The organism is Sanguibacter biliveldensis, assembly GCF_033798665.1.
Lineage (GTDB): Bacteria > Actinomycetota > Actinomycetes > Actinomycetales > Cellulomonadaceae > Sanguibacter > Sanguibacter inulinus.
This window is the reverse complement of sequence record NZ_CP138359.1, coordinates 3,731,681-3,789,351: the sequence shown is the minus strand read 5'-3', so window position 1 is coordinate 3,789,351 and position 57,671 is coordinate 3,731,681. Positions and strand designations below refer to the sequence as shown.

The following is a 57,671-nucleotide window of genomic DNA, read 5'->3' as shown; positions in this document are numbered from 1 at the left end:
GCGGCCGAGCACCTGGCCGCGCACGACGGCGACGTCCACGGCGTGACCGTGTGCCACGTGGCGAGCACGGACAAGGTGTGGCTCGAGGGCACGGCGCACCTCGCCGCAGCCCTCACGGTCCGTGCGACCGAGACTGGAGACGCCTCGGGCGACCTCGCCCGGGCGGCGGCGCTCCTCGACTCGGTGTGGGTCGCGCAGGCTTCGTCACCGCACGCGGACGGGCTCGGCATCCCCTCGGCGTCCTCGGACGACCTCGACTCGGGCTTCGGCGACCTCGTCTACGCCTCGTTGCACACGGGCTCGACGGCCTGGGCGATCCTCGCGGCGCTCGGTGCCAACCCGCTCGCGGTCGTCCGCTAGACCGGGGCTGGACACAGCACAGCGGCCCTGTCCCTCGCGAGGAACCGGGCCGCTGTGCTGTGTGCAGACGCGCTGTGTGAAGACGTGCTGTGTGAAGACGTACTGTGTGCAGACCTGGTCTGCTGCACGTGCTGCGCTCGGGCGTGCCGTGCGCGGTGGTGGTCGTCAGACCTTGACGTCGTCTTCCATGTCTTCGAGGTCGCGGTTGCGGGTCTCCTTGACCTTGGCCAGGACGAACACGAAGGACAGCAGCGCGAAGGTGCCGTACATGCCGTAGGTGAAGGGCAGACCGAGGTTCTCCGACAGCGGCGGGAAGCTGACGGTGATCGCGAAGTTCGCGATCCACTGCGCCGCTGCGGCGATCGCGAGGGCCGAGGCGCGGATGCGGTTGGGGAACATCTCGCCGAGCAGGACCCACACGACGGGACCCCACGAGGCGCCGAAGGAGACCACGAAGACGTTCGCCGCGATCAGCGCGATCGTGCCCCACGAACCGGCGAGCGTGACGTCGTCGCCGGAGCCTGTCGACTGGGTGAAGGCGATCGCCATCATCACGAGCGACACCGTCATGCCGGCCGAGCCCGCGAGGAGCAGCGGCTTGCGGCCGATCTTGTCGACCAGCGCGATCGCGATGAAGGTCACGACCACGTTCGTCACGGCGGTGATGGTCGAGACCGTGAAGGACTGGGAGTCGTCGAAGCCGACCGAGCGCCACAGCGTCGTGGAGTAGTAGAAGATCACGTTGATGCCGACGAGCTGCTGGAACACCGACAGCAGGATGCCGACCCAGACGATGGGCAGCAGGCCGAAGCGCGGACCCTTGAGCGACGCCTGCTTCTCGAGCTTCGCGTCGCGCACGACCGATGCCTCGATGGCGTCGACCTTGGCGTCGAGGTCGACCGGGCCGAGGACCGAGCGCAGCACGGCGCGGGCCTCGTCGATCTTGCCCTTGCCGATGAGGTAGCGGGGCGACTCGGGGACGGTGAGGGCGACCCAGGCGTAGACGGCTGCCGGCACGATCGCGATGAGGAACATCCAGCGCCACGCGTCGAGGCCGAAGAGGCTCGCACCGAGGGCGATGGGGTCGCCGTCGCCGACGGGGCCGGCGGTCTCGGCGAAGAGCTGGTCGGAGAGCAGCGCCGCGAAGATGCCGATGGTGATGGCGAGCTGCTGGAGCGAGGCCAGCCGGCCGCGGATCGCCGTCGGCGAGATCTCGGCGATGTACGCCGGGGTCACGACCGAGGCGATGCCGATGCCGATGCCACCGACCACCCGCCAGAGGATGAGGTCCCACACGGCGAAGGCAAAACCACAGCCGACGGCGGAGACGAGGAACATGATCGCGCCGACGAGCATGACTCGCGGACGCCCCCAGCGGTCCGCGAGACGCCCGGCGTACCAGGCTCCGAGCGCGCACCCGAGGAGGGCGACGGCGACGGAGAAACCGACGAGCGTCGAGCTCAGCTCGAAGTCCTTCTCGATCGCGTCGACGGCCCCGTTGATGACGGAGCTGTCGAAGCCGAAGAGGAACCCTCCGACCGCAGCGGACACCGCGAGGGTGATCGCCTTGCGGTGCGCGGCTCTGGTCTCCGGGCTGTCGGGAGCGACCTCGCTCCCGCCTGCCTGCTCTTTCCCTGACGACGTGGTCATCGCTGCCTCCGCTGGTTCGTGGTCGCGGCGGCCAGCGGCGCTCGCGTCGCGGCCACAGGACCTCCGGGTCTTCTTCACTGTAACGACGGGAGACGATATCGGCGCGAGCAGAGAATCATGGGGTCGGCGAGGTGAGTCGATCGTCACGTCGACCTGGGTGGCGCAAGGACCACTCACGGTGCTCGCACGCGGTTGGCGACAGGCCCGCGGGAGGACCAGACTGGGTGGATGACCGACTCGACCCGACCGACCGGCGGGCGCCCGCAGCCACGGCGCCCCGCGATGCTCGACCCGCGCGCCGCCGAGGAGATCCCGGGGTCGGTCGACCCCACGGTCCGTGGTGAGATCGCCCACACCACGGCGGCCGCGATCGTGCACCAGGCACGGGCGAAGGAAGACCCGGAGGTCGTCGCGCGTCTCGTGCGACTGGTCGAGGACGAAGGGCTCGACGTGGTCGCGGCGCTGTGGGCGGACAGCCCCGCGGACACGCTCCCCGGCGCGCTCTGGCGCCTGTACGTCCTGCGCGAGTGGGTCCGTCGCGACCCCTCGACCGTCGCGGAGCGCTACAGGCTGGGCGTCGACGCGGCACCCGTCCACGAGGTCGTCGCGGGCGTCGTGAGCCCACCCGGACCCGACGACGTGCGGACCGCAGCCGACGCCGTGCTGTCGGGCGTCTTCACGGGGGACCTGGCCGTCGCCCTCGAGCGAGCCGCGGCGTTCTGCCGGATCTTGGCGGTCGGCGCGGCCTTCGACGCCGACGCTGTCGACCTCGTCGACAGCGACCGGGGCACCCGGCTGACCCGTGGCGCGGCGTCGCTGACGCGCACCGCAGAAGAGCTCGAGCAGGCCGCGACGATGTGGCGGGCCGACCGACTCGAATGATCGCGGGAGGGCGCGTAGGCTTGTTCTCGACGCCGGGCCACTGTGGCCCCGGGCTCCAACACAAGCCGCTACGAGCGGCCTTCGCGCCGTCAGGCGCTACGTGGTCCGGCGTCCTCGAAGCTCCCAGCGCACACACCACCCCGCCACACGGCACTGTCAGGACGGCCTTCCGAGCAACGGTGCTCGTCGGCTCCCGGGGCCCAGGTCCACGGGGTGGCCGCTGGCCCTGGCCCACGAAGAAGTGGGACCTTCGTCTCATCAGGTCAGACCGTGACCCGTGCGTTCACCGTGAGTATGGTCGTGTGACACCCTCGGAGTTGTGAGTTCACCAAACTGCTGCCCTACGCTGGGGACGATCAGACGATCTCACCAAGTTGCTGCACTGTCGTCACTCACTGTCAGTTAACGTCGCTTCCCCCCAACGGAGCCTGCTGTGCGCCTGCGCCTCACCCCGCGCGATACCTCGTTCTTCGATCTCCTCGCCGACTCTGCGAGCCACCTCGTCACCGGCGCGAACCTGCTGAGCGAGCTGCTCGGGGCAGACCGGCCGGGCCGCAAGGTGATCGCCAAGAAGCTGTCCGACGTCGAGCACGCCGCGGACGACGCGACGCACTCGATCATGCGGCGGCTCAACTCGACCTTCGTGACGCCCTTCGACAGGGACGACATCTCGGGGCTCGCGTCGGCGCTCGACGACTGCATGGACTACATGGAGGAGGCCGGCGACCTCATCGTGCTCTACAAGCTCGACGAGCTCCCCGCACGCGTCTCCGACCAGATCCAGGTGCTCCAGCGCTGCGCCGAGCTCACCGCCGACGCCATGCCGCACCTGCGCTCGATGGGTGACCTCACGGACTACTGGGTCGAGGTCAACAGCCTCGAGAACCAGGCGGACAAGATCCACCGCAAGCTCCTCGCGCAGATGTTCGACGAGATCGCCGACCCCATCCAGCTGATGAAGCTCAAAGAGGTCGTCGAGACCCTCGAGGCCGCGGCCGATGCGTTCGAGACCGTGGCGAACATGGTCGAGACCATCGCCCTCAAGGAGTCCTGACTCCGGTGGAGGTCGCGCTCGTAGTTGTCGTCGTCGCGCTCGCTCTCAGCTTCGACTACACCAATGGATTCCACGATGCGGCCAACGCAATCGCGACCTCGGTCTCGACCCGCGCGCTGACCCCTCGTGCCGCGCTCATCATGGCCGCGGTGATGAACTTCGCAGGTGCGCTGCTCGGCACCGAGGTGGCCGAGACGATCGCGAAGTCGATCGTCAACCTCGACGGGGCGCCTGACCATACGGCCCTCGTCGTCATCCTCTGCGCCCTGGTCGGCGCGATCACCTGGAACCTCATCACCTGGTGGTTCGGTCTCCCGTCGTCGTCGACCCACGCGCTGATCGGCGGACTCGTCGGAGCAGGTCTCGCGGGCGGGCTCGGCATCTACGGCAGCGCGATCGTCGACAAGGTCGTCCTGCCGATGATCTTCTCGCCGCTCATCGGCTTCGGCCTCGCGTTCTTCGTCATGGTCGCCGTGCTGTGGCTCTTCCGCCGCGCCTCGCCGAGCAAGACGAACCGTCGGTTCCGCATCGCGCAGACGGCCTCGGCCGCGGCGATGGCCCTCGGTCACGGTCTCCAGGACGCGCAGAAGACCATGGGTGTCATCTACATGGCACTGCTGACCGTCGGCTTCGCGAGCGCGGAGGACGGCATCCCGCTGTGGGTCAAGCTGGCCGCCGCCGCTGCGATCTCCCTCGGCACGTACTCCGGCGGGTGGCGCATCATGCGCACCCTCGGGCGCAAGATCATCGAGCTCGACCCCGCCCGGGGCTTCGTCGCCGAGTCGGTCTCGGCCGTGGTGCTCTACGTCAACGCCTTCGTGCTGCACGCGCCCGTGTCCACGACCCACACGATCACCTCGGCGATCATGGGTGTCGGCGCGACCAAGCGTCTCTCCGCCGTCCGCTGGGGGGTCGCCAAGAACATCGGCATCGCCTGGGTCCTGACGATCCCCGCAGCCGCCTTCGTGGCCGCGATCATGTACTGGATCGTGCACCCGATCCTCGGCTGACCAGCACCGTCCGGCAAGACCCCGGCACCGCACGACGCCCGCCAGGCAGACCTGGCGGGCGTCGTGCGTCTGCGACGTCTCCGGGGGAGGGACGTGAGCGGGACGTCTGCCCGGCCGGGACTGATGCCGGGAGACCACGACCGTGCGACGTGACCCGGTCCGGTACCGGGCGGGCACCACGACCGGGCCCTCGACCCAGGCCTGGACCGACGCTGAGGTCTCAGACGCAGACGGGGCCCGCCGCTGTGTGCGACGGGCCCCGATCCTGCTGTGGTGCTGTGGTGCTGTGGTGCTGTGCGGCTCAGGCCGTGCGGCGCCTGCGGACCAGGAGGACCGCTCCGCCGGCCAGAGCGAGGGCTGCGACGAGCAGCAGACCTGCGACGTCACCACCGGTGAGGGCCAGCCCGCTGCCCGGGGTGCTCGACCCGGGACCGCCGGCGCCAGGAGCACCCGCTCCAGGTGTACCCGCCCCGGGTGAACCTGCCCCGGGTGTGCCGTCTGCCGCGAGGACCGTGAGCGGGGCGCTCACGTCGATGCCCTCGCCGAGCACCCGGACCGTGTGCTCGCCGAGAGGAGTCTCGGCGGGGATGGTCACGGACAGGGTGCCCGCACCGTCGGCGTCGAGCACCAGGGTGCCCAGGAGCACGGGCTCAGAGTTGAGCCAGACCTCGGTCGAGGTGTCAGGCGTCCCGCCGGTGACCGTGGCGGAGACCGAACCGCCCGCGACGACCTCGGAGGCCGAGAGCGTCAGGGTCGGGGTCTCGGGGTCGGTCGGCGGCGTGGTCGGCGGGGTGACCCCACCGGTCACCTCGGCCGGGAGGACGACCGTCGTGCCGCTCGGGGCGGCCGTCAGGGTGAGCAGCTGCGCGCCGTTCGTCGCGTCGGTCGGGACCGACACCTCGACCGTCGTGCTGCCGTCGGTGAAGGTGCTGGACCCGACGGCAGTGCCGTCGAGGTCCGCGGCCACCGTCGTGTTGACCGGCGATCCGAGGCTGTGCAGGTCCGCACGGCTGAGCGTGACCGAGGTGGTCTTGCCGGCCTCGAGCGGCAGGCTCGCGCCGGCCTCGAGCTCGACACCGGAGACCTGGACGCCTGTGCGGGCGTAGCTCGGCGCGACGGGCGAGGAGTCCTCGAGGTACTGGACCCAGCCCTCCCAGTCGAGCAGGCCCGTGTTGATCGTCGCGGACGCCTCAGAGAAGACCCTGAAGTTGTCTCCGCCGGCGGCGAGGAACGAGAACGTCCCGATGCGGTAGTCCGCAGCGAGGTCGATCGGCTCGCCGTCGATCGTCACCGAGCTGATCTTCCCGACGGTGCGGGTCGCGTCGGCCGGGTCGGGGACGGACTCGTAGGTGTAGGTGACGTTGTCCGACAGCCCGAGCTGGAGGTACGGGCGTGAGGGGACCGACCCGTCGGCACCGCGCTGCCACTGCTGCTCGAGCATCGTGACGACCTGCTCGCCGGTGAGGGTGACGATCGTCAGGTCGTTCGAGTAGGGGAGCACCGCGAGGGCCTCGGCGAAGGTGACGACGCCGTCGGCGCCGTACAGGAGGTCGGCGCGCAGACCACCGGGGTTGACCACCCCGAAGTCGGGGGCCGCCGGGAGCGTGGACAGGCTGTCCCGCAGGGCGTTGCCGACCACGGTGCCCATCGTCGACGCCTCGGAGCGGTCACCGCTGGTGCCGCCCGTGTAGACGCCGTCGACGACGGTGCCGCCCGAGAAGGCCGTGGTGACGTCGGCGGACACCGACCCGACAGGCTCGGAGCCGATCTCGTCGGCGTAGGCGACGGCCTCGTCGACGATCGTCTTGACCTCGGCGACCCTGGGGTACGTCGCGACGAGCTGGTCCTCGGGTGTCTTCGTGCGAGGCACGTTGACAGCGTCGGACGCGACGACGTCGCCCGTGGCGAGGTCGACGTCGAGGGTGACCTTGCCGAGGAACTCTCCGTACGAGCCGGTCTGGAGGACCGGTCGGGTCGAGCCGTCGGTCGCGCCCGGGACCGGTGCCTGCCACGCGTACTGCTTGTGGGTGTGGCCCGTGAAGATCACGTCCACGTCGGGGGACGTGGTCGTGACGATGTCGGCGAAGGCCCCGCCGTGGGCGACCTCCTCCTCGAGGGTCGAGCCGTCGGGGATCCCCGCGCCTGCCCCCTCGTGGAACTCGGCCACGATGATGTCGGCCTCACCGTTGAGAGGGTCGCCGTCCGTCAGCTGGGCTGTCACCCGGTTGACGGCCTCGACGGGGTCGCCGAACTCGAGGCCGGCGATCCCCGTGGGAGTGACGAGCGTGGGTGTCTCCTCCGTGACGACACCGATGACGGCGACCTGCAGACCGTCGACCTCGACGATCTCGTACTCGTCGAGCGCCGGGGTCGTCGTGCCCTTGGTGTAGACGTTCGCACCGAGGTACGGCGCCTCGAGCGCGTCAGACACGCGGCCCGTGAGGTCGTCGAAACCCTTGTCGAACTCGTGGTTGCCGACCGCGCTCGCCGCGAGGCCGAGCGTGTTGAGCACGTCGATGGTCGGCTGGTCCTTCTGGATGCCGGAGGTGAAGAGCGAGGCCCCGATGTTGTCGCCCGCGGAGAGGAACAGGGTGCTGTCCTCGCCCGCCAGCGCGCGCTGCTCTTCGACGGTCCCCGCGAAGGCGACGGTCGCGCCGTTGCTCGTCGGGCCGATGCGCCCGTGGAAGTCGTTGATGTTGAGCAGCGTGAGCGTCGTGGTGTCGGCCGCGGCCGCGTCGGCGGTCAGGCCCACGATCACGGGGTCGTGGTCCGAGGACCTGTAGGCGTCTGCCGTGTAGAAGTCGCCTGCGGTGGCGTTGACGCGGGAGTACTCGAGCGCGATCGACTCGGGGGCGTTGATGTCCCAGACGTCAGACCCTGTGAAGCGCTCCGCGGCCGAGGCGTTGAGGAGCACGTGGTCGAGCGAGCCGTTGAGCCCCTGGAAGGAGTACGTGAACTCGCCGCGGCCCTCGAGGCGGGTCGCGTCCTGGTACCCGGCTCCGTAGAGGTGCTGGAGCGGGTCTTCGAAGGTGTAGGCGTTGAAGTCGCCGACGAGGAGGACGTCCTCGACGGGGGCGCCCGCCTCGGTCGAGACAGCGGGGAGCGCGGTCTCGTCGATCCAGGTGGACAGCGCCTTCGCCTGCTCGGTGCGGGCTGCGTTCCAGGCGCCCTGACCTAGGTCCTTCTCGGCGCCCGAGGCGCTGCCGGCCGATTTGGACTTGAAGTGGTTCGCGACGACGAAGAACGGTTCGCCGCCCGCGGCGGGCTCGAAGGCCTGACCGATGGGCTCGCGGGCGTTGTCGAAGGTCTGCCCGGCACCGCTGAGGGAACCGAGGGCGTGGGAGCTGCCGACGGGGTTCACGGCTGCGGGCTGGTAGATGATCGCCGTCGAGATGACGTCCTGGTCGCTCGTGGCGGGCAGGTCGGCGGGGGAGGCGACGTAGGCCCAGCGGTCTTCGCCGGCCTTCGTGTTGAGCGCGGCGACCAGGGTCTTGAGCGCCTCGTCAGCGGTCTCGCCGAGAGCTGCCGAGTTCTCGATCTCCATGAGGCCGACGACGTCGGCGTCGAGGGTGGTGATCGCCTCGACGATCTTCGCCTGCTGGCGCTCGAGGTTCTGCTCGTCCCACGCACCGCGCGGGCCGTTGCCCGGGCAGGTGTCTGTCGTGACGGGGTTGCCCTCACGGTCCTTGTAGGAGCTGCACCCGGTGACCGAGGCACCCGTGGTGGTGAAGTAGTTGAGCACGTTGAAGGACGCGACGGTCACGTCGGCGGCGCCGACGGCTGCGGTGTCGGGGGCCGCCGGACGGGCGCCGGAGAAGGACACGGGGTACGCGGCGGTGTCGGCCGGGGTGACCTGGCTGGTGGGGTTGAGCTTCCAGGTGTTGTTCCTGAAGTCGACGACCACGGGGTCGGTGAACTCGACCGACGTGCCGACGCGGACTGCACCGTCAGCCGTGACGTACGGCGGGACGCTCGCGTTGTTCGGCGCGGTGAGGTAGTTCCACGACGCACCGTCGTCGAGCACGACACCGCGGGCTGCGTTGTCGGCGGCGACGGCCTGCTGCTCAGGTGTCCCGAAGGCGGCGATGTCGGTCGGCTGGCGCAGGGGAGTGCCGCCCGTCGCCAGGCCGACCTCTCCGTACTGGTGCGTGGAGTAGGAGTTGGTGACCGTGAAGTCGCCCTTCGGGAGGACGAGCACCGACTCGAGGGCCTCGCGGCCGGTCTCGGTCGCGGGCCACGCGCAGGACGCCGCGACGGGGGCGGATCCGGTCGCTGTGCCGGGGACGACCGTCGGCGTGGCGATCTGCGTGAGCCCGTTGAACTCACCGGCGACCCCGGTGACCTCGACGTAGTCGCCGACGGCGACCGTCGGCGCTGCGCCGGTGTAGACGAAGACGGCCGGAGAGGCCGTGCCCTCGGCCGGGCAGGTGGCTCCGGTGTCGGACTCCTGGATGACGAAGCCGTTGTAGCCACCGGTCGGGTAGGCGGCGGTCACCCAGCCCGTCGTGGTGACGGTCTGGTCGGCGACGGGGGTCGTGGCTCCGGTGCCCTGGATCTCCGAGATGCGCAGCGTCCCGGCATCGACCGGGGGCTCGGGCTCGGGGAGCGTCTCGCCGGCCGCGTTGGTGGGGGTCGGGGCGCCCGCGGTGAAGTCGGCCGCGTTGTCGGCGGTGTGCGTCGAGCGCGCGACCGAGGTCGAGTTGCTGCCGGCCGGGGCCGGGGCGGTCCCGGCGAAGGTCGCGGCGGTGCCGAAGCCGACGAGGTCGACGACGGCAGGGTCGGCGGCGCAGGCCGTGGCCGCGCACGCGAGGGGATCGGTCGACGAGACGAGCGCGAAGGTCCCTGAGGTCCCGCTGGCGTTGATGCCTCCGGTCGCGTCGGGGGTCGGCAGCGCCGCAGCTGCGCCGGTGCCTGCTGCGAGCTGGAGGAGGTAGGTGCCCTTGGCGGGGATCGTCCCCGTGAGCGGGGCTGGCGGGACGGCGTTCTCGAAGCCCCGGCCTGCTGAGGTGTACTGGACGGACCAGCCGTCGAGGGAGACGGCGGTGTCTCCAGGGTTGTAGAGCTCGACGAAGTCGTTCTTCAGCGGGGCGCCGTTGTTGCCGCCCCCGCCGTAGACCTCGTTGATGATGACCGAGGCGGAGATGTCCACGGCTGCTTGGCTGGGTGTCGCCAGCAGCGGCGTGGTACCGAGGGCGACGGCGAGTGCCGCACCCCCGGCCAGGTGTCGTGATCGCATGTGGAGCCGTTCTCTTCGCGGGACCTGGATGGTGCGTCTATGCGACCAGACCGCGAACACCGGATCGTGACCATGAGGTTTCTTCCGGGTGAACTCCGGGGGGTGCGGCCGCAGGTCCGGCTCTACGGCGAGATGACGCCGTCCTGGACGCGCGTCCGGACCAGAGTTCACCCTGTCAGGTGTTTCTCAGTTCCGGAAGATGGTGCTTTCGAGGAAGGTATGTTACTGACCGGTACGGGCCGCCCGAGGGCGGGCGCTGCCCTGGCATGTGACCGTGGCGAGGTCGGGACGCCCTCTACTCGAAGCGGCTCGGGTCTCCGAGGCCGACGCGGACGACCTCGGGGGCGCCGCTCGACCAGTCGACGACAGTCGTCGGCTCGGTCCCGCAGTCGCCGCCGTCGACGACGACGTCGACCACGTGCTCGAGCTCTTCCTTGATCTGCCAGCCGTCCGTCGGCTGGGTCTCGCTGTCGGGGAGGATCAGCGTGCTCGACAGCAGCGGGGCGCCGAGGGCGCGCACGAGCGCGAGCGCGACAGGGTGGTCGGGGATCCGGACGCCGACGGTCTTCTTCTTCTCGTGCGCGAACCGGCGCGGGACCTCTTTGGTGGCCGGCAGGATGAAGGTGTAGGCCCCGGGGGTCGACGCCTTGATCGCGCGGAAGGCTGAGTTGTCGAGCCGCACGAACTGCCCGAGCTGCGCGAAGTCCGCGCACACCAGCGTGAAGTGGTGCTTGTCGTTCAGGTGACGGATCCGCCGGATCCTGTCCGCGCCCGTGTGGCTGTCGAGGGAGCACCCGAAGGCGTAGGACGAGTCGGTCGGGTACGCGATGAGCGCGTCGTCGCGCAGCATCTCGGTGACCTGCGCGACCAGGCGCGGCTGGGGGTCCTGCGGATGGATGTCGACGTAGCGAGCCATGAGTCGACGATAGGCCAGGACCCGCCGCCGCGCACCGTCGCGCGGGCGCGGGCGCGTGCGCGTGCGCCGTGCCCGCGGACGACGTGCCCGCAGCCGCGGGCACGACGCACCTGGACCGGCGCGCTCTCTCAGTGCAGCGGCGGCCGGACGTGCTCGACGCCGACGACCCGGGGTCCCTTGGCCGTCTGGCTCACGTGGGTCACGAGGGCCTCGCCGGGCTCGAGGAACGGGTCCTTGGTCGGCAGCGCCGAGGCGACCGAGCGGCGCGAGTGCTGCCCGAGGACGTCGAGGACCGTCGGCAGGACGGGGCGGTGCGTGCACAGGACCGTCGGCTCGGCGGACTCCAGCAGGGACCTGACGACAGCGGCGACGCGTCCGGGGGACCTCTCGTGGTCGCTCTCGGTGAGGTTCTCGTTCGACTCGGTGTCCAGCCAGGCTGCCCGGGCGTACGGCGCCATGGTCTCGGAGCAGCGTCGCCACCGGCTGGTGACCACCGTGCTCACGCCGAAGGCCGCGAGGACCGGGACGAGCGCCGCCGACTGCGCGTGCCCCGTCGGGGTGAGCGGCCTGTCGACCTCGGTCCCGTGCCACGCGCTGCGGGCCTGCGCCTTGCCGTGCCGGGCGATGACGAGGGCCGTCGTGGCGAGCCGGCCCTTCTCGTGCTCCGCGACGAGGGCGGCGAGCGGGACGGTGTCGGCGCGACGGGTCAGCGCGGCGGCCGCCTGCTCGACGTCCATCCACTTCTTGGCGTCGATCTCGGCAGGGTCGACAGGCGGCACGGGTGCGCGGGCCGCGAGGGCGGGCGAGGCTGCGCCGGTGGTCGCAGCCCAGTAGTGCACCCGCTTCACGGCGCCGTCGGGCGTGAGGTACTGCAGACCGGGCAGCGGCAGCCCGAGGGTCACCGGGCGACCGGTCTCCTCGGCGACCTCGCGGGCCGCGGCCGTCGGCAGTGTCTCGCCGGGGTCGAGCTTGCCCTTGGGCCAGGACCAGTCGTCGTAGCGCGGGCGGTGGATGAGGAGGACCTGCAGCCGCCCCTCCCGCACGCGCCACACGAGCGCACCGGCGGACTCGATGACCGGGGTCTTGTCGGTCGCCGAGTCGGACACGCCGGTGGCTCCGCGGACGCGGAAGGGGACGACGGGGGGAGTGCTCGACTTCATCGACCCAGGCTCAGTCGACGACGCTGCCGCACGATGAGGTCGTGCTGGACGTCTCCGAGAGGCTGTCCGTCCTCTGTGAGGTGGTGGCGGGTCCACGTGCCGTCTGCGGCGAGGTGCCACGAGGCGGACTCGGGGGACATGGAGTTGTCGATGAGGTCGATCAGGCCGTTGATCTGCGTCTCGTCCGTCAGGCGGATGAGGGTCTCGACCCGGCGGTCGAGGTTGCGGTGCATGAGGTCCGCAGAACCGATGAACACCTCGGGGCCGCTCGCCGGCCCCTCGGCGATCGCCGGGCCCGAGGAGTTCGCGAAGGCGAAGATCCGTGAGTGCTCGAGGAACCGTCCGAGGATCGACCTGACGCGGATCGTCTCGCTGAGCCCGGGGACCCCCGGGCGCACGGCGCAGATCCCACGGACCACGAGGTCGACCGGCACCCCGGCCTGCGATGCCCTGTAGAGCGCGTCGATGGTGGCCTCGTCGACGACCGAGTTGACCTTCATCTTGATCCAGGCCGGCTTGCCCGCACGGGCGGCCGCGGCCTCGCGGTCGATCCGCTCGACGAGCCCGGAGCGCACGGAGCGCGGGGCGACGAGCAGCCTGTGGAACCTGGACTGCGGGGCATAGCCGCTCAGCTGGTTGAACAGGCGCGTGAGGTCCTGGCCGACGTCGGGGTCGCAGGTGAGCAGCCCCAGGTCGGTGTACAGGCGGGCTGTCTTCGGGTTGTAGTTGCCCGTGCCCACGTGGCAGTAGCGGCGCAGGCCGTCAGGTTCCTGGCGCACCACGAGCGAGAGCTTGCAGTGCGTCTTGAGGCCGACGATGCCGTAGACCACGTGCACACCGGCCTGCTCGAGCTTGCGGGCCCACGAGATGTTGTTCTGCTCGTCGAAGCGCGCCTTGATCTCGACCAGGGCCAGCACCTGCTTGCCCGCGTCGGCAGCCTCGATGAGCGCGTCGACGATCGGTGAGTCGCCCGAGGTGCGGTACAGCGTCTGCTTGATCGCGAGCACGTCTGGGTCGGCCGCGGCCTGCTCGAGGAAGGTCTGGACCGACGTCGAGAAGGAGTCGTAGGGGTGGTGGAGCAAGATGTCGCGCTCGCGGATCGCCGCGAAGATGTCGGTCGGCGTCGCGCTCTCCACCTCGGCGAGGGCACGGTGCGTGGTCGGCACGAAGCGCGGGTAGTGCAGGTCGGCCCTGTCGAGGTCGGCGATGAGGTTGAGGCCCGTGAGGTCGAGCGGGGCCTGGAGCGTGTACACCTCGTCCTCGACCACGCCGAGCTCGCGGATGAGCAGCTGGCGGATGCGCGGGCTGATGCCCTGCGCGAGCTCGAGCCGGACCGGCGGGCCGAAGCGGCGACGCAGCAGCTCCTTCTCCATGGCCTTGAGGAGGTTCTCGGCGTCGTCCTCCTCGACCTCGACGTCTTCGTTGCGGGTCACCCGGAAGGTGTGGTGCTCGAGCACCTCCATGCCGGGGAACAGGTGGTCGAGGTGGTGGGAGATGATGTCCTCGAGCGGCACGAAGGACGTCGGGCCCTTGCCCGAGGCCTGCGTGCTCGGTGCGCTGGGACGGCCCTTCGCGTCGACAGCGATGAAGCGGGGCAGCAGCGGCGGCACCTTGACGCGGGCGAAGTGCTCCTTGTTCGTCGTCGGGTTGAGCACGACGACCGACAGGTTGAGCGAGAGCCCCGAGATGTACGGGAACGGGTGCGCAGGGTCGACCGCGAGCGGGGTGAGCACCGGGAAGATCTGCTTGCGGAAGAACTTGTGCAGGCGGTCCTGCTCCTGCTGCGAGAGGTCTTCCCACCGGACGAGGGTGATGCCCTCGGCGCCGAGGGCCGGCTGGACGTGCTCGGCGAAGGCCCGCGCGTGACGGTCCATGAGGTCGTGGGCGCGCGTTCCGATCGCGTCGAGGACCTGGCGCGGGGTCAGACCCGAGGCGGCGTTGACGGCCAGGCCTGTCGCGATACGGCGCTTGAGCCCGGCGACGCGCACCATGAAGAACTCGTCGAGGTTCGAGGCGAAGATCGCGAGGTAGCGCACACGGGCGAGCAGGGGCTGGGACTCGTCCTCGGCGAGCTCGAGGACCCGCTCGTTGAAGGCGAGCCAGGACAGCTCGCGGTCGCCGAAGCGGTCGTCCGGGAGCGGCTCGAGGCCGGTGCCGACGGCCGGGACCACGGCGTCGCGCTCGCCGATGTGCTCGGCGATGTGCGCTGCGAGCTCGGGGTCGATCGGCGCTGAGCCCGGGGAGGGCGTGACAGGGCCGGGCTCAGGGGTGCGCCGAGAGGTCGCGGTCGATTCGCTCATGGGTTCATCGTGACACCTGTTGGTGAACTCTGGGTGCTCAGCGCGAAGTTCGGTGCGTCGGCGCAGGTCGCCGGTGGTCGACGGCCTGCGCCGACGCAGGTCCGGCCGAGGTCAGGCGACGGTCTCGGCGGTGCCTGCGGTCGCGCTGGGGCGGGCCATCTGGACGTCGGCCGTGGCCCGCGTGAAGCCTGCCGCGGTGTACGTGCGGATCGCCACGGTGTTGTCGCCCTCGGTGTAGAGCTCGACCACCTCGACCCCGAGGTCGTGCAGGCGGGCCAGGCCCGCAGCCGTCAGCGCTGTCCCCAGCCGCAGGCCCCGGGCGGAGGGGTCGACACCGAGGGCGTAGATCTCCCCGACCCGGGGCGCGTCCTGCGCCTGGTCCGCCGGGACCTTCAACCAGCAGAAGCCGACGATCTCGCCGTCACGCTCGGCCAGCAGGAACGACTCCGCGTCGAACCACGGCTCCCGGGCACGGGCCTGGAGGTCGCCGAGGGTCAGGCGCCCCTGCTCGGGGTGCGAGGCGAAGGCGCGGGCGTTGACCGCGAGCCACGCCGCGTCGTCCTGACCCGGACTGAAGCTCCGGAGCGTGACACCCGGGGCGAGCTCGGGCGCAGCACCCGGGGCGTCGAGAGGCCTGTGCATCTTCCACAGCTCCCGGACGACGACGAGCCCCGTGCGCGCGGCGAGGCTGCGCGCGGCCGGGAGGTCGCCGTGCGCCCACACGGACAGCACGCGGTCCTCGGCGTCCATGAGCTCGAGGGAGTGCTCGAGCAGCGCCGTGCCCACGCCGTGGTGCCGCGCGAGGGGGTGCACGACGAGCTCGGCGCTCGCCGTCCCCGCGGCACCGCGGTCGATCTGCGCGTACCCGGCGAGGTCGTCGGCCGCACGCACCATCAGGTGGGTCACGGGAGCCTCGGCGTCGAGGAGGTGCAGCAGCGGCTGCTCGGAGAGCGGTGCGACGCCGTCGACGTGCTCGGCCGCGCGGGCGAGCCTGTGCACCGCCGCTGCGTCGGCTGCGGTCAGGGGGCTGGTCTCGACGTCGATCTCGCTGTGGTCCACACCCTCGATTCCATCACGGCCGGGCCGTGGTCGGCTGCAGCAGGAGGACAGCCGCGCGGGTGGACCTGCAGGGCCGCCGCGCAGGTGGAGGTCGTGATGGCGGGTGGGCCACCCGCACCGCTGGCTCGGCCGACGCCGCGCACCGCAGACTCACAGCGGGCTCATGGGAGGCCCAGACTGCGCAGACAGGCTCCGGCGCCAGGGTGGTCGCCATGAGCACAGACGACCGCACCCAGCCACTGTCCACCCCACCGCCGCTGCCCGAGAGCTCGAGCGGACCTGCCGGGCCGCCGCAGGCCCCGGCCGCACCGCACCAGGCTCCGCGCCAGGCACCGCACCAGGTTCAGGACGGCCCCACGGTCGAGGCCGCAGCGATGCCGTCCGGAGGGCCGGGCTACGTCAACAGCTCGGCGACCGCGCAGCCGCCCGCCCGGCGACGCCTGGGCGTCGGGGCAGCCGTCGGCGGCGTGGCCGCAGCAGGTGCGCTGTTCGTCGGCGGGCTCTTCGTCGGGTCGGCCACGGCCGACGGACCGAGCTCGAGCGCCGCAGCCGAGGCGACTGGTGCCGGGGAGGCTGCCGCCCCGGACGGGACCGCGCCCGAGGGGACCGCGGACGACGGCACCGCGCCCGACGCCGCAGCAGCCGACGGGACCGCACCCGACGGCGCCCTCCCTGATGCCGGTGGCCGTGGTGGCGCGATGCCCGGAGGCGGCGGTCTGACCTCGGGAGAGATCACGGGCATCGCCGACGGGACCCTCACCGTGACCCTGACAGACGGCACGGAGATCACCGTGACCACCACCGACAGCACGACCGTCACGACCACCGAGACCGCAGACGTCTCGGCGCTCGCGGTCGGGGACACCGTGACTGTCACGGGCGAGAGCTCCGACGACAGCTCCGTCGCCGCGACGAGCATCGCAGAGGGCGAGACCGCCGGCCTCGGCCGCCCGGGCGCAGGGATGGGCGGCGGCGGACCGCAGGGGACCGTCGAGCCGAACGCGACGGGGGCGGGTACGGGGAGCTGAGACGATGAAGGAGGTTTTGCACTGTATCGATGGTTGACACGATATACCTGGTATGGGATGTTCTTGCCACTGGGGCGGATTCGCCGCCTCCTCGTCGAAAATGGTGAGAGCAGTGAAGAGAACTGTGGGCGCCTCTGTCTCGGTACTTCTGGTCGCGATCGGCTTGGTCGTCGTCCCGACCTCGATGGCTTCAGCATCAGTCGGCTGTTCAGCCGTCTCTGTGCGCGTCAACAGCACGTCCGGCGGCGAGGGGGCGAGTGATCAGAACGGTCACAGTCACCAGACCGGCAAGCACTACGTCTCACGGATCACGAGCGCCAAGATGTGGTACTGGTCCGCGGACAACGACAACGGACGCACGGACAAGTGGGACACCGCCCACGGCTTCATCCAGTGCTAGCTGGTCGCCTACGCGTCGCGGTGGTGTGCGCCCTCTCGGCGTGCGCCACCGCGCTCGTGGGTTGCGGGGCGGGCGATGCTGGAGCGGGTGACCCTGTAGAGGAGAGCACCAACCCTTTTCGGGTTGAGGGGCCCCTCACGCTCCTGCCGATCGGTGAAGCTACAGCGGACACCTGTCTCGGTGACTACCTTCTCGAGGAGGGGCAGCTGCAGGTCACCGACTGCTCCACCGCTGGTGCGATGCCCGTCGTGGCGGCGACATCTTTTGCCGAGACTGCGCCGCTCGAGCGTCCGAGTGCGACGAGTATCGCCGAGGGCGCGAGTGCCGTCTGCGGTCCTCTGATCGACGCCTGGGTGACAGCCGAAGACCCTGGGGCTGTCGCAGTCCACGTCATGGTCTACCCCGACGTGTGGGAGGGGCCGACGACTCCACTGATCTGCGCAGCACGGCGATGAAGAGTCCCGACGTGGCGCTCGCATTCGACGACGTCTCCATCGAGAGGCGACGACATCGCTTGGTCAGAGGTGTGTCCTTCGAGGTCCAGCGAGGATCGGTCCATGCCCTCCTCGGGCACAACGGTGCTGGGAAGACGACTCTCATGCGAGGGCTTGCGGGTGTCGTGCCGCTCCAGACAGGCCGGATCTTCAGCGCCGAGGTCCCAGTCGTCCTCTTCGGAGGCGGCCGATATCCTGCTGACCTCACGGTCAGGTCGATCATCGAGCATCGGGCGCGGATGCTGGGTGGTGTCGACTCTTCACGAGTACCGGCGGACCTCGGCGTCGACGAGTTCCTGGAGACACGCGGTGCCGCTCTCTCGACAGGTATGAGCCAACGGCTCGCGATCGCACTGGCGCTCATGTCAGGGTCGAGGCTGTTCGTGCTGGACGAGCCGACGGCAGGCCTGGACCCGCAAGGCGTAGAACAGCTCAGGGGCGTCATCCAGGCTCTGAGCAGGATGGGCAGCACGGTCGTCGTGTGCTCGCACGATCTTGCCGAGCTCGAGCTCGTCTGCGGATTCGTCACCTGCCTGAGACGGGGAAGAGTCACAGCCCACGGGACTGTCGCCCACGTCTCCGACGATCTGCCGCGAGCCGGTCACTTTCTCCGCACCTCCGACGACGGACGCGCCGTCGATCTCTTGCGTGCCCGTGCGATCGCGTCTGAGGCAGGGGCACGAGGTGCGCACATCGGCGCTGACGTCAGCCTGACCGCTGCACTCGCTGCAGTCTCGACGCATGTCGATGTCTACGAGATCACCGTAGACACAGGACTCTTCACGCGGATCTACGACGCGCACGCCTCGGCACCCGGCCGTCAGCGCCGGCGGGAGCGCGTGGCATGAGGTCGACACTGTCAGCGGAGTGGTTCTGGACGCGTCGACGTCGAGCGCTCCGGAGGGCTGCGCTTCTGGTGATGGTGCTCGTCTGTGCCGTCGTCGTCGCTCGATGGTTGTCCACCGACGCCGACGTCACGTCTGCCATCGCCGAGGCAGAACAGCTGGCAGCGGACGCGGCGGCGAACGGCGTCGACATCCCGACCTCGGCAACTTACGTGGAACCTCGCTACCAGCTGGCGCTGCAGATGCCGTCGGACTCTGCAGGGCTGGCAGCGGCGCTCATGCTGGTCGGGCTGGTCACGGCCTCGATGTCGGTCGGCGGCGAGTGGCGTACAGGGATCGTCCGGCTCACCTTCGAACCTGCTTCGTCACGCGTCCGGCCCACCCTCGTCCGGCTCGTCGTCTGGTGGTCTGCCTGGACGATCATCGGTCTGGTCGCCCTGGGTACGGGGGTCGCGGGTCTCACCGTCGTCGGCTCTCACCGCGGCCTGAGTGGAGGTGTGGAGCTCGGAGCCTGGGTCGGGGTGATCCTGAGGGGCGGGTTCGTCGTCGGGGCGGGTGCTCTTGTCGGGGCCGCCTTCGCGACAGCGCTCCGCTCTGATGCGGCAGTGGTCGCACTCGTCCTCGGTTACGTGCTCGTGGGTGAGATCGTGCTGCCCGCGCTCCTGGCCACGAGCGGCTATGCGAGTCCTGGCACGCTCCTCGTCGACTTCGTCGTGTCCAACGACATCGCACGGCCCGTCGTCATGAGCTGCGGCCAGGTACCCAGGTGCGAGATCGTCTATGCCTCGACCGCCGGGTCACCTGTCGTGTACGCCGTCGTCGTGATGACCATGCTCGGGACGTCGGCGCTCGCCGCCTGGCGTTCCAGGACCTCGATCTGGAGATAGGTGCGAGTAGGGCTGACGACGCACCAGCCGCGTGGGCCCCGGGTACTGCCCGGGGCCCACGTGTCGTGCGTCTCAGCCGCGCTCGAGGTGCCCGTAGCGGTGACGCGTCTGGGACACCGCCTGCTCGCGGACCATCGTCAGCAGCTCCCGACGACCGCTCGCCACGACGGGCGCGTCGAAGACGGTGACCGACCCGACGTGGGTGGTAGCGGCGGCCCGGAGGCCGGGCTCGGAGCCGACGAGCCGGATCCGTCCCTCGACCTCGCCGGCAGCCACGCGCGCGGCGAAGGACTCGGCATCCTCGACCGCAGCCGAGCTGACCGTGACGGCCACCCCGGCCACCCCGGCGGCGTGCAGCACGCGGTCTGCCTCGATCTCGAGCGCGTCTGCCGCGACGCGCAGCGTGAGGCCCGGGACAGGGCGGTAGCGCAGCACGTTCGACTCGGAGTCGAGCCCTGTCGGGTCGTGCTCGACGCCCATCTCGCTCTCCCACCACGCCTGGTCGTCGGCCGCTGCCCACGCGAGCCACTCTTCGGGCGCGGCGACGCGGTCGGGGACCGACGCGTCGTCGGACCAGGCGCCGAGCTGCGCGACGTAGCTGGGCCCGCCCGCCTTGGCACCGGGACCGACGACCGAGGCCTTCCAGCCGCCGAAGGGCTGGCGCTGCACGATCGCCCCGGTGATGTGCCGGTTGATGTAGGCGTTGCCGACCTCGACGCGCTCGAGCCAGTGGTCGATCTCCGCCTCGTCGAGGGAGTGCAGCCCACCGGTGAGCCCGAAGGACACGGCGTTCTGCACCTCGATCGCCTCGTCGAGGGTGTCGACCCGGATGATCCCGAGGACCGGGCCGAAGACCTCGGTCAGGTGGAACCACGATCCGGGCTGGACGCCAGCCTTCACCCCGGGGGTCCACAGGTGGTCGGTGCCGGGGACGGCGCGCGGCTCGACCACCCAGTGCTCGCCCTCGTCGAGGGTCGTGAGCGCCCTGAGCAGCTTCTCGCTCGGCTCTACGGTGAGCGGACCCGTCGTCGTGGCGAGGTCTGTGGCCGGTCCGACCGCGAGGGAGCGCACGGCGTCGACCAGCTGGCGGTGCAGCCGCGCCGAGCGCCCGACGTTCCCGACGAGCACGAGCAGCGACGCTGCCGAGCACTTCTGCCCGGCGTGCCCGAAGGCCGACCGGACGATGTCCTTCACGGCGAGGTCGAGGTCCGCCGCAGGGGTCACCACGAGGGTGTTCTTGCCGGAGGTCTCGGCGAAGACGTCGAGGTCGGGACGCCACGACGCGAAGAGCTCCGCGGTCTCGATCGACCCCGTGAGGATCACCCGGGTCACGTCGGGGTGGGTGACGAGCCTGCGCCCGACCTCGCCCTCGTCGGCCGAGACGACCTGCACGACGTCGGCGTCGTAGCCGTGCTCGACGAGAGCCCGGCGGATCGCGTCGACACCGACGGCCGCGCAGCGCGGCGTGACGTGCGACGGCTTGATGACGACGGGGGACCCTGCGGCGAGCGACCCGAGGACCGAGCCGAGAGGGATCGCGACGGGGAAGTTCCACGGCGGGGTGACGACGGTGAGACCCTCCGGGGTGAAGGTCGCCCCGGCGACCTCGTCGAGGTCAGCGGCCCGCTCGGCGTAGTACGCCGCGAAGTCGACGGCCTCGCTCACCTCGGGGTCGGCCTCGCCGACGGTCTTGCGGGCCTCGTGGACCATCGTGGCGACGAGGTCCGTGCGGGCCTCCTCTAGCAGGCGCGCGGCCGTGAGCAGCACCTCGCGGCGCTGCGCACCTGTGGTGGACCGCCAGGTCCCTGCCACCTCGGCGGCGCGGGCCACGACCAGGTCGACCTCGGCCGGCGAGGCCAGGACCGTGGTGGCAGGGACGGACGCGGCGAGCCTGTCGGCCGTCTCCTGCGAGACGACCTGCCGGGCCCACTCCCGGGACGCCTCGACGGCCGGGTCGGTGTCGGGCGCGTTGACGAAGGGCTGCCCGGCGACGAGCGTGGACGGTGCCGGCCGCACGGAACGGCGCGGCTCCGTGGAGACCGTCGCGCTCGTGGCGACCGAGGCGCGGAAGGCAGCCTCCTGGTGGTCCATCGGCGTGCCGTCCTCGTGCGGGCCGTCCTCACCGGCGAAGAGCGCGTGCACGAAGTTCTGCGACGCGGAGTTCTCCTCGAGCCTGCGGACGAGGTAGGAGACCGCGACGTCGAAGTCCTTCTTCGCCACGACAGGGGTGTAGAGGACCACCTGGCCGACGGCGTCACGCACGGCCCGGGCCTGTGCTGGGGCCATGCCCTGGAGCATCTCGACGTCGAGGGCCTCGCTCACGCCGCGGTCGCTCGCCATGAGGTGCGCGAGGGCCACGTCGAAGAGGTTGTGGCTGGCCACGCCGATCCGCACGGCGTCGGTCCGGGTGGGGTCGAGGGCGCGGTCGAGCACGCGCACGTAGTTGGCGTCGACGTCGGGCTTGGAGCCGTAGGGGGCCTGCGCCCAGCCGTGGAGCTCGGCGTCGACGCGCTCCATCGCGAGGTTGGCGCCCTTGACCAGGCGCACCTTGACGCGCGCGCCGCCGGCGGCCCGGCGAGCCGTCGCGGCCTCGGTGAGGACGTCGAGGGCTGCACCCGAGTCCGGGAGGTAGGCCTGCAGCACGATGCCCATCTCGAGCCCGAGCAGCTCGGGGTCGGCCATGAGGCGCAGGAACACCGCGACCGTGAGGTCGAGGTCGTGGTACTCCTCCATGTCGAGGTTGATGAAGGTGCCGCGCTCCTTGGCGGCCAGGTACAGCGGGCGGACGGTCTCGAGGACCCTCTCGACGCTGTCGGCGGTGTCCCAGGTGGACAGCTGGGACACCACGGCGGAGGTCTTGACCGACACGTAGCTGATGTCGGGGCGGGCGATGAGCGCGAGGATCCGCTCAGCCCGGTGACCGGCCTCCTGCTGACCGAGGACGGCCTCGCCGAGCAGGTTGATGTTGAGCCTGAAGCCGTCGGCCGTCGCATTCGCGATGTGCTTGGCCAGGCGCGGTCCGTCGTCGACGACGAGGTGCCCGACCAGCTGGCGCAACCGGGTCCGGGCCGCCGGGACGACCACGCGGGGCAGCAACGGTGCTGCGACGGTGCCGGCCGTGACGAGCATCCTGTCGACGGGGTTGAGGAAGGCACCCGGCGCGGAGGCTACCGAACGGAGCTCGGCGAGCTCGTGGGCGGCGACCTGGAGGTCGTCGGGACGGGCCACCCTGTCGACGAACCTGACCGCGAACTCGAGGCCTGCGGGGTCGGAGACCAGCTGCGCGAGCCTGTGGGTGGTGCGGCGCTCTGCCGCAGTCTGACCAGCGGCTGTGGCCGCCATCCACGTGCGCGCCAAGGATGCGGCGTCGTCCGTGAGCTGTGTGAGAGAGAGGGACATGGCACCAGTCTGAGCCACGCGGGCACCTGCGTCGTGGCGGCACGCGCCAGGGGCCCGGGTGCGTCTCCCCGCGACCTGCTCCCGGGCCTCCCGCGGAGGTCAGAGGCTGCCGACGACCCTCTCGTGGAGAGCCCGCAGCGACGACGCCGAGACGGAGAAGGCCCCGTTCGCCGGGTCGACGTGCACGACAGCGACCCCGGCCTCGACGAGGGCCTCGACGTAGCCCACGACCGACGCTGTGGGGACGGCGACGACCGACGGCGCTGCCGCACGGTCTTCGGCAGGGACGGTCTCGTCCTCGGGGAGCCGGGCCGCGAAGGCCGCCGCGCGCGACGCCGAGGTGAAGGCGACGAGCGTCGGACCGGCCTCGTGGGAGACGGCGAGCGGGGTCTGCGACGGCCCGCGAGGGACGAAGTACCAGTGGTCGAGCTCGAAGACGGCCTGCCAGAGCGCCGACTGGGCTGCGGTGTCGCCGGGCGTCGCGCGGGCGCTCGCGGCGAGCTCGTCGACGATGGTCGACTCCTGGGTGTCGTCCTGCCCGGCGGGGGTCTGGGCCGTGCGGGCCTTGAGCCGTGCGAGGTCGTCGAGCAGCGTCCGGAGCATCGACGGCTTGATGCCGAAGGGGGTGTCCTGGACGTCGAAGGCGAAGAGCCCGACGCCGCTGTCCTCCATCGAGGCGGCGGCCTGGAGCACGTCGCGCGGCGGCGAGGCGAAGACGGCGTTGGTCCCGCCGCGGCCGCCGTCGGCGAAGGCGATCGCGCGGGCCATGTCCGTGAAGGCAGGGACCGCGGACTCGCCGTTGAAGGTCACGAGCCCGGGCCGCATGGAGCCCGAGTCGTCCTTGACGAAGAACCAGCGGGGGAGCTCGAGGACGGTGCGCCACAGCGCGCCCCAGGCGACCGCGGCCTCCTTCGAGCCCGAGCCGTCACCGGCTCCGGCGGCGACGGCGGAGGCGACGAGGCTGTCGATGACGGCAGACGACGGTGAAGGCTTCATCCCTCCATCCTCCCCGAGCCCCGCGCCAGTGACGAATGCAGGCGCCGAGCTGCCGAGCTCGCCCTGCCGGTGCCCGCCTGGTTCAGCAGGCAGGCACCGACCGACTGCTACTTCGGCGCTGGCGTCGCCAGGCCGCTCGCGATGAGGTCCATGACCGACGAGTCCGCGAGGGTCGTCGCGTCGCCGACGGTGCGGTGCTCGGCGACGTCACGGAGGAGGCGGCGCATGATCTTCCCGGACCGGGTCTTGGGGAGCTCGGGGACGACGAGGATCGTGCGGGGCTTGGCGATCGGCCCGATCTGCTTCGCGACGTGCGCCCTCAGCAGCTCTTGGACGTCGGCCTGCACGGCGTCCGCGGCGAACTCCGAGCGCAAGATCACGAAGGCCACGACAGCCTGCCCGGTCGTCTCGTCAGAGGCGCCGACCACGGCCGCCTCGGCGACGATCTCGTGGGCGACCAGCGACGACTCGATCTCCGTGGTCGAGAGCCTGTGCCCCGACACGTTCATCACGTCGTCCACGCGGCCCAGCAGCCAGATGTCGCCGTCGTCGTCCTTCTTGGCGCCGTCGCCGGCGAAGTAGACGTTCTTGAACCTCGACCAGTACGTGTCCTTGAAGCGCTCGAGGTCACCCCAGATCCCGCGGAGCATCGCGGGCCAGGGTTCGGTCACCACGAGGTACCCGCCCTCGCCGTGCCCCACGGGCTGACCGGCGTCGTCGACCACGTCGGCGGCGATCCCGGGCAGCGGGCGCTGCGCCGAGCCCGGCTTCGCGTCGGTGACGCCGGGCAGCGGGGAGATCATGATGGCGCCGGTCTCGGTCTGCCACCACGTGTCGACGATCGGCGTGACGCCCGACCCGATCACCCGGCGGTACCACTTCCATGCCTCGGGGTTGATGGACTCGCCGACCGAGCCGAGCAGCCGCAGCGAGGACAGGTCGAAGCGTCCGGGGATCTCCTCGCCCCACTTCATGCAGGTGCGGATGGCCGTGGGCGCCGTGTAGAGGATCGAGACCTTGTACTTCTCGACGAGCTCCCACCAGCGTCCCTGGTGCGGGGTGTCGGGGGTGCCCTCGTAGATCACCTGGGTGGCGCCGTTGAGCAGCGGCCCGTAGACGACGTAGGTGTGCCCGGTGACCCAGCCGACGTCGGCCGTGCACCAGTAGACGTCGGTCTCGGGCTTGAGGTCGAACACGTTGTGGTGCGTGTACGCGGCCTGGGTGAGGTACCCGCCTGTCGTGTGCAAGATCCCCTTGGGCTTCCCGGTCGTCCCGGAGGTGTAGAGGATGAAGAGCGGGTGCTCGGCCTCGACCCACACAGGCTCGTGCTGGACGTCTGCGGCCTCGACGGCCTCGTGCCACCAGACGTCGCGTCCGGGAGTCCACGCCACGTCCTGCCCGGTCCGGCGCACGACGAGGACGTGCTGGACCGGAGACTCGGGACCGCCGTCGAGGGTCTCGAGGGCTGCGTCGACAGCGGGCTTGAGCGCTGCGGCGCTGCCCCGGCGGTAGCCGCCGTCGGCGGTGATGACGACCTTGGCCTCGGCGTCGGCGATCCTGCTGCGCAGCGCGTCGGCGGAGAACCCGCCGAAGACGACGGAGTGCGGAGCGCCGACGCGGGCGCAGGCGAGCATCGCGACGACGGCCTCGACGATCATCGGGAGGTAGATGACCACCCTGTCCCCGGCCTCGACGCCGAGGGACGAGAGCACGTTGGCCGCGCGGGACACCTCGCGCTGGAGCTCGGCGTAGGTGACGGTCCGGGTGTCGCCGGGCTCGCCCTCGAAGTGCAGCGCGACCCTGTCGCCGTTCCCGGCGACCACGTGCCTGTCGACGGCGTTGTACGCCGCGTTGAGGGTGCCGTCGGCGAACCAGCGGGCGACGGGTGCGCCGGACCAGTCGAGGGTCTCGGTGAAGGGGGTCTTCCAGGTGACGTGCTTCCGAGCCTGCTCGGCCCAGAAGGCCGTGGGGTCGGCGGCGGCCTGGTCGTAGAGGTCGGCCTGGGCGTTGGCCTGGGCGGCGAAGGCCGCGCTCGGCGGGAACGTGGCGTTCTCGTCCGCGGCCTCGTGGGCCTCAGGGGCTTCTCGGCCTTCGGGCGCTGTGGACGGGGTGTCCTGGGGCACGGCATTCCTCCGGTGTGCATCGACGCTGGTGCAAGGGACCTTCGTCCCAGGTCGAGCATAGTGTGTCGCAGCACACACCGGGCCCCGAGGTGTCGCGGTGCTCAGCGTGCGACGTCGCCCGACAGCACCGCCGTGCTCCCGCCCAGACGCGAGACCAGCTCGGTGCGCGACCTCACGTCGACCTTGCGGAACACCCGGGTCAGGGTCGCCTCGACGGTCCGGACCGAGAGGTACACGCTCGCGCTGATCTCCTTGTTGCGCATGCCGCGCGCCACGAGCAGCGCGATCTGCAGCTCTCGCTCGGAGAGCACCGACCGGACCTCGGCGGGCACAGTCGAGCTGTCGGGCCGCCCTCCGACCGCGATCTCCGCGGGACCGAGGCTCGCGGGCTGCTCGACCCACGGCGCGGCGAAGACCTGGCGCAGGTGGTCACGGACAGGCCGGACCAGCCGCGGGTCGGCGAGCCACCGCCGGACGGCGTCGGTCTCGGGCACCGGGGAGTGGCCCGGCGTCGCGAGCACGGCGTCGACGAGCTCTTGGGCGGCGCCGGACATCCAGCTGCACCTGTCCTCGCGCTGCGAGCAGGTCTGCGAGAGGGCCCTGGCGTCGTCGAGCCTGCCCTCGGCGACGTAAGCGCGCGCGAGGGCCGTCGGCAGGACGACGGTGATCATCGTGTCGGCGAGCGCCGTGCGCTCGTCGTCGTCGAGGAACAGCGCCGAGCGGGCGTGCTCGAAGAGCTCGACGGCCCGGTCGCCCTGGCCCGATGCGAGGCAGTACACGCCCTGGGTGACCTCGGCGCGGACGTCCAGCAGCGTCGGTCCCAGCGCGATCGCGCGACCTCTCCGCGAGGCCTGCAGGAAGGTCGGGGGGACTGCTGGGCCCGGGGCCTCGAAGGAGCTGCCGATGCCGACGGCGACCCGTAGCGAGGTGGCGCAGGAGCTGAGGTCCGAGATCTCCGACATCTTCTCGAGGTGGTGCACGGCGAGCACGTAGCTGCCGCGCGCGAACTCGACCATCGCGTGGTTGAGGTCGTAGAGCAGCCTGTCGTACCTGGAGCGCGGCGTGCCCGAGAGCGTCGCGAGCTCGGTGCGCGCCTCGGCGATCTTGCCTGCGTGACGCAGGGCGTAGAGGTGCATCCCCGCGCACTCCCAGGGTGTCCGGCCTGCACCTGGGGCACCCTGCACCTCGCCCCGAGCACGGGCCTGAGACCACCTCTCGAGGGCCGCGTCGAGGTCGGTCTCCCCCGACGAACCGGTGCGGGCCAGCGCGTAGTCGAGCTCGGCGCGGAGCGCGTCGGACAGCTCGTCGCGGAGCGGGGCGACGCGCTCCGCGACGGTCTGCGCGGCTGTGGGCCGCCCGACCGCCAGCAGCATGAGCGCGGTCTCGACGGCGAAGGCCTGCGCTGCGGACCGTTCGGAGGGGTGGGCCTGGTCGAGGGCGTCGAGCGCGATGCTCGCCGAGACCGTCTCGTCGGCGAGCAGGCGGACGTTCTGGAGCACGCGGGCCAGCGCGACCCGTCCGCGACCACCCGAGAACCCGTCGAGTGCGGTCTGGGCGACCGCCAGGGCGTCGGCCAGCAGACCGTCGTGCAGGGCGACCTGCGCCTCGGCGGCGCTCAGGAGGCCGCGCACCTCGGGCGTGCTGTGCGGCCAGGCGGCGGCGAGCAGCCTGCGCGCCCGGTCTCCGGCGTCGCGGCTGCTGCTCGTCTGGACGACCCGTACGGCGTGTGCCGCGAGGCTCAGGACGAGCCCCGCAGACTCGCCGGGCGCGTCGGAGGTCGCCACGGCCGTGCTGAACGCCTCCTGGACGGGGTCGAGGTCGTCGGCGCACGCAGCGAGGAGGGCCCGGGCCGCGCGGCGCCTGATGGTGCTCGTCGTCGTCGCGCGCAGGTGCCGCTCGAGCAGCCCGCTCACAGGCCGGACGTACCCGGCGCGCGAGACGACGGCGCCGTCGTCGACGAGGTCTTCGAGGCAGGAGCCGAGGGTGTCGAGCATCCTCGACACGAGGCCGGCCGAGCGGGTGCCCGAGGTGACCACCAGGTGCAGCGCCTCGAGGGTCGGTGGTGGGAGCTCGGCCACGAGGTCGGTCACGGCGGCACGTGCTGCGTCGGCGAGCCGCTCGGTCGTCGGGATGAGGCTCGTGCCGAGCAGCTGGGTCTCCGTGAGCTGCTCGACGAGCTCTTGGACGACCGCGGGGCGTCCGTCGGTGAGGTCGCGGACGCGCTGCGCGACAGTCGCCGGCGGGGTGAGGGACCGCAGCGAGCGGGCGGTCTCGACCACGTCCTCGACGGTCAGGGGCTTGAGCTCGAGCCTGCGGAAGTCGTGCAGCTCGGGGACGTCCTGCTCGCGGGTCGCCGAGCAGACCACTCCTCCGCCGGCGGTCGAGTACGCGGCGGCGAGGGCGAACAGAGCCCGGCTCGCGGCGTCGACGTGGTCGACGTCGTCGACGAGGAGGTAGATGCGGCCACGTCCGGCGGCGAGCCTCATCGACTGCACGAAGGCGTCGAGCATCCGCGAGTCGAGCGCGTCCGCACGAGACGGCGGTGCGACGTGAGCGTCGGCGAGCGCCTGCCGGACCGAGCCCACGTCGTCGGGGCGTGCGACGACCGGGATGCCGAGCGCGCTGCTCACCTGCGCCTCGGCGATCACGGCTGCCCCGTACGGGACCGTCGGCACGTTGCGCAGCCCGCGCACGCGCACGACGACGCCGTCGAGGGCGGTCTCGAGGTCGTCGAGCAGCGTCGACTTCCCCATCCCGCGCGGCCCGACGACGAGCAGGCCGGGGTGCGAGCCGGGTCCTGCCACGGCGTCGAGCGCAGCGTCCAGCTGTCTGGACGTGCTCTCCCGGCCTCCGTCGGTCGTGGTCGTGTCTCTAGCCATGGTCATCGAACCCCCCTTCGACGACGTGGGCACGGAGCGGATCGACCCACACTCGGAAAGCGTTGTCCCGAGGGTGCAGCGGGTGCCGTGCCTACGTGGACCAATAGTGCGGGACCTGAGGAGGTCTCCGCAAAGGCACCCGCAGATCGTGCGGGTTCCCGCAGAGGTGCACGGGGGTAGCCGCCGAGACCCCGCACCCAGCCCGCAACCCGCCGGTGCGGCGGCTGACGATGGGTCGGCGACACGACTCGGGTGGGACCTGGGTCCTTGCGGACGTGACGGCCACCAGGGGAAGCATCAGGTCATCCGCCCGCCGGTCCTGCCGGACGTGCCGCCTGGCATCACTCCAACGAGGGGCACGGACACATGCACACCACCACTGGGCGCCGCCACAGGGCGGCCACGGCCGGCCGGCGGGCAGCAGCCATGATCGCCACCGTCGGTCTCGTGCTCATCGGAGCCGTCGCCACACCCGCAGCCGCTGTCGAGTCCGACAGCGCCGAGGCCGAGGCCCGCGTCGTCAGCGGCGGCGGGACCGTGAACCTCGACGGGATCGCCAGCCTCGCACCGGCCTACAGCGCCGACCCGAGCGCACCCGGGATCGTCGCCAGCCCCCTCCAGCTCTCGGTGCTGAGCACCCTCGGCATCGACCTCGGCGGCGGTGTCCAGCTGTTCGGGCCGAACGGCGTGATCGGCGTCGGAGCCCTCGAGCAGTACGCGTCGACCAGCGAGGAGAACGCCTACGCGGCCTCCGGCGCGGTCACGCAGGACGGGTCGATCGCCGTCGGCGGGACCGGCCCCCAGGACAACGCCTTCGTCGACGTGTCGGCACTGCTCAGCTCCGCCGCCCTCAGCGGCATCACGACGGGGCTGATCTCCCAGCTCAGGGTCGAGCTCGGGGCGCTGTCCGCGACAGCCGGCTCTGTCGGTGACGACCTCGCGACGAGCGACTACCAGATCGCCGACGGGACGCTCGTCTTCACGAGCCCTGTCGTGCAGAACCTCACGACGAACCTCAACGGGGCCCTCACCACCCTGACGACCACCGCGAACGGGATCACCGGTCCGACCGGTGTCCTCGGAGCAGCGCTCCCCGGTATCGCGACCACCCTCGTCACCCCGCTGACCACGCTGCTGAGGAACCTCACGGGCGGGCTCGTCAACGTCAACAACGTGGCCGTCACAGCCACCCTGACGACGAACCTCACCACAGCGCTCTCGTCGATCACGGCGGCCCCGCTCACCAGCCCCGACGGGGCGGTGTCGATCAACCTCGCGACAGGTGAGGTGCGCGCCGACATCGCCCGGCTGATCGCGAACTCCCAGGGTGGTCCCTACGACGGGACCCTCAACAACCTCGCGCCCAACACCGAGATCCTGGCACCGGCACTCATCCAGGCAGCCCTCGACGGCGCCACCCAGAGCGTCCTCGACCAGATCCCCGCGCTGCTCGTCACAGCTGCGAACAACACGCTCCGCAGCTCGGCCATGACCGTCCGGCTGACCGCGAACGCCACGACGCTCGGGCTCCAGACCGCGACCATCAACGTCCTGGCCTCTGGGACCGTCGCCAGCTTCCTCGGGACCCCCGGTGCAGGGGCCCCGGTACTCACCACGACGGGGACCACCCTCGTCGGTCTTCCGGTCGGTCAGCTCCTCACGCCGCTCCTCGCGCTCGTCACGAACACCCTGCTCCCCGCGATCGTCACCCCGCTGACCAACGCAGTGACAGGTGTCGGCATCCTCGACACGGCCTTCCGCCCGCTCGTGGTCGCCGCCGGCACGGCCCTCCAGCCGATCACCGGGGTGATCAACCAGATCCTCTCGATCACCGCGAACGTCCAGGAGGCCGGGAGCTTCACCACCCCCGCAGGCTACGACGAGGGGGCGTTCACGCAGCGTGCCGTGAGCATCGACCTGCTGCCCCTCCTCGGGACACCGCTCGCCGAGGTCAACCTCGCGTCGGCGACCGTGAGGTCCGCGGTGATCCCGGCCGTCGACGTGGCGATCACCGCCCCGCTCGACGGCAGCGTGCTCACGGTGCCCGACTCGGGCGCGACCCTGCCGCTGGCTGTCACCGGCACCGGCGAGATCGGTGCCGACGTCTCCGTCGCGGCACCGGGCCTGCCGACCCAGACGACTGTCGTCGGTCCCGACGGCACGTGGACCGTCACCTTCCCAGCGGCCGGTGTGGGCACCTACGCGGTGACCGCGACGCAGACCGCTGGCGCGGAGGTCAGCACAGCGAGCGTCGGCGTCACGGTCGAGGTCGGCGAGATCGACGACGTCGTCATCACCGCCCCCGCCGACGGCACCGTGCTCACGGTCCCTGTCGACGGGACCACCGACGTGGTCGTCTCCGGCACGGGCCAGATCGGCGCCGACGTCGTCGTGTCGCTCCCGGGCCAGCCCGACCAGACCGTGGTCGTCGGCCCTGACGGCACGTGGACCGCGACCTTCGCCGGGATCGACGAGGGCAGCTACGCGGTGACCGCGACCCAGGCCGTCGGCGACCAGACGAGCAGCTCCTCCGTGACCGTCGTGGTCGACGAGGTCTTGCCCGTCACGATCACTCTCCCGACCGACGGCACAGTGCTCACGGTCCCCGCGTCGGCACCCGAGACCGACGTGACCGTCACCGGCACCGGCGACCCCGGCGCCGACGTGGTCGTCGCGCTGTCCGGGCTCCCGGAGCAGACCGTCACGGTCGCCCCGGACAGGACCTGGACCGCGACCTTCCCAGGCGTCGGTGTCGGGACCTACACCGTGACCGCCACGCAGACCGTCGGCGACCAGGCCACCACCGCGAGCGTCAGCCTGACCGTCGAGGTCGGCGAGATCGCCGACGTGGCGATCACGCTGCCAGCCGACGGTGCCACGCTCACGGTGCCCGACGGTGCGAGCACGGTCGACGTCGCCGTGACCGGGACCGGCCAGATCGGCGCAGAGGTCGTGGTCTCGGCCTCCGGCCAGGCAGACCAGACCACGACGGTCGGCCCCGACGGCACATGGACGGTGACCTTCCCTGCTGTCGGCACCGGCACGTACACGGCGACGGCGAGCCAGACCGTCGGTGCGGACACCACGACCGCGACCGTCGACTTCACGGTCGAGGTCGGCGAGATCGACGACGTCGCCATCACCTCCCCGACAGACGGCCAGGTCTTCACGGTCGCCGTCGGGGACGAGACCGACGTCGTCGTCACAGGCACCGGTCAGATCGGCGCAGAGGTCGTCGTCGCGGTCACCGGTCAGGACGACCAGACCGTGACCGTCGGACCTGACGGGACCTGGACGGCGACGTACAGGGACCTCCCGGCAGGGGAGTACACGGTCACCGCCACCCAGACCGTGGGCACCGAGCAGTCGACCGCGACGGTGGCCCTCGAGGTCGCGGAGATCGACGCCGTCACCATTACCGCACCGGCCGACGGAGACGTGATCACCGTCGTGACCGGCGAGACCACCGACCTGGCGGTCTCGGGGACAGGGTTCGTCGGGGCCGACGTGCTCGTGAGCATCCCCGGTCAGCCGGAGCAGCCCACGACCGTCGGCCCTGACGGGACGTGGACCGCGACCTTCCCGGGTCTCGGTGCCGGCTCCTACACCGTCACCGCGGACCAGACGGTCGGAGACCAGAGCAGCTCGAGCTCCGTGACCGTCGAGGTCGCCGAGGCCGATGCTGTCACCATCACCGCACCGGCCGACGGCACAGTCGTGACGGTCCCCGCAGGCGGGACGACCGACCTGGTCGTGACAGGGACGGCAGACACGGCCACCGACGTGGTCGTGTCGATCCCGGGTGAGACCGACCAGACAGCAGTCGTCGCCCCTGACGGCTCGTGGACCGTGACCTTCCCGGGCCTCGGCGAGGGGACCTACACGGTGACCGCGACCCAGACCGTCGGCACCCTGACGACCGACGCGACCGTCGGTGTCGTCGTCGACGACGTCGCGGGGGTGACCGTCACCGCGCCCGCCGCGGGGGACGTGATCACCGTCCCGGTCGGCGGGACCGCAGACCTCGAGGTCGTCGGGACCGGTGACCCTGGCGCCGAGGTCCTCGTGACGGTGACAGGTCAGCCTGACCAGACTGTCGTCGTCGAGCCCGACGGGTCGTGGACCGCGACCTTCCCGGGCCTCGGGGCCGGTTCCTACGAGGTCGTCGCCACCCAGACCGTCGGCGACCAGACCACCAGCGTGAGCGTCCCCGTCGAGGTCTTCGAGGTGGCCCCGCTGGCCATCACGTCACCTGTCGACGGCGACAGCCTCTACGTGGCGACAGGCTCCGAGGCCGACCTCGTCGTGACCGGCACAGGCTCGATCGGCGCCGACGTCCTCGTGTCGGTCCCCGGCGAGACCGACCAGGAGACGACCGTCGGCGACGACGGCACCTGGACGGTGACCTTCCCGGGTCTGCCCGCCGGTACCTACACGGCTACCGCGACGCAGCTCGTCGGTGACCAGCTGAGCAGCGAGGACGTGACCGTCGAGGTCGTCGACGTCGATCAGGTCGCGATCACCGCACCGGCCGACGGAGACGTCGTGAGCATCCCGGCAGGGGAGACCACCGACGTGGTGGTCACCGGTACAGGGGACGCCGGCGCCGACGTCGTGGTGGCCGTGACAGGTCAGCCCGACCAGACCGTCACCGTCGAGACCGACGGGACGTGGACAGCCACGTTCCCGGGCCTCGTCGAGGGCGCGTACACGGTCACCGCGAGCCAGACCGTGGGGACCGACGTCACCGCGTCGACTGTCACCGTGACTGTCGACGCGGTCGACCAGGTCGCGATCCTCGCACCGGCCGACGGAGACGAGATCCAGGTCGCGGAGGGCACCACGCGTGACGTGGTCGTCAGCGGCACCGGTGACGTCGGCGCAGACGTCGTGGTCACCGTCGACGGCCAGCCCGACCAGACCGTGGTCGTCGCCCCGGACGGCACCTGGGAGGCGACCTTCACCGACCTCGGTGCCGGTACCTACGAGGCCACGGCGACCCAGAGCGTCGGCGGACAGACGAGCACCTCGACGGTGACCGTCGAGCTCGTCGACTTCGTGGCCGTGACCATCACCGCGCCGCTCGACGGCGACGTCGTCCTGGTCCTGCCCGGTGGGTCGACCGACCTGGTCGTCAGCGGTGCGGGCGAGACCGGCTCCGACGTCCTCGTGACCATCCCGGGGGTGGGTGACCAGACCGTGCCCGTCGGCCCCGACGGCACCTGGACCGCGACCTTCGACGACGTCCCCGTCGGCGAGCACGAGGTGACGGCCACCCAGGTGGTCGGCGACCAGACGACCGATGCCGCGGTGACGGTCTCGGTCGAGGCCGAAGAGGTCGACGCCGTCGCGATCACCGCACCGGCCGACGGAGACGTGATCTCCGTCGAGACCGGCGGGACGACCGACCTGGTCGTCGAGGGCACCGGTGACGTGGGTGCGGAGGTCGTGGTCTCCGTGACCACCCAGCCGGACCAGACGGTGACCGTCGGCCCCGACGGCACGTGGACGGTCACCTTCCCGGGCCTCGGCGAGGGTGAGGCGCCCTACGTGGTGACCGCCACCCAGACCGTCGGGACCGACGTCACCACCAGCACGGTCGACGTGACGGTCGACGGTGTCGACGCCGTGGCGATCACCGCCCCGGCAGACGGTGCGGTCTACTCCGTCCCCGTCGGCGGGTCGACGGCGCTGACCGTCACCGGCACGGGCGACGTCGGAGCAGACGTCCTCGTCTCGCTCGCGGGCCAGCCCGACCAGACCGCTGTGGTCGGCGCGGGCGGCACGTGGACGGTGACCTTCACAGGTCTCCCGGTCGGCGAGCACGACGTGGTCGCCAGCCAGCTCGTCGGAGGCGTGACCAGCACCGCCGAGATCTCGGTCTCCGTGGTGGTCGGCACGATCACCTCGGTCCAGATCCTCACGCCCGCCTCGGGCGACGTCATCACGGTCCCGCTCGGGGGCTCGACCGACCTCGTGGTCTCCGGGACCGCCCAGACCGGCGGCGAGGTCGTCGTGACCATCCCCGGCGAGGAGCCGCAGACGGCGACCGTCGGGGACGACGGCACCTGGACCGTGACCTTCCCGGGTCTCGGCGAGGGAGTGCACCCGATCACCGCGACCCAGACGGCCGCGGGACAGGTCAACCAGGCGGCCATCACCGTCGAGGTCGACGGCATCGTGCCCGTCACGGTCGTCGAGCCGGCTGACGGCGACATCGTCACCGTCCCGGTCGGCGGGACCACCGACCTGGTGGTCACCGGTGCCGGGGACCCCGGCGCCCAGGTGCTCGTCACCGTCACCGGCCAGGTCGACCAGACCGTGGTCGTGACCCCGGGCGGCACGTGGACCGCGACCTTCTCGGGCCTCGGCGCAGGCGTGTACGACGTGACCGTCGCCCAGACCGTGGGTGACCAGTCGACGACCGAGACCGTCTCGGTCGAGGTCGACGAGGTGGTCGCGGCCACGATCACCGAGCCTGCCGACGGCGACGTCGTCACGGTCCCTGTCGGCGGCACGACGGACCTGGTGACGTCGGGGACCGGCGACCCGGGTGCCGAGGTCGTCGTGAGCCTCGACGGGCAGCCCGACCAGACCGTGGTCGTGGCACCGGACGGCACGTGGACGGCCACGTTCCCGGGTCTCGGCGAGGGCACGTACGACGTGACCGTCACCCAGACCGCGGGTGACCAGACGTCGACCGAGACCGTCACCGTCGAGGTCGACGGGGTCGTCGCGGCGACGATCACGTCCCCTGCTGACGGTGACGTCATCACCGTCCTCGAGGGCGGGACGATCGACCTCGAGGTCACCGGCACCGGCGACCCTGGGGCCGAGGTCGTCGTGAGCGTCGGCGGACAGCCCGACCAGACCGTGGTCGTGGCCCCGGACGGCACGTGGACGGTCGTCTTCCCGGGTCTCCCGGCAGACAGCTACGAGATCACGGTGACGCAGACCGTGGGTGACCAGACCACGACCGAGACCGTCACGGTCGAGGTCGACGGTGTGGTCCCGGCGACCATCACCGCCCCGGTCGACGGCGGCACGCTCCAGGTCCCGGTGGGAGGGACGACCGACCTGGTCGCCTCTGGCACGGGTGACCCGGGCGCCGACGTCGTCGTCTCCGTGACGGGTCAGTCCGACCAGACCGTGGTCGTCGCTCCCGACGGGACCTGGACGGCCACCTTCCCAGGCCTCGGTGAGGGCGAGTACGACGTCACCGCCACGCAGACCGTCGGCGACCAGACGACGACCGAGACCGTCACGGTCACGGTCGACGGGGTCGACGCCGTGAGCATCACGGCCCCGCTCGACGGAGGCGTGCTCTACGTCGCCGACGGCGGCACGACCGACCTGGTCGTCGCTGGGACAGGTGACGTCGGTGCCGAGGTCGTGGTCTCGGTGACAGGTCAGCCTGACCAGACCGTCACCGTCGAGACCGACGGCACGTGGACGGCGACGTTCCCGGGCCTCGGAGCAGGCGAGTACACGGTCACGGCGGACCAGACCGTGGGGACCGTCGTCTCGACGACCGACGTCTCCGTCGCCGTCCAGGTGGCCGCCCCCGTGGCGATCACCGCTCCGCTCGACGACGCGGTCTTCTCCGTCCCGACGGGCGGGTCGACCGACCTCGTGGTCACAGGGTCCGGCGCCGCCGGAGCCAGCATCGTCGCCTCGATCTCCGGGCAGCCGGACCAGACGACGACGGTCAGCCCCGAGGGCACGTGGACGGTGACCTTCCCAGGTCTCGGGGTCGGCTCCTACGACGTGACGGTCGGCCAGCTCGCCGGGGCCGTGCCCAGCACGGACGAGGTCTCCGTCTCGGTCGAGGTCGGCAGCATCGCGCAGGTCGTGATCCTCACGCCCCTCTCGGGCGACGTGGTCACGGTCCCGGTCGGCGGGACCACGGACCTCGTGGTCTCGGGCACCGGTGAGATCGGCGGCGAGGTCGTCGTCACCGTCCCCGGCGAGACGCCGCAGACCGCGACGGTCGGACCCGACGGCTCCTGGACCGTCACCTTCCCCGGGCTCGGGGAGGGTGAGCACGTCGTGACCGCCACCCAGACGGCCGACGGCCAGACCAACCAGGCTGCCGTCACCGTCGTGGTCGACGCGGTCGTCCCCGTCGACATCACCGCACCTGGCGACGACACCATCATCACGGTGCTCCCCGGTGCCGCGGCAGACCTCGTCCTGACCGGGACCGGCGACGTCGGCGCCCAGGTGCTCGTGAGCGTCGAGGGTGAAGACGACCAGACCGTGGTCGTCGGGCCTGACGGCACGTGGACCGCCACGTTCCCCGGGCTCGGTGCGGGGAGCTACGACATCACCGCCAGCCAGACCGTCGGTGACCAGACGAGCACGGACAGCATCACCGTCGAGGTCCAGGTCGACATCGACGCGGCCGAGGTCGACCCTGTGACGATCACCCTGCCGGCCGACGGTGACGTGCTCACAGTCCCGGACGACGCGAGCCTGCTCGACGTCACGGTCGTCGGCTCGGGCGAGGCCGGCGCCGAGGTGGTCGTGACCATCCCCGGTCAGGAGCCGCAGACCGCGACCGTCGGGACAGACGGCACGTGGACCGTGACCTTCCCGGAGCTGGGGGTCGGCACCTACCAGGTGACCGCGACCCAGACCATCGAGGTGTCCTTCACGACCGATACCGTGGGTGTCACGATCGCGGTCGGGGAGATCATCCCCGTCGTCATCACCTCGCCCCAGGACGGCAGCTCGATCTGGGTGATGCCCGGCGCGACGAGCGAGCTCGTGGTCGAGGGTGAGGGCCAGATCGGTGCTGACGTGGTGGTCTCCGTGACAGGTCAGGACGACCAGCCCACGACTGTCGGCCCCGACGGGACCTGGACGGTGACCTTCGAGGCGCTGGCAGTCGGCGCCTACCAGGTCGAGGCGGTCCAGACCGTGGGAGACGTCGAGTCCTCCGACGCCGTCGGGGTGACCTTCGAGGCCATGGAGGTCGCTGACGTCGTCATCACCTCGCCGCTCGACGGTGACGTGATCACCGTGCCGGCCGGCGAGGCGACCGACGTGGTCGTCACGGGTGCCGGTCAGCCTGACGCCGATGTCGTGGTGTCGGTCCCGGGCTGGGACGACCAGACCGTGACGGTCTCGCCCGAGGGCACGTGGGAGACCACGCTGCCCGAGGTCGGGGTCGGCGCCTACCCGGTGACCGCGACCCAGACCGTCGGGGACCAGACGAGCACCGACACCACGGCCTTCGTGGTCGAGGCCCAGGAGGCTCCGGCCGGACGCCCCTTCGCGGTCGTCAAGTACTCGCTGCTGGTCCGGGGGATGGGCATGACCCAGGAGGTCTACGGCAGCGGGTTCGTCCCGGGTGAGACCGTCTCGGGTGTGGTCCGGTCGACGCCGCTGCCGCTCGAGCCCGTCGTGGCCGACGCCGAGGGGAACGTCACGCTGACCTTCCCGGTCGACGAGGCCTTCGACCTCGGGGCGCACAGGGTCTACCTGACCGGCAGCGTCTCGGGTGAGCTCGGCACCGACCAGCTCGCGACGGGCTTCATGGTGATGGACATGGCTGACGGCTTCCTCGTGACGCCCGGTGGCTCTGTCATCCGCTGGCCCGGCGCCTCGGCACCGGCTCTGACAGGGGCTGGGTCCTCGGGTGGTCTGGCCCGCACGGGTGCGGACGACCTCGGAGCCGGTCTGCTGGCCGGTGCGCTCCTGCTCCTCACCGGAGCGGGTCTGCTCGCAGTCCGCCGTCGGACCGGGGAGGGGTGACGGGACGGGCTGCTGCCGTGACGGCGGGTCCGCCCCCTCGGGTCCGCCGCCACCTGCTCGCGACGCTCTGCGCCTGGTGATGCCCCGGCCGGCGAGCGCGTGAGACGACGGATGCTCCGCACCGAGAGGTGCGGAGCATCCGTCGTCTGGGGTCACAGTGAGGATCAGGGCTAGCGACGAGCAAGCCCGGCGACGAGCAGATCGAGCGACGAGCAGATCGAGCGAGGAGCAGATCGAGCGAGGAGCAGGTGGGGCGGGCAGCGGGCTTCGTGAGCCTCAGCGAGCGGCAGGCGTGTCGAGCGGGACGGGGAGCGCTGGGCGCAGCGGCCCGGCGACCAGCGCGTAGCCGAGCCCGACCACGACGGCACCCCCCACGAGGTTGCCGATCCCGACGACAGTCATGTTCCGGGCGAAGTGCCCCCAGGTGGCCTCAGGGTCGCCGCTCATGAGACCGAGACCGTAGGTGGTCATGTTGGCGACCACGTGCTCGAAGCCCGAGGTGATGAAGGCCAGCAGGCACCAGAAGATGACGAAGAGCTTGGCGCCCTCCGACGTGAGGCGGGCGCAGGACCAGATGGCCAGGCACACGAGGATGTTGCAGAGCACGGCGCGGAAGAACAGCTGCGTGCTGGACTCGTGCGCCTTCGCCGCGAGCATGGACGAGATCATCTTCCCGCCGGGGGTCTCGGGTGCCAGGACACCGGAGAAGTGCACGAGGGCGGCGAAGGCGAAGGCTCCGAGCATGTTGCCGAAGAAGCTGAAGGCGAGCGTCCCGGCGCCCTGGCCCCACCGGATGGACCGGCCGATCGCGCCCTGGGTGAGCGTCATCATGTTCGAGGTCGAGAGCTCGCCGCCCGCGATGACCACGAGGGTGAGCGCGATGCCGAACACGAGGCCCGACACCAGCTTGGCGGCTGGGGAGTCCTGCGCCAGGAAGGGTCCGGCCGCAGAGACCATGAGCACGACGGCGACGCCGACGTAGGCTCCGGCCATCATGGCCTGGACCGTGTAGGCGAGGGGGCGGCGGGTGGCCGCGACCTTGGTGAGCGCTGCAGCGCGCTGGTACTCGAGGGTCTCCGGGATGGTCAGCACGTGATCAAGGATCCTCCCGGCGGTGTCCCCCTTCATGGGACCATCGGCCTCCCTTCGGCTGTCAACCCCTTGGGCTCACCGGGGAGGGGGACGGGCGGCTGCGCCCCCGTCGCGACCAGGTCGCACGTGGAGGAATGCTCGGACCAGCGCGTGCGTTGCGACCAGCATGACCTCACCGCTGCTCTTCGAGCCCCTCACGCTGCGCTCCGTCACGTTCCCCAACCGGGTCTGGCTCGCTCCGATGTGCCAGTACTCCGCCGTCGACGGCCTGCCCGGTGACTGGCACCTCGTCAACCTCGGTGCACGGGCCCAGGGTGGCTTCGGCCTCGTCGTCGCCGAGGCGAGCGCAGTCGTCCCCGAGGGCCGGATCACGCCGCAGGACACCGGGATCTGGTCCCAGGAGCACACGGCCGCGTGGGCGCGCATCGTCGACTTCGTGCACGAGCGCGGGTCCCGTGCGGGCATCCAGCTCGCCCACGCCGGGCGCAAGGCCTCGACCTTCCGACCGTGGAGCGAGCACCGCGGCTCTGTCCCTGCTGTGGACGGTGGTTGGGAGACCGTCGGTCCCTCGGCCGAGGCCTTCCCCGGCTACGAGGCACCGCGCGAGATGACCGCGCAGGAGATCGCGGAGATCCCCGCGGCCTTCGCCGCGGCGGCGGTCCGGGCGGACGAGGCCGGCTTCGACGTGGTCGAGATCCACGCGGCCCACGGATACCTGCTGCACCAGTTCCTCTCGCCCCTGTCCAACCACCGCACCGACGGCTACGGGGGTCCGCTCGAGGACCGCGCACGGCTGCTCGTCGAGGTGACCGACGCGGTCCGCGCGGTGTGGCCAGCCGACAAGCCGCTGTTCGTCAGGGTGTCGGCGACAGACTGGCTGCCCGACGGCCTGTCGGTCGACGACGTCGCGCAGGTGGCCGCTGTGCTCGGCGAGCACGGGGTCGACCTCGTGGACGTCTCGACCGGCGGCAACGCCCCTGCGCAGATCCCCGTCGGTCCCGGGTACCAGGTGCCCGCAGCACGGGTCGTCCGCGAGGTGTCTGGAGTGGCCGTCAGCGCTGTCGGTCTCATCACCGACCCCGCGCAGGCCGAGCAGGTGCTCGTCGACGGGTCTGCCGACGCCGTGATGCTCGGCCGCGAGGGCCTGCGCGACCCGCACTGGCCGCTGCGCGCGGCCCACGAGCTCGGCGTGCCGACCGACCAGGCCCGCTGGCAGCCCCAGTACGTGCGGGGCGCCTGGGCCTGACGGTCTGGCCGGGCCCGGCTAGGCGCTCGCGGCCGCCGCCGCTGCGTCTGCCTCGGCCTCCGCGCGGGCCGTCGCCTCGACGGCGGCGGCCACGAGCGTGGTCACCTCGGGGTTGAACACGCTCGGGACGATGTAGGTCGGGTTGAGCTCGTCCTCGTGGATCACGGCGGCGAGAGCCTTGGCCGCAGCGAGCAGCAGCGGCTCGGTGACCTTGCTCGACCTGGCGTCGATCAGCCCGCGGAACACGCCGGGGAAGGCGAGCACGTTGTTGATCTGGTTCGCGAAGTCGCTGCGGCCCGTGCCGACGATCGCGGCGTGCTTCGCGGCCTCGTCGGGGTCGACCTCGGGGGAGGGGTTGGCCATCGCGAAGACGATCGAGTCCTCGGCCATCGTCGCGACGTCGTCCCCGGTGATGACGTTCGGCGCAGAGACTCCGATGAACACGTCTGCTCCCGCGAGCGACTCCTTGAGCGTGCCCGTGAAGCCGCGGGGGTTGGTGTTCTCGGCGGTCCAGACGAGCGACTCGGCCAGACCGGGGCGTCCGGGGTAGATCACGCCGTCGATGTCGGCGACGACGACGTCGCGCGCCCCGGCGGCGAGGAGCAGCTTGAGCACTGCGGTCCCGGCGGCGCCGGCCCCCGAGAGCACGATCTTGACGTCGGGCAGCGACTTGCCCACGACGATCAGGGCGTTGGTGAGGGCGGCGAGGGCGACGATCGCGGTGCCGTGCTGGTCGTCGTGGAACACCGGGATGTCGAGCTCGGCGCGCAGGCGGCGCTCGATCTCGAAGCAGCGGGGCGCCGAGATGTCTTCGAGGTTGATCCCGGCGAAGACCGGGGCGATGGCCTTGACCGCGGCGACGATCTCGTCGACGTCGGTCGTGTCGAGGGCGATCGGGAAGGCGTCGATGTCGGCGAAGCGCTTGAAGAGAGCAGCCTTGCCCTCCATGACGGGCAGCGAGGCGAGGGGGCCGATGTCACCGAGCCCGAGGACCGCGGTTCCGTCGGTGACGACGGCGATGGTGTTGCGCTTGATGGTCAGACGGCGGGCGTCCTCGGGGTTCTTCGCGATCGCCTGGCAGACGCGGGCGACGCCAGGGGTGTAGATCATCGAGAGGTCGTCGCGGTTGCGGATCGGCACCTTGGACTCGATGCGCAGCTTGCCGCCGAGGTGCAGCAGGAAGGTGCGGTCGCTGACCGGGCCGACCTTGACACCTGGGATCGCCCGGAGCGCGTCGACGATCTCGGTCGCGTGCGCGTCGCCGCGCGTGGCGCAGGTGACGTCGACGGAGATGTGGTCGGAGTGCGAGGCGGTCACGTCGAGGCCCGTGACGATGCCGCCGGTGTGCTCGATGGACGTCGTCAGCTCGCTCACTGCGGTCGGTCGGGCGACGACCTCGAGACGGACGGTGATGGACGAGGACACGCTCGGCGCTGAGGTCATCAGGTCAGCCTAGTGACGCGCGGGCGAGAACGCGGGCTGAGCGTGGACGTGGGACGGCGGAGTCCAGAGAGCGGATCGTCTGGAGGTGTGCGGTGAGCACGGCCCGGACGCACCGACGGCGTCCCTCTCCCGAGGGACGCCGTCGATCAGACGCGGTGGGCAGGTATCAGGCGTGCACTCTCCAAGTTGCTGCTCCAGGTCGAGCCTGGTCAGCATGTCCTCACGGGGACCGGTCGCGCGTGGGTCCTGCTCCCTGCGTTCTGTTGTCCTCCCTTTCTACTCCGTGCGGGCGGCGGTGTGAAGGGGGTCGCAGCAGGTACCTCTGGTCGGTCTGAGCCGTTCAGACGGAGCGACGGCGCAGCAGCCGCCACGCGACGATCGCGGCACCCGTCCCCACCAGCGCGGCGACCCCTGTGGCGACCGACGCGCGGGGTGAGAGGACCCTGCGCAGCGCGACGGGCCGGTTGAAGGTGAGCACGCCCCAGCCCTGCTCGGCCGCGAGGCGGCGCAGCGTGCGGTCGGGGTTGACGGCGAAGCCGTGGCCGACCGCCGAGAGCATCGGGGCGTCGGTGATCGAGTCCGAGTAGGCGTACGAGCCGTCCAGGTCGTAGCCGTGCTCGGCCGCGAGCCTGCGGACAGCCTCGGCCTTGTTCTCCCCGTAGGCGTAGAAGTCGATCTCGCCCGTGTAGCGGCCGTCGACGACCTCCATGCGGGTCGAGACGGCCTGGTCGGCACCGAGCATCGCGGCGATGGGCTCGACGAGCTCCGCACCCGAGGCGGACACGATCACCACGTCGCGGCCGGCGGCCCTGTGCTCGGCGATGAGCGTCACGGCCTCGGCGTACATGTAGGGGTCGATGAGCTCGTGCAAGGTCTCGGCGACGATGGCCGACACCTGGTCGACGGGCCATCCGGTGACCATGGAGCTGAGGTGGGCGCGCATCCGCTCGGTCTGGTCGGCGTCGGCGCTGCCCACGAGGAACAGGAAGTGCGCGTACGCGGCGCGCAGCACGGCGCCGCGGGACAGAAGACCACCCGCGAGGAAGGGGCGTGAGAAGGCGGCCGTCGACGAGGTCGCGATGATCGTCTTGTCGAGGTCGAAGAACGCCGCGGTGCGTCGCCCCGCCGCAGCGTCCGGGGCAAGAGGTGAGGTCACCGTTCGAGCGTAACCGGTCGGACGGCGCGGCCTCTGGTCGTCCACAGGGGGTCTGTCGGGACTGCTCGTCCCGAGGCCGGGCGGTCTGGGGTGCCCCGAGCAGGACGTGACGGACACCGTGGGGCGATGACTTCTGGAACCATCTCCTCCCCACCCTCCCCGGCCCGCGCGACCTTCGGGGCTTCGCCGCCTCCCGTGGCACCTGCGGGGACATCGCCGCGTGCCGTCGCGACCCTGGCGCACCCGACAGGGGTTCCCGGCGCGACCCTCGGCGGGACGGACCGGCGTCGAGCCGGCCCTGACGGCTCGGGAGCCGGTGGTCCCTCGACCCGTGCTGTCACGGTCGGTGTGGTCGGGGCCTGCGGCGGCGTGGGTGCGTCGACCCTCGCTGCCGCTGTCGCCGTGACGGGTGCGCGCGACGGGCTGCTCGCCGTGCTCGTCGACGGACGGCACGCGGGTGCCGGGATCGACGTGCTGCTCGGCATCGAGGAGGAACCGGGCCTGCGGTGGGCAGACCTCCAGGACGCGCGCGGAGAGGTCGACCCGGTCAGGTTGCTCGACCTGCTGCCGCAGTGGTCCGGGGTGCACGTCCTGAGCACGGACAGGGCCCGGAGCCTCGCTCAGCCCGACGAGGTCGAAGGTGACGTGCTGCGTGCTGTCGTCTCCGCTGCGGACCTCGTCGTCCTCGACCTCCCTCAGGGGCGGGTCGCGGACCGTGCCCGGTCCTGCGACGTGGGCCTCGTCGTCGCCCTCTGCGAGACGCTGTCGGTCGCCGGGGCCCAGTCAGTCGCGGCCGAGCTCGTCCCCGTCCCGTCCGGGCTGGTCTGCCGGAGGTCCGCCGCGGGCCGGCTGCTGCCGCACGACGTCGCCGCGGCGGCCGGGATGGACCTCTGGGGCGAGCTCGTCACCGACCCGCGGGTCGCGACGGCCGTCGAGGCCGGCGCCGGCCCTCCTGTGAGGACCGGCCGGGACCCCGTAGGACGAGGCCGAGGGTGGGCCGGAGGTCGCCGGGACCGCGGAGGTGGTCGTGGTCGTGCCGACCGGGGCGCCGCCAGGTCCTCGTTGGGGGACGTCGCCCGAGCCGTCCTCTCGCACGCGCAGGCTGTCGCCGGCTCGGGGCAGGCCGGCCGATGACCCGGGTCGCCTCGAAGCCATCCCGTGCTGGCACCCAGCAGCCTGGCCCAGGCTCGCCGCGCCTCCGCAGCGACCCGGCGCGGGACGATCTCCTCCACGGTGTGCGCGACAGGCTCGCGCGGGCAGGACCGCACCCGACGCGCGAGCAGGTCGTCGACGCGCTGCACGCGGGCGACGTCCTGCTGGGGAGCGACGCCCTCGACGAGCTCGTCGGCGTCGTGCGGGCCGAGGTCTTCGGCGCCGGTCCGCTGCAGGAGCTCCTCGACGACCCGACAGCCACCGACGTGCTCGTCAACGGCCCGGCCGACGTCTGGGTCGACCGCGGTTCAGGCCTCGTCCGCGTCGGCGTCGACCTCGGGAGCGACCAGGACGTCCGCGACCTCGCCGTCCGCCTCGCCGCAGCAGGTGGACAACGGCTCGACGACTCCAGCCCGACAGTCGACGCACGCCTTCCCGACGGCACGAGGCTGCACGCCGTCCTCGCCCCGCTGTGCCCGGCCGGAGCGGTGATCTCCCTGCGGACCCTGCGTGCCCAGGCCTTCACCCTCGACGAGCTCGCAGACGCCCAGACGGTCCCGCCCGGGTGGGTGCCGGTCCTCGAGGCGATCGTCGGCGCACGCGCCTCCTACCTCGTGTCGGGTGCGACAGGGTCGGGCAAGACGACGCTGCTCGCCTCCCTGCTCTCCCTCGTCCCCGCCTCGGAACGCATCATCACCATCGAAGAGGCCCGGGAGCTCGTCCCGGCCCACCCGCACGTCGTGCCGCTCACCGCCCGCCGTCCCAACGTCGAGGGCACCGGAGGGGTCGACCTAGCCGACCTCGTACGCACGGCGCTGCGCATGCGACCCGACCGCATCGTCCTGGGTGAGTGTCGCGGCGCAGAGGTCCGCGACGTGCTCACCGCGCTGAACACCGGGCACGCCGGTGGCAGTGCCACCATCCACGCCAACACGGCTCGTGACGTCCCCGCCCGGCTCGAGGCGCTCGCGGCCCTCGCCTCGATGCCCGCAGCCGCTCTCGTGGCGCAGGCTGTCAGCGCCTTCGACGCCGTCCTGCACCTACGGCGCAGGAGCCGTCGCACGGACGCGGGTGCTGATCCTGGGGACTCGCGCCGCTATCTCGAGGAGATCGCCGTGGTCGGCCGTGCACCCGACGGGAGCCTCGAGGTCGCACCGGCCCTGACGTGGGACGGGGAGAGCACCCCTCTGCGGCACCCCGGCTGGGACGACCTCGCGCACAGGCTCGGGCTCGGATGAGCGCTGCCCTCTGGGTCCCAGGGCTCGCCGACGGCGCGGTCGGGGTCCTGCTCGCTGCCGCGGTAGTGCTCGCGACAGGGTCGGTCCCGGTGCGCGGGCGTGGCTCTCTGCGCCCGACGACGCCCGTGTCCAGAGCCCTGAGGGCTCTGGGTCGCACGCTCCGACCCTCGGTGGGGAGGCTGCGCGGCGGTCTCTCCCGCCGACGCGGCGAGACGGGCCGCGTCCAGGTCGTCATCACGCAGGTCGCCGGGCTCGTCCGCAGCGGCATGCCGCCCGACCTCGCCTGGGCGAGCGTCGACATCGGGACGACGGCCGACGGCATGCCCCGCGCGGACGACCTCGTCGGCCTGACCCATGACAGGTCCCAGGCCCACGCCGTCGTCGCCGCGTGCAGGCTCGCCCACGAGATCGGGTCGCCCGTCGCACCTGTGCTCGACTCGATCGTCTCCACCCTCGTCACCGCGGCGGAGTCCGCAGCCGATCGCGAGGCGGCGCTCGCGGCACCTCGGTCGACGGCGCGCCTGCTGCTCTGGCTGCCTGTCGTCGGCGCCGGGCTCGCGACGGTGCTCGGTGCCTCTCCGCTCCGGTTGCTCGTCGACGGCGGGCCCGCCGCCCTGGCCCCTGTCGCTGGTGGTCTGATGCTCGTGCTCGGTCAGGCGTGGTCACGCAGGCTCGTCCGTTCAGCGGCCGCGGGCGGAGACGACCGATGAACGGACTGCAGATCGTGGGCAGCCTGCTCACAGGTCTGCTCGTCGCTCTGCTCGTCTGGTCGGCGACGACGCCGTGGTGGCTCGACAGGGGGCTGGTCGGGCGTGCGGCGCGGCGCTCGGGGCGTGCGGCCCGTCGGACGGCCGGATCGTCTGGCAGGGTGACCGCCGTCGGTCGGGGAGCCAGGGCCGGTCCTCCAGGGGCGCGAGAGTCTGTCGACGTCCGCGCGGGCGGAGGCGGCGAACCCTCGGTGGACCTCACGGTGGTCCTCGACCTGCTCGGAGCCGCACTGGGTTCAGGTGCCGGGGTGCCGCGGGCTCTCGAGGCCGTCGGGCGGTCGATCGGCGGGGCCGACGGTGCCGGGCTGGCACGTGCGGCTGCGGCGCTGCTGCTGGGTGCTGGGTGGTCTCAGGCCTGGGACCGGGTCCCCGGCCGGCTCTGGCCCGTCGCCGAGGCGCTGCGTCCTGCATGGGTCCACGGGGCACCGCCTGGAGACGCTCTGCGCGTCGCAGGCGAGCAGCTCGTCCACGAGGGGCGTGCGCGGTCGAGGACGGCCGCCGCGCGTCTGGGCGTGCGGCTCGTGCTGCCGCTCGGGCTGTGCCTGCTGCCTGCCTTCGTGCTGCTCGGGCTCGTCCCGGTGATCGTGGCGCTCGGGTCAGGGCTCGGCGCTGGGCTCATGGGCGGTTGAGCGTGGACCGTCCACAGCGTGCACCGAGTCTGCGTCCATCCACACGTGCCGGATCGCGGCAGACACCGCCTGGCCCCACCGGCCGACAGTGGACCCAGCACCCCGGAGACACCGAGGTGCTGGACCGCCGGACGACGGTGGGTGGGCTCTCACGACCTGCCTCGCCGCCGAGACCGGCCCCCTGGGCGCACTCGCGTCCGGGGCACCACGACCAAGGAGCACATCATGACGAGCACCACCTTGACCCTGCCGGCACCCGTGAGCCTCGGACGGTCCGTAGCCCACGGCGAGGACGGCCGACACGCTGAGTACGACGACCAGCACGATGAGCACGAACGACGCGACGAGCACGCGGCAGCAGGCCTCCGGCGGCGCTGGGGCACCGTCGTCGAGCAGGGGACAGAGGCCGGGATGGCGACGGCCGAGTACGCGATCGCGATGATCGCCGCGGTCGGCTTCGCCGGTCTGCTCGTGACAGTCCTCTCGAGCGGGACGGTCCGTAGTCTGCTCACAGGACTGGTCACCTCTGCCCTGAGCATCGGCTGATGACCACCGAGCACGCTGCCGGCGGCGTGGGGCACGGACGGGCACCTCGGTGCTCGGGCCTCGTCAGGCTGCGGGAGCTCCGTCAGGACGACCGCGGTGCCGTGACGGCAGAGCTCGCGGTCGCGCTCCCGGCAGTCGTGCTCGTCCTCGCGGCACTCCTCGTGGTGGTGGTCGCGGGTGTCTCCCAGGTCCGGGTCGTCGACGCCGCGAGGGCCGGTGCTCGCGCCGCGTCGGCAGGGGAGAGCGACGGCCGGGTCCACGAGATCGTCGCGCAGCTGGCCGGGAGCTCGGCGTCCGCGGCCGTGGGCGGTGACGGCTCGTGGGTCATCGTCACCGTGAGAGCGTCTGTCACCGGCGGATGGTTCTCCGGGCCCTTGACGGTCTCGGCCACCGCGACCGCCCGCGTCGAGTCGTCGACAGGTGTGCCGTGACAGTGCACGAGGTGGCGCCTGACGCTGGCCCTGCGGTTGTCGCCGGGATGCGCTGGGGGAGGGCGACCCACGGCGTCCGCGACGACCGAGGGGCTGGGACCGTCCTGGTGCTGGCGCTCGTGGCTGTCGTCGTCGTCCTGGTGCTGGGGACAGCCGCGCTCGTGGGTGCTGTCGTCACGCGAGGTTCGGCGCAGTCTGCGGCAGACCTGGCGGCGCTGGCTGCTGCGGCGTCCCTCCAGCGGGGTGCGGCCGACCCCTGCTCCGGAGCGCGCGAGGTGGCGGCGCGCAACGGTGCTCAGGTCGAGGCCTGCCTGTGTGCTGCCGACAGGTCGTGCACGGTGTCCACGACCCTGGCGACCAGGACGGGCGCTGCAGCCAGAGCCACGGCACGGGCTGGGCCCGCCTCGCTGACAGACCGTGGCTGACCAGGACGAGGCACCAGGTCTTGCGTGATCAGCACCTAGACCGTGTCGAAGAGCCGCTATATCTACGCGTCGAGCACGGGGATCACCCCTGGTACGCCCCCTGGACCCGTGGGAGGCGTACAGGCTTTCCGGGGCTCGGGCGCTGCCGCGCACCCGGATGAGGAGCCCCGGAGGCCGAGGACGGCAAGACGAGCCGACGGCACGAGACAGCAAGACCAGCAGACAGAGAGTCCATCCGACGAGAGGACCAGGAGAGTGATCGTGGAGTGCCGGTCCGAAGACGCAGACCTGCTGCTCGTCGCGCGCGTCCGTGAGGGCGACGTCGACGCGAGCCTGATCCTGTGGCGCAGGCACTGCGAGACGGCACTGACCTGGGCGGGCAAGCACGTCGCCGGCGGAGACGACGCAGCTCTCGTCGTGAGGCGGGCCTTCGCCCGGGTCATGAGCGAGATCGCTGCTGACCAGGACCCTGTCCTGCCCTTCCTCCTGTACCTGTGCGCGACCGTCGAGGACGAGGCTGGTGCGGCGCCGGGGCAGAAGACGAGCGACCTCAGCCTGGTGCGTGCCTTCCGGAAGCTGCGCGGGAGCTATCAGACGGTGCTCTGGTACACCGTCGTGGAGCCTCTGCCCCAGGCGATCCTCGCGGTCGTCCTCGACCGCGAGCAGACGGACCTGCGGATCCATGCGCGGCAGGCCGTCAGCCTGCTGCGGGCGGAGTGGGTGGCTGAGACCGTCGCGGACAGGTCTGTCCCAGACAGCTGCGCCTGGCTCGTCCTGAGAGTCGACGCCTACCAGGCCGGGATGCTCGGACAGCTGTCCGAGCAGAGGTACGAACGGCACCTGCACGGCTGCGGGTGGTGCGTGACCATGGTCGACGCGCTCGGCCACCTCCTGGACGTGCTGCGGTCGGTCGTCCTGCCACCGGCAGCGGAAGGCTCCCACGCACTGCTCGACCCTGAGCCTGCTGAGGAACCGACGACGACCAGCTGCTGAGGCGAGTCCGAAGGACCGGTCTGGTGCGCGCGCTCGGGCTGGTCCTCTGGAGTGGTGCTCGTGCTCCTGCCTGGTCTGGTGCCCAGGTGCCCAGGTGCCCAGGTGGGCGGGTGCCCAGGTGCCCAGGTGCCGGTGGGCACCCGCCCCACGCCCTGCTCTAGCGCACTAGGATCGGCGGTGCGCCGTGACGGTGACTGCCGCAGCGGTGCACTGAGCAGGTCCGCTCGACCCGTTCGAGCCCTCGTCAGACCGTTCATCACGCGAATCCGGCTCCTGGAGCCGGCGAGAGGTTGTCCCGGATGCCCCAGCAGGTTGCGATCGAGTCCCTCAGCCACGACGAGCTCGTCGAGGCGCACGCGAACCTCTCCGCGCAGTACGCGGACCTGGTGTCGACAGGTCTCACGCTCGACCTGACACGCGGCAAGCCGGCGCCCGAGCAGCTCGATCTCTCGAACGACCTGCTCAGCCTCCCCGGCGGTACCGACGCCAAGGACGGCTCGGGCACCGACTGCCGCAACTACGGCGGCACGGCTGGTCTGCCCGAGCTCCGGGCGATCTTCTCCGAGCTGCTCTCTGTGCCCGCACCACAGCTCGTGGCCGGCAACAATGCGAGCCTCGAGATCATGCACGACCTCGTCGTCTTCGGGCTCCTGCACGGGACCCCCGACTCCGAGCGTCCCTGGTCGGCCGAGCCCGTCGTGAAGTTCCTCGCGCCCAGCCCGGGCTACGACCGCCACTTCGCGATCACCGAGTCCTTCGGCATCGAGATGATCCCGGTGCCGCTCGGAGCTGACGGCCCCGACATGGACGTGGTCCGCGAGCTCGTCGCCGCCGACCCCGCGATCAAGGGCATCTGGACCGTCCCGACCTACGCCAACCCCACGGGAGCGGTCTACTCCGAGGAGGTCACCCGCGCGCTCGTCGAGATGCCGACCGCGGCACCCGACTTCCGGATCTTCTGGGACAACGCCTACGCCGTGCACACCCTCGTCGACGAGGCGCCGCCCGCGCACGACATCGTCGGGATGGCTGCTGCGGCCGGGAACCCGAACCGTCCCTACGTGCTCGCCTCCACCTCGAAGATCACCTTCGCGGGGGCAGGGGTGAGCTTCTTCGGGGCGTCCGCGGCGAACGTCGCGTGGTACCAGGAGCACTACTCCAAGAAGAGCATCGGACCGGACAAGGTCAACCAGCTGCGCCACGTGCGGTTCTTCGGCGACGCCGACGGCGTCCGCAAGCACATGGCCAAGCACCGCGAGATCCTCGCGCCGAAGTTCGACAAGGTCCTGCAGATCCTCGAGGCGCGCCTCGGCGGGACAGGTGTCGCGACGTGGACCACCCCCGAGGGCGGGTACTTCATCAGCCTCGACGTCGTGCCCGGCACCGCACGACGGGTCGTCCAGCTCGCGAAGGACGCGGGGATCGCGCTGACCGCTGCTGGCTCGGCCTTCCCCTACGGGCGCGACCCTCAGGACACGAACATCCGGCTGGCACCGAGCTTCCCGTCGCTCGACGACGTCGCCGCGTCGATGGACGGCGTCGCGACCTGCGCACTGCTCGCCGCGGTCGAGGCTCGCCTGACGCCTGACGCCTGACGCCTGACGCCTGACGCCTGACGCCTGACGCCAGCGGCATCAGGCAGGGACGCCCGTGCCCGTGGTCAGGGCTCTCGGCGGTGGTGCCTGGTCCTCACACCGGGGCGTCGTCGGCGGGGAGAAGCTCGAAGTCTCTCCTCCCGGCGGCGACCCCGTTGACCTGGAGCTCGACGGCGTGAGCCCCAGGGTGGTAGCGCCGCGTGGTGATCACCTTGAAGGAGTGCCGTCGTCCGAGCCGCAGGGTCTCTCCTGGGCTGAGGTCGGCTGTGGTCAGCTTGAACACCTTCGTCGTCTGCGACCCGTTGGCCTTGCGGTGGTGCACCACGTAGTCGACGACCACCCGCGCCGCGCCCACCCCGCCGTTGTGCACGGTTGCCGTGAGTCCCAGAGCCTCGCCGACCCGGACCTCGGTCGCCTCGAGAGTGAGCTCCGCGACGACGTCCGGGGTCGGTGCGTAGCCGAGCAGGGCGAGGGCGTCCGGGTCGCCGCGCTTGACGAGGGTCCGCAGCGCGTGCCGGACGAGCTGCAGGGTCGTCGGCGCGGGCGCCTCTAGCCACCGGCGCGCGGTCTCGACCGTGACCTCAGGGTTCTTGCGGCTGAGGTCGTTGAGGTGGTTGGCCACAGACCTGCGGACGTACTCGCTCTCGTCACGGTAGAGCGCGTCGAGGATCGGCAGGGTCACGGTCGGGTCCGCTGAGAGGCCCGTGACCTGGGTGCCCCACAGCAGGTGGCGCCGGGTGCCTTCGCTCGCGAGTCGTCGGACGTGCTCGTCGTCGCTCCTCGTCCAGCGCAGCGCCGCGGCGAGCGACCTGTCGAGGTCGTGGGACAGCAGCGGGCGGACGGCGAACTCCGCAGTGAGCCGCCCCGTGAGCTCGGCCTGCAGGTCGAGCGCGGTGTCGAGGGCGGCGTCGGACCCGGCGGCGATCGCCCGCGCGCTGACAGCCTCTGTCACCGGCCAGATCATCCACCCCGTGAAGCTCTCGTCGTGAAGACACCGGCGCACGAGGACAGCGAGGTCGTCGACGGTGCCGGGCACGTCGGCGAGGACCGCGTCCTTGACGAGGTGTGCACGGTCCCGCAGCGCGAGGGGTGCGAGGGAGCCGGCGCTCGCCCGGACCTTCTCAGCGGCTGTCCCTGGCGCAGCAGCCTCGATCACCTCGGCCAGACCGAGCACAGCGTCGGACCCGAGCAGCTCGTCGGCGAAGGGCACAGCATCTCCTGGGGTGGTCGCGCTGACCGCGAGAGCCCGCGGTCCCGCCGACCCTATCGGTGCGCACCGACACCGAGACGAGTGCTGCCGCGCAGGGCGCCTGACGTCACCGCAGACAGGGGTCACCGACCCGCGTCTCGACGTCGCGCGGCATTAGTGCCGCCATCGCACACCCGGACCTCCCGTACGGGCCGTCGCCGCCGAGCCTGCCCCGAAGCCCCCGAAGCCCCCGAAGCCCCCGAAGCCCCCGAAGCCCACGAAGCCCCCGACGACGACTTCGGCCGCTCGACCACCGGCCACCGGCCACCTCCCCACGAGGTCGTACTGCCTGCTGCGAGGTCGTACAGACACGCCAGATCTGGCCTCTGGTGGGCGAGATCTGGCGTGTCCGTACGACCTCGGCGCCGGGGGGGGCGGTGCAGGGGGCGGGGGGTGGTGCAGAGAGGGCCTCGGTACAGAGGGGGCCTCGTTGCTGGTGCGACCTCGGTGCTGCCGTCGGCCCCGGTGCGTGCGCGTGCCGGGGCTGGTCAGCACTCCACGTAGTTGACCGCGAGTCCTCCCAGCGAGGTCTCCTTGTACTTGGAGTGCATGTCGGCCCCGGTCTGGCGCATGGTCTCGATCGCTGCGTCGAGGCTGACGGTGTGCCGGCCGTCGCCTCGCAGCGCCATGCGAGCGGCGTTGATCGCCTTGACGGCGCCGATCGCGTTGCGCTCGATGCACGGGATCTGGACCAGCCCGCCGATCGGGTCGCAGGTGAGCCCGAGGTTGTGCTCCATCGCGATCTCGGCAGCGTTCTCGACCTGCAGAGCCGTCCCGCCGAGGACCTCCGCGAGCCCGGCCGCGGCCATCGCGCACGCCGAGCCGACCTCGCCCTGGCAGCCGACCTCGGCCCCGGCGATCGACGCGTTCGTCTTGATGATGATGCCCACGGCTCCGGCCGCGAGAAGGAACCTCACGGTCCCGGCGTCGTCCGCGCCGGGCACGAACTCGCGGTAGTAGCGCAAGACCGCGGGGATGATGCCGGCTGCCCCGTTGGTCGGGGCGGTGACGACCCTGTGCCCGGCAGCGTTCTCCTCGTTGACGGCCAGCGCGAAGAGGTTGACCCAGTCCATCGCGCGCAGCGGGTCGTCGTTGGCGCCCTCGGCGAGGAGCGCACGGTGCAGGGCGTGCGCCCGCCGTGGCACCTTGAGCCCACCGGGGAGCGTGCCGCTCGCCGCGCACCCGGCGTCGATGCACGCGTCCATCGCCTGCCAGATGTCCAGCAGCTCGGACGCGACCCGCTCCGGGGTGCGGGTCGCGCTCTCGTTGGCGAGCATCACCTCGGCGACGCCCAGACCCGAGGTCGCGCAGACGGCGAGGAGGTCGTCGGCGCAGGTGAAGGACCACGGGGCCGCCGGCGAGCTGCCCTCGGTCCCGATCAGCGTGATCGGTCCAGGCGCCCCGGTCCGGGACGGCAGGTCAGCTCTGTCTGCGGACCGAGCGCCTGGGCCTGCGGGCCGCGGGGCTGGGTCCGCAGACCGAACGCCTGGGCCGACGGGCTGCGCGGCTGGTTCCGCAGACCGGTCAGCACTGTGCGCGGGGCGCTGGCCTGGGTCCGCCGACCGCTCGTCGGCGGGCGTCACGACAGGCGTGTCGTCAGGGTCCGGTACGACGAAGCCGCCACCTACCGAGAAGTAGGTACGGCGCAGCAGGACGGAGCCGTCGGCGGCGGAGGCCGTGATGCGCAGACCGTTGGGGTGGAAGGGCAGCACAGTCCTGGGCAGGAACTGGACGTCGTGGTCGAGGTCGAAGGGGATCTCGACGCGGTCGAGGAGCCGCAGCGAGCCCGCGGCGTGCACCTCGTCGAGGATCGTCTCGACCACGGGCGTGGCGACGCTCTGCGGCTCGTGGCCGACGAGACCGAGCAAGACCGCACGGTCCGTCCCGTGCCCGCGACCTGTCGCGCCGAGGGACCCGAAGAGCTCGACATCCACCCGCGCGACGTCGAGCAGCGCAGGGTCCGGTGCGGTCGGCACCGGGGTGGCCGGGGTCGCCGCCGCGCTGGGGCCGCCAGCCGTGCCCGGACCGACGGCTGACGAACCTGTGCCCTTCGTCCCGGCGGGGTCAGCGGCCTGCCCCGGGCCGTCGCTGCGTCCGCTCGAGCCCAGCAGCTCGTCGACGAAGGTCTTGGCGGCGCGCATCGGCCCGACGGTGTGCGAGCTCGACGGTCCGATGCCGATCGTGAACATGTCGAAGACGCTCAGCGGCTGGTCCGAGGCGACACGTCGTGCACCGTCGACCGTCGTCACGCCGCTCATGCCTGAGCCTCGCCAGCACCTGCAGAGACCTTGTCAGAGCCGACAGCCGGATCGGAGCCACCCGCGGCGCGCTCCCGGACCCGCTCGGTCTGCGTGTCGACCAGCCTCGCCCGCAGCCGTGGGTCGCGGGCCGCGTCGACGATGGTCGACGCGAGCGCGACAGCCGCGTCGAGCACGGCGCGGTCACCGGCCGGACCGCCGGCCGCCTCGGCGAACTCGGCCGTGTGGATCGGACCTCGCGCGCCCTCGACCCCGACCACCGGGTGGATGGAGGGGACCACCTGCGAGACGTTCCCCATGTCGGTCGACCCGCCGCTGCGGGGCGGCGCGGTCCTGTCGAGCGTCCGCCCGCGGGCAGACAGGTGCCCGGCGAACACCTCGACCAGGTCCTCGTCCTGGACGAGGTCGGCGTACAGCGGCTCGGACTCGTCGACCGACCACGAGACCCCGGCTGCGATCGCCGCGCCCTCGAAGCAGGCGAGGACCCGTCCTTCGAGCGTCTGGAGCGCGTCGAGGGTCGCCTCACGCACCTCGATCTCGACGACGGCGCGGTCCGCGATGATGTTGGTGACGAGCCCGGCCTCGGTGATGATCGCGTTCAGGCGCGCCCCGTCGCGCACCTGCTGGCGCAGCAGACCGACGGCGACGAGCGCGATGGTCGCGGCGTCGGCGGCGTTGCGCGCCTGGTCAGGGGCTGCGGCGGCGTGCGCGCCCTGACCAGTGAAGGTGACGACCAGCCTGTGCACGGCCTGCATGCGGGTGGTCGTGGGCCACGTGTCGGCCGGGTACGGGTGGACCATGAGCGAGAAGGTCGCGTCGTCCCACGCCCCGTCGGCGAGCATGAGGACCTTGCCACCCCCGTGCTCCTCGGCCGGGGTCCCGAGCACCGTCACCCGGATGCCGAGCTCGTCGGCGACGTTCGCTGCGGCGATCGCGGCACCGACCCCGGCCGCCGCGATGATGTTGTGCCCGCAGGCGTGCCCGACGCCCGGCAGCGCGTCGTACTCGACGCAGATCACGGCGTTCATGTCCCCGCTGCCGTAGGTCGCGCGGAGCGCGGTGTCCAGACCGTGCACGCCGACGGTCACGTCGAAGCCCGCGTCGGTGAGCCGCTCCGCCACGAGGGAGGACGCGTGGTGCTCCGCGAAGGCCAGCTCAGGCCTCGCGTGGATCGCGTGGGAGAGCGCGAGCAGCTCGTCGCTGCGGACGGCGACTGTCGTCGCGACGGTGTCGTGCAGCGCTGCGGTGGACGGGGCGTCGGTCACAGAGGGCTCCTGGTGGTCGGGTGGGCCGGAGGTCGTGCTGTCCGGGACCGCAGGGTCGCGGGTCCGGGGCCGGGTCCGGTCATGGGTGTGAGGGACCTGGCGGACGGCACCGCCCGGGTGAGGGCGTCGCGTCTGCCCCCATCATCTCCCGCCGGTCGCGCACGGGCAGCCTCGGGACTGCGAGACGCCCGCACGCGGCTGGCCGGAGGTCACGACGGAGTACCGACGAGGTCGGCGCCTAGGTCTCGGAGGGTGCGGCCCGCCGTCCGGTGCGCGATGCGAAGCCGTCGAGTGCCTGGATCACCTCTGTCGACTGCCAGAGCTGAGATCTCCGGCGACCGCTGACCTCCGAGAGGATCCCGGCTGTCAGCAGGCGGTCGATGGCGCGGGAAGCGTTCGTGTGGTTGATGCCGACGGTCTCCATGACGACAGCGGTGCTGATCACCGGCTGGCGGAGCAGCAGGTCGACGATCTTCCAGACCGCTGAGTCTGAACGCGCAGTGATGCTGTCTGTCCAGCGCTGACGCAGTGTCCGCAGATCGGCGACCAGCAGCTGCCCGTTGGCGACGGAGGCGATCGCTGCTTCTGCCAGCGTCTCGACGATGGGATCGACGTCTCCACCGCGATAGGCCGTGAGTGCGTCGAAGTACCTGTCGGTGTCGGTGAGCAGCCCGGCCGACACCGGGACTGTCACCGCACGCGTCACGGCTCGCCGACGCAGCATCGAGTGCACGAGCGCTCGCCCGGTGCGTCCGTTCCCGTCGGGGAACGGGTGGATGGTCTCGAACTGCGCATGGGCTACTGCGGCCTGCGTCAGGGCGGGCAGATCGTTCCTGCCTGCGAAGCGCACGAGATCCGCGATCGCTGGACCGACGCGCTCGGCGGAAGGGGCCACGAACGATGCCCCGTGCGGCGAGTACCCGTTGCCGCCGACCCAGACTGCGGCGTCCCGCCATCGGCCTGCGATCTCCGGTGCGCTCGACCTGAGCAGCGCATGGTGCATGGACAGGATGGACTCTGGGGTGATCCCGTCAGCCAGCATCAGCGCGGCGCGCATCGCGTCGGTGTTGCTCACTACCAGTGCGGCGTTGGAACGGGTTTCTTCGTTGATCTCCGCGAGGGCGATATGCCTCGCTCCCGAGGTGATGTTCTCGATCTGGGACGACGAAGCCGACTCAGACCGTAGGAGGACGGCTGCGAAGGGAGCGACGTCGACGCCAGAGTCGGCGTCGAAGGACCGGATGGCTGCTGCGGCCTGTTCGGCAGCCTCGGCGACGCCGCGAGAAGGAGTGGGTGTCAGGTCGCCGATCTCCGGGACGACAGCAGCGCCGTACGGTCCCTGCATTCGCTCTCGAGCTGCACGGGACAGCAGGTCGGTCGGGATCGTCGACGCCCAGGCGCGATCCTCGTAGGTGATCGGCGGCCACGCTCGAGCCCCGGGTGCTTCCCGCTGAGGGAGTGACATGTCGCGACGCTATCACTCCATCGCCCCTTAAAGAGTGATAGTGGCCGGCGCTATCCCTCTTTAGGGTCGCCGGCCTCCAGCAGCGGCAGACAGCCTGGCTCGCCGACCGCGCTGTGGTGCGCCCCCGTCACCGCTGCGCCGTCACCGCTGCGCCAGCACAGCGTCCAGCAGCCGCACCGCTGCCGTCTTGTCGAGAGGGTTGTTGCCGTTGCCGCACTTGGGGGACTGCACGCAGCCCGGGCAGCCCGTCGCGCAGGGGCAGGTCGCGATGGCCTCGCGGGTCG

37 protein-coding genes (2 of these 37 running past the window's edge) are annotated in these 57,671 nt (G+C 71.5%); 19 read left to right on the top strand and 18 right to left on the bottom strand.

What is annotated here, in order from left to right; genetic code table 11:
* Positions 1–360, top strand: the end of a protein-coding gene (locus SANBI_RS16420; RefSeq protein ID WP_319156953.1) for a hypothetical protein. It extends 921 nt beyond the left edge of the window; 360 of the gene's 1,281 nt are visible here — the last part of the coding sequence; its start codon lies off the left edge, out of view; it ends in the stop codon at positions 358–360.
* A 165-nt stretch (positions 361–525) separates the two neighbouring features.
* Here the strand turns inward: SANBI_RS16420 and SANBI_RS16415 are convergent, their stop codons facing one another.
* The gene (locus tag SANBI_RS16415; protein WP_319156951.1) at positions 526–2,010 is read right to left on the bottom strand and encodes a sugar porter family MFS transporter; all 1,485 of its coding nucleotides are present in this window, start codon (positions 2,008–2,010) and stop codon (positions 526–528) included.
* A 282-nt stretch (positions 2,011–2,292) separates the two neighbouring features.
* On the opposite strand from SANBI_RS16415, the gene SANBI_RS16410 reads away from it, so the two are divergent.
* The 3 genes from SANBI_RS16410 (at position 2,293) to SANBI_RS16400 (ending at position 4,956) form a co-directional block, all read left to right on the top strand.
* Positions 2,293–2,892: a hypothetical protein gene (locus SANBI_RS16410; protein WP_319161343.1), complete on the top strand. Its 600-nt coding sequence runs from the start codon at positions 2,293–2,295 to the stop codon at positions 2,890–2,892.
* A gap of 433 nt (positions 2,893–3,325) precedes the next feature.
* On the top strand, positions 3,326–3,946 hold the full coding sequence (locus tag SANBI_RS16405; RefSeq protein ID WP_056127677.1) for a DUF47 domain-containing protein: 621 nt from the start codon (positions 3,326–3,328) through the stop codon (positions 3,944–3,946).
* A gap of 5 nt (positions 3,947–3,951) precedes the next feature.
* Positions 3,952–4,956: an inorganic phosphate transporter gene (locus SANBI_RS16400; RefSeq protein ID WP_319156947.1), complete on the top strand. Its 1,005-nt coding sequence runs from the start codon at positions 3,952–3,954 to the stop codon at positions 4,954–4,956.
* Positions 4,957–5,257: 301 nt separating this feature from the next.
* Here the strand turns inward: SANBI_RS16400 and SANBI_RS16395 are convergent, their stop codons facing one another.
* The 5 genes from SANBI_RS16395 to mshD all read right to left on the bottom strand — a co-directional run bounded on the left by SANBI_RS16395 (position 5,258) and on the right by mshD (position 15,627).
* Complete coding sequence (locus SANBI_RS16395) at positions 5,258–10,192, bottom strand: ExeM/NucH family extracellular endonuclease (protein WP_319156945.1); 4,935 nt, start codon at positions 10,190–10,192, stop codon at positions 5,258–5,260.
* A 295-nt stretch (positions 10,193–10,487) separates the two neighbouring features.
* Entirely contained in the window at positions 10,488–11,108 is a 621-nt protein-coding gene (locus tag SANBI_RS16390) for an L-threonylcarbamoyladenylate synthase (protein ID WP_056127688.1), read from the bottom strand.
* Positions 11,109–11,236: 128 nt separating this feature from the next.
* A complete protein-coding gene (locus tag SANBI_RS16385) occupies positions 11,237–12,268 on the bottom strand; it encodes an NUDIX hydrolase (RefSeq protein WP_319156942.1) in 1,032 nt (343 codons plus the stop codon).
* Positions 12,265–14,568 carry an RNA degradosome polyphosphate kinase gene (locus tag SANBI_RS16380; protein WP_319156940.1) on the bottom strand — a complete coding sequence of 768 codons (2,304 nt, stop codon included), beginning with the start codon at positions 14,566–14,568 and terminating at the stop codon, positions 12,265–12,267. Before SANBI_RS16380 ends, SANBI_RS16385 begins: the two co-directional genes overlap by 4 nt.
* A gap of 111 nt (positions 14,569–14,679) precedes the next feature.
* Positions 14,680–15,627, bottom strand: coding sequence for a mycothiol synthase (gene mshD, locus SANBI_RS16375; RefSeq protein WP_319156938.1), 948 nt, complete (start codon positions 15,625–15,627; stop codon positions 14,680–14,682).
* Positions 15,628–15,839: 212 nt separating this feature from the next.
* Here mshD and SANBI_RS16370 point away from each other — a divergent pair, with 212 nt between their 5' ends.
* The 4 genes from SANBI_RS16370 to SANBI_RS16355 all read left to right on the top strand — a co-directional run bounded on the left by SANBI_RS16370 (position 15,840) and on the right by SANBI_RS16355 (position 19,281).
* The gene (locus SANBI_RS16370) at positions 15,840–16,655 is read left to right on the top strand and encodes a DUF5666 domain-containing protein (protein ID WP_319156935.1); all 816 of its coding nucleotides are present in this window, start codon (positions 15,840–15,842) and stop codon (positions 16,653–16,655) included.
* Between the two features lie 220 nt (positions 16,656–16,875).
* The gene (locus SANBI_RS16365; RefSeq protein WP_319156934.1) at positions 16,876–17,055 is read left to right on the top strand and encodes a hypothetical protein; all 180 of its coding nucleotides are present in this window, start codon (positions 16,876–16,878) and stop codon (positions 17,053–17,055) included.
* 466 nt (positions 17,056–17,521) lie between these two features.
* Positions 17,522–18,397: an ABC transporter ATP-binding protein gene (locus SANBI_RS16360; RefSeq protein ID WP_319156932.1), complete on the top strand. Its 876-nt coding sequence runs from the start codon at positions 17,522–17,524 to the stop codon at positions 18,395–18,397.
* 71 nt (positions 18,398–18,468) lie between these two features.
* Positions 18,469–19,281, top strand: a complete 813-nt coding sequence (locus SANBI_RS16355; protein WP_319156930.1) for a hypothetical protein — start codon at positions 18,469–18,471, stop codon at positions 19,279–19,281.
* Positions 19,282–19,353: 72 nt separating this feature from the next.
* On the opposite strand, the gene SANBI_RS16350 is transcribed toward SANBI_RS16355, so the two are convergent.
* From SANBI_RS16350 to SANBI_RS16335, 4 genes are all read right to left on the bottom strand, one after another.
* The gene (locus tag SANBI_RS16350; protein WP_319156928.1) at positions 19,354–22,680 is read right to left on the bottom strand and encodes a bifunctional proline dehydrogenase/L-glutamate gamma-semialdehyde dehydrogenase; all 3,327 of its coding nucleotides are present in this window, start codon (positions 22,678–22,680) and stop codon (positions 19,354–19,356) included.
* Between the two features lie 99 nt (positions 22,681–22,779).
* A complete protein-coding gene (locus SANBI_RS16345; RefSeq protein WP_319156926.1) occupies positions 22,780–23,676 on the bottom strand; it encodes a hypothetical protein in 897 nt (298 codons plus the stop codon).
* 107 nt (positions 23,677–23,783) lie between these two features.
* Complete coding sequence (gene acs / locus SANBI_RS16340; RefSeq protein WP_319156923.1) at positions 23,784–25,799, bottom strand: acetate--CoA ligase; 2,016 nt, start codon at positions 25,797–25,799, stop codon at positions 23,784–23,786.
* A 101-nt stretch (positions 25,800–25,900) separates the two neighbouring features.
* A complete protein-coding gene (locus SANBI_RS16335) occupies positions 25,901–28,684 on the bottom strand; it encodes a helix-turn-helix transcriptional regulator (protein ID WP_319156920.1) in 2,784 nt (927 codons plus the stop codon).
* Between the two features lie 360 nt (positions 28,685–29,044).
* On the opposite strand from SANBI_RS16335, the gene SANBI_RS16330 reads away from it, so the two are divergent.
* Positions 29,045–38,437: a hypothetical protein gene (locus SANBI_RS16330; RefSeq protein ID WP_319156918.1), complete on the top strand. Its 9,393-nt coding sequence runs from the start codon at positions 29,045–29,047 to the stop codon at positions 38,435–38,437.
* 276 nt (positions 38,438–38,713) lie between these two features.
* Here the strand turns inward: SANBI_RS16330 and SANBI_RS16325 are convergent, their stop codons facing one another.
* On the bottom strand, positions 38,714–39,565 hold the full coding sequence (locus SANBI_RS16325) for a formate/nitrite transporter family protein (protein ID WP_319156916.1): 852 nt from the start codon (positions 39,563–39,565) through the stop codon (positions 38,714–38,716).
* A gap of 130 nt (positions 39,566–39,695) precedes the next feature.
* Between SANBI_RS16325 and SANBI_RS16320 the strand changes: the two genes are divergently transcribed.
* On the top strand, positions 39,696–40,775 hold the full coding sequence (locus SANBI_RS16320; protein ID WP_319156913.1) for an NADH:flavin oxidoreductase/NADH oxidase: 1,080 nt from the start codon (positions 39,696–39,698) through the stop codon (positions 40,773–40,775).
* An 18-nt stretch (positions 40,776–40,793) separates the two neighbouring features.
* On the opposite strand, the gene SANBI_RS16315 is transcribed toward SANBI_RS16320, so the two are convergent.
* Together SANBI_RS16315 and SANBI_RS16310 are read right to left on the bottom strand one after the other, a co-directional pair.
* Positions 40,794–42,218, bottom strand: coding sequence for an NAD-dependent malic enzyme (locus SANBI_RS16315; RefSeq protein ID WP_319156911.1), 1,425 nt, complete (start codon positions 42,216–42,218; stop codon positions 40,794–40,796).
* A 340-nt stretch (positions 42,219–42,558) separates the two neighbouring features.
* Entirely contained in the window at positions 42,559–43,374 is an 816-nt protein-coding gene (locus SANBI_RS16310) for an HAD family hydrolase (protein ID WP_319156910.1), read from the bottom strand.
* A 126-nt stretch (positions 43,375–43,500) separates the two neighbouring features.
* Between SANBI_RS16310 and SANBI_RS16305 the strand changes: the two genes are divergently transcribed.
* The 9 genes from SANBI_RS16305 (at position 43,501) to SANBI_RS16265 (ending at position 51,150) form a co-directional block, all read left to right on the top strand.
* Positions 43,501–44,508 (top strand): CpaE-like family protein, encoded by a 1,008-nt coding sequence (locus tag SANBI_RS16305; RefSeq protein ID WP_319156907.1) that lies wholly within the window; start codon positions 43,501–43,503, stop codon positions 44,506–44,508.
* On the top strand, positions 44,505–45,764 hold the full coding sequence (locus tag SANBI_RS16300; RefSeq protein WP_319156905.1) for a TadA family conjugal transfer-associated ATPase: 1,260 nt from the start codon (positions 44,505–44,507) through the stop codon (positions 45,762–45,764). Before SANBI_RS16305 ends, SANBI_RS16300 begins: the two co-directional genes overlap by 4 nt.
* Entirely contained in the window at positions 45,761–46,474 is a 714-nt protein-coding gene (locus SANBI_RS16295; protein ID WP_319156903.1) for a type II secretion system F family protein, read from the top strand. The genes SANBI_RS16300 and SANBI_RS16295 overlap by 4 nt, the downstream gene beginning before the upstream one ends.
* The gene (locus tag SANBI_RS16290; RefSeq protein ID WP_319156901.1) at positions 46,471–47,160 is read left to right on the top strand and encodes a type II secretion system F family protein; all 690 of its coding nucleotides are present in this window, start codon (positions 46,471–46,473) and stop codon (positions 47,158–47,160) included. Before SANBI_RS16295 ends, SANBI_RS16290 begins: the two co-directional genes overlap by 4 nt.
* Before the next feature lie 225 nt (positions 47,161–47,385).
* Positions 47,386–47,706: a DUF4244 domain-containing protein gene (locus SANBI_RS16285; protein ID WP_319156898.1), complete on the top strand. Its 321-nt coding sequence runs from the start codon at positions 47,386–47,388 to the stop codon at positions 47,704–47,706.
* The gene (locus SANBI_RS16280; RefSeq protein ID WP_319156896.1) at positions 47,706–48,137 is read left to right on the top strand and encodes a TadE family type IV pilus minor pilin; all 432 of its coding nucleotides are present in this window, start codon (positions 47,706–47,708) and stop codon (positions 48,135–48,137) included. Before SANBI_RS16285 ends, SANBI_RS16280 begins: the two co-directional genes overlap by 1 nt.
* On the top strand, positions 48,134–48,562 hold the full coding sequence (locus SANBI_RS16275) for an Rv3654c family TadE-like protein (RefSeq protein ID WP_319156894.1): 429 nt from the start codon (positions 48,134–48,136) through the stop codon (positions 48,560–48,562). The genes SANBI_RS16280 and SANBI_RS16275 overlap by 4 nt, the downstream gene beginning before the upstream one ends.
* Before the next feature lie 261 nt (positions 48,563–48,823).
* The gene (locus tag SANBI_RS16270; protein ID WP_319156892.1) at positions 48,824–49,555 is read left to right on the top strand and encodes a hypothetical protein; all 732 of its coding nucleotides are present in this window, start codon (positions 48,824–48,826) and stop codon (positions 49,553–49,555) included.
* 299 nt (positions 49,556–49,854) lie between these two features.
* Positions 49,855–51,150: an aminotransferase class I/II-fold pyridoxal phosphate-dependent enzyme gene (locus SANBI_RS16265; protein ID WP_319156890.1), complete on the top strand. Its 1,296-nt coding sequence runs from the start codon at positions 49,855–49,857 to the stop codon at positions 51,148–51,150.
* 94 nt (positions 51,151–51,244) lie between these two features.
* On the opposite strand, the gene SANBI_RS16260 is transcribed toward SANBI_RS16265, so the two are convergent.
* The 5 genes from SANBI_RS16260 to SANBI_RS16240 all read right to left on the bottom strand — a co-directional run.
* Positions 51,245–52,360, bottom strand: coding sequence for a DNA alkylation repair protein (locus SANBI_RS16260; RefSeq protein ID WP_319156887.1), 1,116 nt, complete (start codon positions 52,358–52,360; stop codon positions 51,245–51,247).
* A gap of 527 nt (positions 52,361–52,887) precedes the next feature.
* Positions 52,888–54,657, bottom strand: coding sequence for an L-serine ammonia-lyase (locus tag SANBI_RS16255; RefSeq protein ID WP_319156885.1), 1,770 nt, complete (start codon positions 54,655–54,657; stop codon positions 52,888–52,890).
* Complete coding sequence (locus tag SANBI_RS16250; RefSeq protein WP_319156883.1) at positions 54,654–55,922, bottom strand: amidohydrolase; 1,269 nt, start codon at positions 55,920–55,922, stop codon at positions 54,654–54,656. Before SANBI_RS16250 ends, SANBI_RS16255 begins: the two co-directional genes overlap by 4 nt.
* A 238-nt stretch (positions 55,923–56,160) precedes the next feature.
* On the bottom strand, positions 56,161–57,387 hold the full coding sequence (locus SANBI_RS16245; RefSeq protein WP_319156881.1) for a Fic family protein: 1,227 nt from the start codon (positions 57,385–57,387) through the stop codon (positions 56,161–56,163).
* A 141-nt stretch (positions 57,388–57,528) separates the two neighbouring features.
* Positions 57,529–57,671: the 3' portion of a DEAD/DEAH box helicase gene (locus SANBI_RS16240; protein ID WP_319156878.1), read on the bottom strand. The gene runs 2,479 nt beyond the window's last position; 143 of the gene's 2,622 nt are visible here — the last part of the coding sequence; its start codon lies off the right edge, out of view; the stop codon is at positions 57,529–57,531.

Excerpts from the sequence above, each read along its gene's own strand:
- SANBI_RS16295 (WP_319156903.1), top strand. The coding sequence starts at position 45,761 with ATGAGCGCTGCCCTCTGGGTCCCAGGGCTCGCCGACGGCGCGGTCGGG.
- SANBI_RS16370 (WP_319156935.1), top strand. The coding sequence starts at position 15,840 with ATGAGCACAGACGACCGCACCCAGCCACTGTCCACCCCACCGCCGCTG.
- SANBI_RS16380 (WP_319156940.1), bottom strand. The coding sequence starts at position 14,568 with ATGAGCGAATCGACCGCGACCTCTCGGCGCACCCCTGAGCCCGGCCCT.
- SANBI_RS16265 (WP_319156890.1), top strand. The coding sequence starts at position 49,855 with ATGCCCCAGCAGGTTGCGATCGAGTCCCTCAGCCACGACGAGCTCGTC.
- SANBI_RS16335 (WP_319156920.1), bottom strand. The coding sequence starts at position 28,684 with ATGACCATGGCTAGAGACACGACCACGACCGACGGAGGCCGGGAGAGC.
- SANBI_RS16300 (WP_319156905.1), top strand. The coding sequence starts at position 44,505 with ATGACCCGGGTCGCCTCGAAGCCATCCCGTGCTGGCACCCAGCAGCCT.
- SANBI_RS16390 (WP_056127688.1), bottom strand. The coding sequence starts at position 11,108 with ATGGCTCGCTACGTCGACATCCATCCGCAGGACCCCCAGCCGCGCCTG.
- SANBI_RS16280 (WP_319156896.1), top strand. The coding sequence starts at position 47,706 with ATGACCACCGAGCACGCTGCCGGCGGCGTGGGGCACGGACGGGCACCT.
- SANBI_RS16305 (WP_319156907.1), top strand. The coding sequence starts at position 43,501 with ATGACTTCTGGAACCATCTCCTCCCCACCCTCCCCGGCCCGCGCGACC.
- SANBI_RS16410 (WP_319161343.1), top strand. The coding sequence starts at position 2,293 with ATGCTCGACCCGCGCGCCGCCGAGGAGATCCCGGGGTCGGTCGACCCC.
- SANBI_RS16325 (WP_319156916.1), bottom strand. The coding sequence starts at position 39,565 with ATGAAGGGGGACACCGCCGGGAGGATCCTTGATCACGTGCTGACCATC.
- SANBI_RS16245 (WP_319156881.1), bottom strand. The coding sequence starts at position 57,387 with ATGTCACTCCCTCAGCGGGAAGCACCCGGGGCTCGAGCGTGGCCGCCG.
- SANBI_RS16320 (WP_319156913.1), top strand. The coding sequence starts at position 39,696 with ATGACCTCACCGCTGCTCTTCGAGCCCCTCACGCTGCGCTCCGTCACG.
- SANBI_RS16285 (WP_319156898.1), top strand. The coding sequence starts at position 47,386 with ATGACGAGCACCACCTTGACCCTGCCGGCACCCGTGAGCCTCGGACGG.
- SANBI_RS16255 (WP_319156885.1), bottom strand. The coding sequence starts at position 54,657 with ATGAGCGGCGTGACGACGGTCGACGGTGCACGACGTGTCGCCTCGGAC.
- SANBI_RS16415 (WP_319156951.1), bottom strand. The coding sequence starts at position 2,010 with ATGACCACGTCGTCAGGGAAAGAGCAGGCAGGCGGGAGCGAGGTCGCT.
- SANBI_RS16395 (WP_319156945.1), bottom strand. The coding sequence starts at position 10,192 with ATGCGATCACGACACCTGGCCGGGGGTGCGGCACTCGCCGTCGCCCTC.
- SANBI_RS16330 (WP_319156918.1), top strand. The coding sequence starts at position 29,045 with ATGCACACCACCACTGGGCGCCGCCACAGGGCGGCCACGGCCGGCCGG.
- SANBI_RS16315 (WP_319156911.1), bottom strand. The coding sequence starts at position 42,218 with ATGACCTCAGCGCCGAGCGTGTCCTCGTCCATCACCGTCCGTCTCGAG.
- SANBI_RS16350 (WP_319156928.1), bottom strand. The coding sequence starts at position 22,680 with ATGTCCCTCTCTCTCACACAGCTCACGGACGACGCCGCATCCTTGGCG.
- SANBI_RS16355 (WP_319156930.1), top strand. The coding sequence starts at position 18,469 with ATGGTGCTCGTCTGTGCCGTCGTCGTCGCTCGATGGTTGTCCACCGAC.
- SANBI_RS16385 (WP_319156942.1), bottom strand. The coding sequence starts at position 12,268 with ATGAAGTCGAGCACTCCCCCCGTCGTCCCCTTCCGCGTCCGCGGAGCC.
- SANBI_RS16345 (WP_319156926.1), bottom strand. The coding sequence starts at position 23,676 with ATGAAGCCTTCACCGTCGTCTGCCGTCATCGACAGCCTCGTCGCCTCC.
- SANBI_RS16290 (WP_319156901.1), top strand. The coding sequence starts at position 46,471 with ATGAACGGACTGCAGATCGTGGGCAGCCTGCTCACAGGTCTGCTCGTC.